This is a genomic window from Streptosporangium sp. NPDC050855, from assembly GCF_044456585.1.
In the GTDB taxonomy this organism is placed as follows: domain Bacteria; phylum Actinomycetota; class Actinomycetes; order Streptosporangiales; family Streptosporangiaceae; genus Streptosporangium; species Streptosporangium longisporum.
Map to the genome: position 1 here is coordinate 1 of NZ_JBITFY010000034.1, position 51,660 is coordinate 51,660.

The 51,660-nt window shown below is 72.1% G+C and carries 49 protein-coding genes and 1 pseudogene; 19 read left to right on the plus strand and 31 right to left on the minus strand.

From position 1 onward, the window contains the following. Positions 1–480 precede the first annotated feature (480 nt). Positions 481–1,203 carry a GntR family transcriptional regulator gene (locus ACIBCT_RS38185; protein ID WP_399196903.1) on the plus strand — a complete coding sequence of 241 codons (723 nt, stop codon included), beginning with the start codon at positions 481–483 and terminating at the stop codon, positions 1,201–1,203. A gap of 239 nt (positions 1,204–1,442) precedes the next feature. Then, entirely contained in the window at positions 1,443–2,162 is a 720-nt protein-coding gene (locus ACIBCT_RS38190; RefSeq protein WP_399196904.1) for a RadC family protein, read from the plus strand. 40 nt (positions 2,163–2,202) lie between these two features. On the opposite strand, the gene ACIBCT_RS38195 is transcribed toward ACIBCT_RS38190, so the two are convergent. Next, entirely contained in the window at positions 2,203–2,796 is a 594-nt protein-coding gene (locus tag ACIBCT_RS38195) for a pyridoxamine 5'-phosphate oxidase family protein (RefSeq protein WP_399196905.1), read from the minus strand. Between the two features lie 243 nt (positions 2,797–3,039). On the opposite strand from ACIBCT_RS38195, the pseudogene ACIBCT_RS38200 reads away from it, so the two are divergent. Then, positions 3,040–3,327 (plus strand): annotated as a pseudogene (locus ACIBCT_RS38200) (GNAT family N-acetyltransferase); the annotation flags it as partial. A gap of 828 nt (positions 3,328–4,155) precedes the next feature. Here the strand turns inward: ACIBCT_RS38200 and ACIBCT_RS38205 are convergent. After that, complete coding sequence (locus ACIBCT_RS38205) at positions 4,156–4,401, minus strand: hypothetical protein (RefSeq protein ID WP_399196906.1); 246 nt, start codon at positions 4,399–4,401, stop codon at positions 4,156–4,158. A gap of 188 nt (positions 4,402–4,589) precedes the next feature. Between ACIBCT_RS38205 and ACIBCT_RS38210 the strand changes: the two genes are divergently transcribed. Continuing rightward, positions 4,590–5,081: a GntR family transcriptional regulator gene (locus ACIBCT_RS38210; protein ID WP_399196907.1), complete on the plus strand. Its 492-nt coding sequence runs from the start codon at positions 4,590–4,592 to the stop codon at positions 5,079–5,081. Positions 5,082–5,762: 681 nt separating this feature from the next. Here the strand turns inward: ACIBCT_RS38210 and ACIBCT_RS38215 are convergent. The 3 genes from ACIBCT_RS38215 to ACIBCT_RS38225 form a co-directional block, all read right to left on the minus strand. Beyond that, positions 5,763–6,239, minus strand: coding sequence for a peroxiredoxin (locus ACIBCT_RS38215; protein ID WP_399196908.1), 477 nt, complete (start codon positions 6,237–6,239; stop codon positions 5,763–5,765). A 213-nt stretch (positions 6,240–6,452) separates the two neighbouring features. Then, the gene (locus ACIBCT_RS38220; RefSeq protein WP_399196910.1) at positions 6,453–7,625 is read right to left on the minus strand and encodes a serine hydrolase domain-containing protein; all 1,173 of its coding nucleotides are present in this window, start codon (positions 7,623–7,625) and stop codon (positions 6,453–6,455) included. A 123-nt stretch (positions 7,626–7,748) separates the two neighbouring features. Continuing rightward, positions 7,749–8,744 (minus strand): DMT family transporter, encoded by a 996-nt coding sequence (locus ACIBCT_RS38225; protein ID WP_399196911.1) that lies wholly within the window; start codon positions 8,742–8,744, stop codon positions 7,749–7,751. On the opposite strand from ACIBCT_RS38225, the gene ACIBCT_RS38230 reads away from it, so the two are divergent. Continuing rightward, positions 8,743–10,152, plus strand: a complete 1,410-nt coding sequence (locus tag ACIBCT_RS38230; protein WP_399196913.1) for a PLP-dependent aminotransferase family protein — start codon at positions 8,743–8,745, stop codon at positions 10,150–10,152. The genes ACIBCT_RS38225 and ACIBCT_RS38230 overlap by 2 nt on opposite strands. Positions 10,153–10,473: 321 nt before the next feature. Here the strand turns inward: ACIBCT_RS38230 and ACIBCT_RS38235 are convergent, their stop codons facing one another. After that, the gene (locus ACIBCT_RS38235) at positions 10,474–10,773 is read right to left on the minus strand and encodes a hypothetical protein (RefSeq protein ID WP_399196914.1); all 300 of its coding nucleotides are present in this window, start codon (positions 10,771–10,773) and stop codon (positions 10,474–10,476) included. 171 nt (positions 10,774–10,944) lie between these two features. On the opposite strand from ACIBCT_RS38235, the gene ACIBCT_RS38240 reads away from it, so the two are divergent. The 3 genes from ACIBCT_RS38240 (at position 10,945) to ACIBCT_RS38250 (ending at position 13,243) form a co-directional block, all read left to right on the plus strand. Then, entirely contained in the window at positions 10,945–11,604 is a 660-nt protein-coding gene (locus tag ACIBCT_RS38240) for a CGNR zinc finger domain-containing protein (protein WP_399196916.1), read from the plus strand. 132 nt (positions 11,605–11,736) lie between these two features. Next, a complete protein-coding gene (locus ACIBCT_RS38245) occupies positions 11,737–12,348 on the plus strand; it encodes a GNAT family N-acetyltransferase (RefSeq protein WP_399196917.1) in 612 nt (203 codons plus the stop codon). Between the two features lie 25 nt (positions 12,349–12,373). Beyond that, positions 12,374–13,243 (plus strand): 1,4-dihydroxy-2-naphthoate polyprenyltransferase, encoded by an 870-nt coding sequence (locus ACIBCT_RS38250; protein ID WP_399196918.1) that lies wholly within the window; start codon positions 12,374–12,376, stop codon positions 13,241–13,243. Between the two features lie 57 nt (positions 13,244–13,300). Here ACIBCT_RS38250 and ACIBCT_RS38255 read toward each other — a convergent pair whose 3' ends face one another. Continuing rightward, complete coding sequence (locus tag ACIBCT_RS38255; protein WP_399196919.1) at positions 13,301–13,807, minus strand: GNAT family N-acetyltransferase; 507 nt, start codon at positions 13,805–13,807, stop codon at positions 13,301–13,303. A 413-nt stretch (positions 13,808–14,220) separates the two neighbouring features. On the opposite strand from ACIBCT_RS38255, the gene ACIBCT_RS38260 reads away from it, so the two are divergent. Further along, positions 14,221–16,563, plus strand: a complete 2,343-nt coding sequence (locus ACIBCT_RS38260) for a M20/M25/M40 family metallo-hydrolase (protein ID WP_399196920.1) — start codon at positions 14,221–14,223, stop codon at positions 16,561–16,563. 42 nt (positions 16,564–16,605) lie between these two features. On the opposite strand, the gene dapB is transcribed toward ACIBCT_RS38260, so the two are convergent. From dapB to rimP, 13 genes are all read right to left on the minus strand, one after another. Further along, on the minus strand, positions 16,606–17,343 hold the full coding sequence (gene dapB, locus ACIBCT_RS38265; RefSeq protein ID WP_344905262.1) for a 4-hydroxy-tetrahydrodipicolinate reductase: 738 nt from the start codon (positions 17,341–17,343) through the stop codon (positions 16,606–16,608). Between the two features lie 163 nt (positions 17,344–17,506). Further along, entirely contained in the window at positions 17,507–18,820 is a 1,314-nt protein-coding gene (locus ACIBCT_RS38270) for a M16 family metallopeptidase (RefSeq protein ID WP_399196948.1), read from the minus strand. After that, on the minus strand, positions 18,820–21,216 hold the full coding sequence (locus tag ACIBCT_RS38275; protein WP_399196921.1) for a polyribonucleotide nucleotidyltransferase: 2,397 nt from the start codon (positions 21,214–21,216) through the stop codon (positions 18,820–18,822). Before ACIBCT_RS38275 ends, ACIBCT_RS38270 begins: the two co-directional genes overlap by 1 nt. Positions 21,217–21,536: 320 nt before the next feature. Further along, positions 21,537–21,806: a 30S ribosomal protein S15 gene (gene rpsO / locus ACIBCT_RS38280; RefSeq protein ID WP_344905268.1), complete on the minus strand. Its 270-nt coding sequence runs from the start codon at positions 21,804–21,806 to the stop codon at positions 21,537–21,539. Positions 21,807–22,023: 217 nt separating this feature from the next. Further along, complete coding sequence (locus tag ACIBCT_RS38285) at positions 22,024–22,977, minus strand: bifunctional riboflavin kinase/FAD synthetase (protein WP_399196922.1); 954 nt, start codon at positions 22,975–22,977, stop codon at positions 22,024–22,026. Between the two features lie 122 nt (positions 22,978–23,099). After that, positions 23,100–24,011, minus strand: coding sequence for a tRNA pseudouridine(55) synthase TruB (truB, locus tag ACIBCT_RS38290; RefSeq protein ID WP_399196923.1), 912 nt, complete (start codon positions 24,009–24,011; stop codon positions 23,100–23,102). Positions 24,012–24,043: 32 nt separating this feature from the next. Further along, positions 24,044–25,039, minus strand: coding sequence for a bifunctional oligoribonuclease/PAP phosphatase NrnA (locus tag ACIBCT_RS38295; RefSeq protein WP_399196949.1), 996 nt, complete (start codon positions 25,037–25,039; stop codon positions 24,044–24,046). Beyond that, positions 25,039–25,560, minus strand: coding sequence for a 30S ribosome-binding factor RbfA (gene rbfA, locus ACIBCT_RS38300; RefSeq protein ID WP_399196924.1), 522 nt, complete (start codon positions 25,558–25,560; stop codon positions 25,039–25,041). Before rbfA ends, ACIBCT_RS38295 begins: the two co-directional genes overlap by 1 nt. Before the next feature lie 65 nt (positions 25,561–25,625). After that, positions 25,626–25,925, minus strand: coding sequence for a DUF503 domain-containing protein (locus ACIBCT_RS38305; protein ID WP_344905283.1), 300 nt, complete (start codon positions 25,923–25,925; stop codon positions 25,626–25,628). A 115-nt stretch (positions 25,926–26,040) separates the two neighbouring features. Continuing rightward, complete coding sequence (gene infB / locus ACIBCT_RS38310; protein ID WP_399196925.1) at positions 26,041–29,220, minus strand: translation initiation factor IF-2; 3,180 nt, start codon at positions 29,218–29,220, stop codon at positions 26,041–26,043. 156 nt (positions 29,221–29,376) lie between these two features. Then, on the minus strand, positions 29,377–29,667 hold the full coding sequence (locus ACIBCT_RS38315) for a YlxR family protein (protein WP_344905288.1): 291 nt from the start codon (positions 29,665–29,667) through the stop codon (positions 29,377–29,379). Next, complete coding sequence (nusA, locus tag ACIBCT_RS38320; protein ID WP_344905290.1) at positions 29,651–30,658, minus strand: transcription termination factor NusA; 1,008 nt, start codon at positions 30,656–30,658, stop codon at positions 29,651–29,653. Before nusA ends, ACIBCT_RS38315 begins: the two co-directional genes overlap by 17 nt. An 11-nt stretch (positions 30,659–30,669) precedes the next feature. After that, positions 30,670–31,170 carry a ribosome maturation factor RimP gene (rimP, locus tag ACIBCT_RS38325; RefSeq protein WP_399196926.1) on the minus strand — a complete coding sequence of 167 codons (501 nt, stop codon included), beginning with the start codon at positions 31,168–31,170 and terminating at the stop codon, positions 30,670–30,672. 202 nt (positions 31,171–31,372) lie between these two features. Here rimP and ACIBCT_RS38330 point away from each other — a divergent pair, with 202 nt between their 5' ends. The 4 genes from ACIBCT_RS38330 to ACIBCT_RS38345 all read left to right on the plus strand — a co-directional run bounded on the left by ACIBCT_RS38330 (position 31,373) and on the right by ACIBCT_RS38345 (position 33,153). Next, positions 31,373–31,882: a hypothetical protein gene (locus ACIBCT_RS38330; RefSeq protein ID WP_399196927.1), complete on the plus strand. Its 510-nt coding sequence runs from the start codon at positions 31,373–31,375 to the stop codon at positions 31,880–31,882. A 31-nt stretch (positions 31,883–31,913) separates the two neighbouring features. Then, positions 31,914–32,483 carry a ferritin-like domain-containing protein gene (locus ACIBCT_RS38335; RefSeq protein ID WP_399196928.1) on the plus strand — a complete coding sequence of 190 codons (570 nt, stop codon included), beginning with the start codon at positions 31,914–31,916 and terminating at the stop codon, positions 32,481–32,483. A gap of 198 nt (positions 32,484–32,681) precedes the next feature. Next, entirely contained in the window at positions 32,682–32,876 is a 195-nt protein-coding gene (locus tag ACIBCT_RS38340; protein WP_399196929.1) for a DUF4236 domain-containing protein, read from the plus strand. Between the two features lie 70 nt (positions 32,877–32,946). Beyond that, a complete protein-coding gene (locus ACIBCT_RS38345) occupies positions 32,947–33,153 on the plus strand; it encodes a DUF4236 domain-containing protein (protein ID WP_344905303.1) in 207 nt (68 codons plus the stop codon). Between the two features lie 225 nt (positions 33,154–33,378). Here the strand turns inward: ACIBCT_RS38345 and ACIBCT_RS38350 are convergent, their stop codons facing one another. Together ACIBCT_RS38350 and ACIBCT_RS38355 are read right to left on the minus strand one after the other, a co-directional pair. Continuing rightward, positions 33,379–35,130 (minus strand): proline--tRNA ligase, encoded by a 1,752-nt coding sequence (locus ACIBCT_RS38350; protein ID WP_399196930.1) that lies wholly within the window; start codon positions 35,128–35,130, stop codon positions 33,379–33,381. 231 nt (positions 35,131–35,361) lie between these two features. Beyond that, positions 35,362–35,997, minus strand: coding sequence for a hypothetical protein (locus ACIBCT_RS38355; protein ID WP_399196931.1), 636 nt, complete (start codon positions 35,995–35,997; stop codon positions 35,362–35,364). A 93-nt stretch (positions 35,998–36,090) separates the two neighbouring features. On the opposite strand from ACIBCT_RS38355, the gene ACIBCT_RS38360 reads away from it, so the two are divergent. From ACIBCT_RS38360 to ACIBCT_RS38370, 3 genes are read left to right on the plus strand one after another with little or no spacing between them, the layout of a single operon-like run. After that, positions 36,091–36,342 (plus strand): hypothetical protein, encoded by a 252-nt coding sequence (locus ACIBCT_RS38360; protein WP_399196932.1) that lies wholly within the window; start codon positions 36,091–36,093, stop codon positions 36,340–36,342. A 53-nt stretch (positions 36,343–36,395) separates the two neighbouring features. Then, positions 36,396–37,694, plus strand: coding sequence for an FAD-dependent oxidoreductase (locus ACIBCT_RS38365; protein ID WP_399196933.1), 1,299 nt, complete (start codon positions 36,396–36,398; stop codon positions 37,692–37,694). Positions 37,695–37,723: 29 nt separating this feature from the next. Continuing rightward, positions 37,724–38,995 (plus strand): DUF6986 family protein, encoded by a 1,272-nt coding sequence (locus ACIBCT_RS38370; protein ID WP_399196934.1) that lies wholly within the window; start codon positions 37,724–37,726, stop codon positions 38,993–38,995. Here ACIBCT_RS38370 and ACIBCT_RS38375 read toward each other — a convergent pair. From ACIBCT_RS38375 to ACIBCT_RS38385, 3 genes are all read right to left on the minus strand, one after another. Next, a complete protein-coding gene (locus tag ACIBCT_RS38375; RefSeq protein ID WP_399196935.1) occupies positions 38,992–39,666 on the minus strand; it encodes a copper homeostasis protein CutC in 675 nt (224 codons plus the stop codon). The genes ACIBCT_RS38370 and ACIBCT_RS38375 overlap by 4 nt on opposite strands. Positions 39,667–39,708: 42 nt before the next feature. Further along, positions 39,709–40,314: a GNAT family N-acetyltransferase gene (locus ACIBCT_RS38380; protein WP_399196936.1), complete on the minus strand. Its 606-nt coding sequence runs from the start codon at positions 40,312–40,314 to the stop codon at positions 39,709–39,711. 446 nt (positions 40,315–40,760) lie between these two features. After that, positions 40,761–41,525 (minus strand): GntR family transcriptional regulator, encoded by a 765-nt coding sequence (locus tag ACIBCT_RS38385; protein ID WP_399196938.1) that lies wholly within the window; start codon positions 41,523–41,525, stop codon positions 40,761–40,763. A gap of 136 nt (positions 41,526–41,661) precedes the next feature. Between ACIBCT_RS38385 and ACIBCT_RS38390 the strand changes: the two genes are divergently transcribed. Further along, positions 41,662–42,015 carry a hypothetical protein gene (locus ACIBCT_RS38390; RefSeq protein WP_399196939.1) on the plus strand — a complete coding sequence of 118 codons (354 nt, stop codon included), beginning with the start codon at positions 41,662–41,664 and terminating at the stop codon, positions 42,013–42,015. Positions 42,016–42,237: 222 nt separating this feature from the next. On the opposite strand, the gene ACIBCT_RS38395 is transcribed toward ACIBCT_RS38390, so the two are convergent. Next, on the minus strand, positions 42,238–43,032 hold the full coding sequence (locus ACIBCT_RS38395; RefSeq protein ID WP_399196940.1) for a glucose 1-dehydrogenase: 795 nt from the start codon (positions 43,030–43,032) through the stop codon (positions 42,238–42,240). Positions 43,033–43,206: 174 nt separating this feature from the next. On the opposite strand from ACIBCT_RS38395, the gene ACIBCT_RS38400 reads away from it, so the two are divergent. Then, positions 43,207–44,505: a DUF2252 domain-containing protein gene (locus ACIBCT_RS38400; RefSeq protein ID WP_399196941.1), complete on the plus strand. Its 1,299-nt coding sequence runs from the start codon at positions 43,207–43,209 to the stop codon at positions 44,503–44,505. On the opposite strand, the gene ACIBCT_RS38405 is transcribed toward ACIBCT_RS38400, so the two are convergent. From ACIBCT_RS38405 to ACIBCT_RS38425, 5 genes are read right to left on the minus strand one after another with little or no spacing between them, the layout of a single operon-like run. Then, positions 44,477–45,463, minus strand: coding sequence for an ABC transporter ATP-binding protein (locus tag ACIBCT_RS38405; protein ID WP_399196942.1), 987 nt, complete (start codon positions 45,461–45,463; stop codon positions 44,477–44,479). The two genes, ACIBCT_RS38400 and ACIBCT_RS38405, sit on opposite strands and share 29 nt — an antisense overlap. Then, positions 45,460–46,443, minus strand: a complete 984-nt coding sequence (locus ACIBCT_RS38410; RefSeq protein WP_399196943.1) for an ABC transporter ATP-binding protein — start codon at positions 46,441–46,443, stop codon at positions 45,460–45,462. The genes ACIBCT_RS38405 and ACIBCT_RS38410 overlap by 4 nt, the downstream gene beginning before the upstream one ends. Further along, entirely contained in the window at positions 46,440–47,363 is a 924-nt protein-coding gene (locus tag ACIBCT_RS38415) for an ABC transporter permease (protein WP_399196944.1), read from the minus strand. Before ACIBCT_RS38415 ends, ACIBCT_RS38410 begins: the two co-directional genes overlap by 4 nt. Continuing rightward, the gene (locus tag ACIBCT_RS38420; protein WP_399196945.1) at positions 47,360–48,499 is read right to left on the minus strand and encodes an ABC transporter permease; all 1,140 of its coding nucleotides are present in this window, start codon (positions 48,497–48,499) and stop codon (positions 47,360–47,362) included. The genes ACIBCT_RS38415 and ACIBCT_RS38420 overlap by 4 nt, the downstream gene beginning before the upstream one ends. A 5-nt stretch (positions 48,500–48,504) precedes the next feature. Continuing rightward, on the minus strand, positions 48,505–50,376 hold the full coding sequence (locus ACIBCT_RS38425; protein ID WP_399196946.1) for an ABC transporter substrate-binding protein: 1,872 nt from the start codon (positions 50,374–50,376) through the stop codon (positions 48,505–48,507). 270 nt (positions 50,377–50,646) lie between these two features. Here ACIBCT_RS38425 and ACIBCT_RS38430 point away from each other — a divergent pair, with 270 nt between their 5' ends. Further along, the gene (locus tag ACIBCT_RS38430; protein WP_399196947.1) at positions 50,647–51,408 is read left to right on the plus strand and encodes an SDR family oxidoreductase; all 762 of its coding nucleotides are present in this window, start codon (positions 50,647–50,649) and stop codon (positions 51,406–51,408) included. Positions 51,409–51,660: the final 252 nt, after the last annotated feature.

Consider the following 51,660-nt stretch of genomic DNA (forward strand, 5'->3'; position numbering starts at 1 on the left):
GTTTCTTCTGCTGCGCTGGGGGGCCGCCGCGCCCGCCCCCCCGCGGGGGGGCGCGGGCCCCCCCCGCCCCCCCCCCCCCCCCCCCCCCCCCCCCCCCCCCCCCCCGCCACCGGGGGACGGGGCCGGACGAGGCCGATCGCCCTCACCGCGCACGCGGGCGTGGCGCCCGGAGTTTCATGCCTCATATGATAGCGGAGAGGTGTTTTGACCGTTTTCGCGGGCCCAACGATCCCGGGAACGGCCCCAGAATGCCCCCGGGACACGAGAAGAGGCCGCCGATATGTGCTCGGGGGTACACACATCGACGACCTCTACCGTTGAATCGGCGCTTCTTACGCGGGCGTTACACGGTCTCTGAGATATTTTTGGCCACTTCTGGGAGCCGGCCCGCAAAGTTGGGGTTCCAAATCGTTACCATTACCCTGCGTTGCGCCTTGAATACGACAGGATGGGACAACCCCAGAACCCAGGGATGGACACGTGGCAAGCTCCGATCCTGTCTACCTGCGCGTCGTCGCCGACATCCGGCGCCAGATCGTCGACGGCTCCCTTCCTCCCGGTGCCTCCGTCCCCTCCCGCGCCCAGCTGACCCGCAGATACGGCGTGGGAGAGACCGCCGCCCGGCACGCGCTGCGGGTGCTCGCCGCCGAGGGCCTGATCGTCGGCCGCGTCGGTTCGGGACACTACGTCCGGGAACGGCCGGTGCTGCTCCCGCTGCACCGCTGGCGTTTCCACGACCACCACACCCCCTTCGGCGCCGACATCCAGTCCCAGGGCACCCGGGCCACCTGGGACTGGCGGACCGAGCCGGCCGAGGCCACCCCCGACATCGCGCACCGCCTGCGGCTGGACGAGTCCGCGCCGATCGTCCGGACCCGCTACGTCTTCCGCGGTGACGGCAGGCCGATCCAGCTCGCCACCTCCTACGAGCCCGCCGAGTTCGCCGAGCCCGCCGAGGAGGTCCCGCGCGGCCTGGTCGCCCGCCTGTCCGCCCAGGGCGTCAAGATCACCGACATCGTCGAGCAGGTCTACACCCGCGTCCCGCAGCCCGCCGAGAGCGACGCCCTGGCCCTGCCGGCCGGGGTCCACGTCCTGCACGTCGAGCGCACCCACTGGGCCGGGGACCGCCCTGTGGAGACCAGCGACATCGTCATCCCGGGCGACCGCTTCCGCCTGGTCTACAGCCACCCCCTGCACCCCTGAGTCCCGGCCTCCAGGTGTCGTCCCCGCGGCCCTCGCACGATCCGGTCCTTCCCCCACCCTGAGCCCTGTCCCTCAGGGGTCGCTCCCGAGGCCCTCGCACGATCCGGGAGCCCTCCGCTCCTTCTGAGACCTCGCGTTCCGAGAGCCCCTCGTTCCCCCGGCAGACCCCGTGGCGGGCCCGGCCGGAATGTCGGCGCGCCCTGGTAGAACCGACCTGGTTTTCCGAGCCGGAGGTGCCGATGCGCGTCAAGGACATGCCCGCAGGTGACCAGCCCCGGGAGCGCCTCCTCGCCGGTGGCGCCACCGCGCTGGCCGACCGTGAGCTGCTCGCCCTGCTGATCGGCTCCGGCAGCCGTGGCACCAACGCCGTGGAGCTGGCCTCCCACCTGATCGCCCACTGCGGCGACCTGCACGGCCTGGCCCGCTCCGACGCCCACCGGCTGATGCGGGTCCCGGGCATCGGCCCCGCGAAGGCCGCCAGGGTCATCGCCGCCTTCCACCTGGTGCGGCAGGCACAGTCGGAGCCGGAACGCCGCCGCGTCACCTGCTCCGGAGACCTGGCCGCCGTGGTCGCCCCCCTGCTGCGCGGGCTCGGCCACGAGCGCGTGGTGGCCGTGGTCTGCGACCCGAGCGGCGCGGTGACCCGTACGGCGATCGTCAGCGAGGGGGGCAGCGACCACGCCCCCGCCCCGGTCCGGGAGATCATGAGCGTCGTCCTCACCTCCGGAGGCTCCTCCTTCGGCCTGGCGCACAACCACCCCAGCGGCTCCCTCGACCCCAGCCCGGCCGACCTGGCCGTCACCGACCGTCTCCGCGACGCCGCCGAGACCGTCGGCCTGCGCTTCCTCGACCACCTGATCGTCACCGACACCACCTGGCGCCGCGTCCCCTGCGACCCGTCCCCCGCGTCCTGTCCGGAGGACCCGGCCTCCGGATCACGTCGTACGCGCGGCGGGTGAGGCGGAGGCCGCGTCCGCCCTCCGCCTCACCCGCCCGGGGTCACGCGGTGCGCGGAAGCGGCGGCAGCGGCAGGGGCAGCCCCGGAAGACCGTCGATGCTGGTCGCGACGTGATCCTTCTTCTGGAAGTACTCGTCGAGCGACTCGTCGGTCTCACGCGCGAAGCGCGACGCGTGCAGCGGGCGGTCCTCGTCGTACGTCATGAACGGGACGGCGTACCCGCAGGTGTCGCGGATCTTCTCCGCGGTCACGACGATGATCGCGCGCAGGCCGTGCAGGGTCGGGTCGATGTCCGGGAAGTGGCTCATCAGCTCGGCCCAGCGCGCGTCGTCGCGGAAGACCGGCTCTCCCCGGCCGTGCACGCGCACGATGTTGGGAGGGCCGTCGAAGGCGCACCACATCAGGGTGATGCGGCCGTTCTCGCGCAGGTGGGCGATCGTCTCGGCGTTGCTGCCGGCGAAGTCGAGGTAGGCCACGGTGAGCTCGTCGAGCACGGCGAACGAGCCGTTCAGGCCCTTGGGCGAAAGGTTGACGGTGCCGTCGCCGTCCAGTGGCGCCGTCGCGGTGAAGAAGATGTGCTGCGCCTCGATGAAGGCACGCAGCCTGCCGTCTATCCGCTCATAACTCTTTCCCATGGGCCGATTATGACAGGGCGATGATCTCTCCCCCAGGGCGTGAGACAGGGATCACCCGACGGCGGGACGGGCCATCGTCCCAGATCACGATCGACTTCCCGGTGCGGACGCCGCCTCGTGCGCGCTCCGCGAGCCCTGACGGCCGCTCGCTTGTCGGTGCCCGTCCCTACCGTGTGCCGGACGTTGGTCTCCGCCTCGGGCCCTCCCGGTTAGAGGCCGGCCGCACGGTGAGAAGGGCACGGCGTGAGCGATCTCGTACTGCGCGACACGATCCAGGACGACCTCCAGGCGTTCTACCGGCACCAGCTGGATCCGGAGGCCAACCGGATGGCGGCGTTCACCGCGAAGGACCCCTCGGACCTGGACGCCTTCACCGCCCGCTGGAGGCGGATCCTCGACAACGACAGCGTCAACGAGACGATCCTGCTCGACGGTGAGGTCGTGGGTCACGTCCTGACGTACGGCCCGCCCGACGAGCTCGAGATCACCTACTGGATCGCCCCGGAGCACTGGGGACGCGGCATCGCGTCCAGGGGGTCACGGAGTTCCTCACCCGCCATCCGGCACGGCCGCTGTTCGCCCGGGTCGCGAAGGACAACCTGGGATCCCTGCGGGTCCTGCAGAAGTGCGGTTTCAGCGTCCACGGCGAGGACAGCGGGTTCTCCCCCTCCCGCGGGGAGACCGTCGAGGAGTTCCACCTCAAGCTCACCTCGTGACGGCCGCCCGTCATCCCGATCACGACGTACGCCCGAGCATCGGGAGCGGACGGGCTCCACCCGCGGGGGTTCTTCGCATGAGTGGGCTGCGAGGCGTTCCGCATGGACGGCCGAGCCGAACCAGGGCCGAAGTGGGTCGTACAGGGCGCACGAAGCCCGTACGGCTCGATTCATGGGCTGCGAGCAAGGGTTTTCCATGATCGGTTGGGATCGTTCCCATCCAATGAGAACGATCCCAACAGATCATGAGACTCCCTGCCCCCGAAACGAGAATTCGGACGAGGCGTTCGGGATTGATTACGAAAAATCAGGGCGAAAAGGATCTCTTCCCCGTTCCGAGGCCTGTTCGTTCGGTGATCGAAGGGTTTCGAAGCCCGGCACAAGGCCCCATCCGCACCCTCGACCCTTCCCCTCTGTTCCTGATGTGACCTCTTCGGGAGATACGGCGCGTTCTCCAGGAGAAAGAGCCCGGCAGGCGTGTGGGAAGGGAAGCCTGCCGGGCGTCGTTCGGCGGTTCCGCACCGATCCCCTCCGAACTGTGCGGAACCGCCGCCCGACCTTCCCGGATCGTCATGGCCCCTCAGGAAGGTCGGGAGCTCGGGTGTGCCGGTTGGAGGGCTCCCCTCCTACCGGCACACCGACGTCAGTGGGCGGCGCCCTCCAGGAGCCGAAGCCACAGATCCTGTGTTCGCCGGGCGATCGTCCAGGGCGACTCGTGCACGACCACTTCCCTTCTCGTCCGTTCCGTTCGCCGTACGAACATCAGCCCACCCGCCTGACAGAGCTCGTAGAAGACGGGCCGGCAGTCACAGGTGTGCTCCTTGATCCGCAACCGGCCGGCCCTGGGCCGCTCGGGCCGCCAGTCGACGAGCTGGTGCCTGTGCCGCAACGGCGCAACGTGGTGCCCGTGATGCCGTTCGACCAGCACTCCGATCACCGCTGACGCCCCCGTCTCCTACGTGCTCACCGGAGTGAGCATAAGTGAACTCGTCTCCTCCGGTCTACCAGCCCGTACATGTTCGTGCTGGTGAGCGTCTAGTTTGTAGGTGAACGTACCTATTGGTCTAGCATTTAGCCGTGCTCGATCGCGATGGCCCAATACCGGTCTACAAACAGATCGCCGATGTCATTCGAGAGCGAATCAACAACGGTGAAATCGTCCCCGGTGAGGCGATGCCCAGCGAGACCGAGCTCGGGGACGAGTATGGAATCGCCCGGACCACCGCCCGCCGGGTGGCCCGCGAGCTACGCGAACAAGGGCTGGTCTACACGGTTCAGGGCGAGGGCACCTTTGTCGGTGAACCGGACGTTCCGCGCGCTCCTCGCAAAACACCGCTTTATCAAGAGATCGCCCTTGAAGTCGCCAAACAAATCCGTGATGGAGAATTCCAGCCGAACAGGGCCATTCCCAGCGAGAAGATGCTCATGCAGCAGTACGGCGTGGCCAAGGTGACCATCCGCAATTCCGTCGCCTTCCTGCGGGAGCAAGGGTGGGTCTTCACCGTCCGCCATCGCGGTACGTACGTGTCACAACCCGAGAGATGGCCCGAGTCGCCGAAGAACGAATGAAGAGGGCCCACAGGCGGCAGATCCCGGAATCACCCTGCCTCGAGGCCTGAGATCTCCGCACATCGGTGCTCTCGGCCCGGCCACCCGTCACCGGCTCCCTGACGCCGTCCCACCCCTGCCGCTTCACCTTTTACGGCGGATGACCGTGACGAGCGGGGGGACGACGGAGGACGTCTCCCGTGCCGCTCCGGTCGATGGAGATCATGGCTATCGGCTTGCGCGTCCGCGCGAGGGCGAGCAGGTGAGGGTTTATCCACAGAACGACATTCGGCTCAAGGGCTCTTCCGCAGGAAACGCCATTCTTTGAGCATGCGAACCCCGTCCTGCCGAGATCTCCCTCCGTCGCTGAAGGCCCTACCTACGAGCGATATCGGACGGTCGTCCATCTCGACGGCCGGGTCGGGCACCTCCACCGTGACGCCTTTCGCGACATGCGCAGGGACGACGCCGCCGCGGAAAGAGACTGCGCCTCGCTGAGATACGGCTACGCCGACGTCACTCATCGTCCGTGCACGGTCGCCGTCCAGGTGTGCCGTGTCCTGATGGCACGAGGCTGGAGCGGACCCCCCGCTCCTTGCCGACCGGACTGCCCGGTTCTCGATCTGTTGCCCCAGCCATCGGCTCTCTGACAGAGATCCGACCGACCGAGGGAAGGGCGAACACGTGCGACTCGTCGTCCGATCACCGTTGAGGGCGGGAGCGGAGGACCTCCAGGGCCCGGTCGGCGTGGGACTGCATGGAGGTCTCGCTGTGGACGACCTCCAGGATGCGGTGGTCCACGTCGATGACGAAGGTCATCCGGCGGGTGAGGAAGGGGCCGACCGCGATGGTGCGGCGGGCTCCGAGCTGCCGGGCGACCGTGCCGTCCGGGTCGGAGAGCAGGGGAAAGCCCAGATCGTTGGTCCGGGCGAACCTCGCCTGCCGCTCGACCGTGTCGCGGCTGATGCCGATCCTGGTGGCGCCCACCTCCGCGAAGTCGGCCGCCATGTCACGGAAGTGGCAGCTCTCGGCCGTGCATCCGGAGGTCATCGCCGCCGGATAGAAGAAGAGCACCACCGGTCCCTTGGCGAGGAACTCGCTGAGCCGTCTCGGCGTGCCCGTCTCGTCGAGAAGCTCGAAGTCCTCGACCTTGTCTCCCACCGCGAGGCTCACGCCCACGACCCGTCTCCCTACGTCATCGGAGGGCTCCCGCCCCGCCACCGGGTCGTACCGGCCGGCGGGAGCGAGAGTCAGTGTTCCAACCTATTGTCCGGTGGCGGGGAGTCGAGCAACAGGGGCCCCCGGCCGACTCGCCGTGGAATGTCCGTTCCTCTGCTCCGAGAACGAGGAGAGGACCGTCCAAAGGCCCGGGGAGCGCGCGTCGTACCCCGCTCAGCCGCCCTGGCAGTGCACGCCGGAGGCGATGGAGAAGATCTCCTCCGTCGAGACCGGGCGGACGTGCGGGTTGACGGAGAGCGTCATCGCGCGCCCGTCGTCGGCGCGGAAGGAGAAGGTCAGGTAACCGATCAGCTCGCCGCTGTGCCCCCAGACCGTCCTGCCGCACGGCAGCGTGTACCGCTGCAGGCCCAGGCCGTACGCGAAACCGGCACCGGTGTCGACGGCGGTGCGCATCTGTTCCAGCATCGCCGCGCTGGTCAGCCTGCCGCCGAGGAGCGCGGTGAGGAACGTGTTGAGGTCGCCCGTCGTCGAGATCATCTCTCCGGCCGCCCAGTCCAGGGACGGGTTCATCCGGGTGGCGTCCACCACCTTGCCCGAGGGCAGCGCCTCGTAGCCGCGCGCGTGCGGCACCGGCAGGCCGGGCGCGTCACCGGGGACGGAGGTGCGGGTCAGCTTCAGCGGACGCAGGATGCGCCGCTCCACCTCCTTCCCGTACGGCCGGCCGGTCACCTTCTCGATCAGCATCCCGGCGACGACGTAATTGGTGTTGGAGTAGCGCCAGGAGCTCCCGGGCGTCGTGAAGTACGGCGGCTTGGCGAGGGCGACCGCGAGCAGCCGCCGGGGACCGTACGACCGGAACCGGTCCGCTCCCCGCCACCGGTTGGTGGAGAGGCCCTCCTCGCTCATGTAGTCGTACAGGCCGCTGGTGTGGTTGAGCAGGTGCCGGATCGTGATCGCGTCGCCGTTCGGCACGAGGCCCGGCAGGTGACGCTGTACCGGGTCGTCGAGCCTCAGTCGGCCCTCGTCGGCCAGTTGCAGGATCACGGTCGCGACGAAGGTCTTGGTGACGCTGCCGATGCGGAAGTGGCCGTTGGCGGTGGCGGGGCGCCTCGTCCTCAGGTCGCGGACCCCGGCGGCGCTCGTCCGGGTACGGGTGCCGTCGTCCACCCGCAGCAGCGCGGCCGTCGCCGCCTTCGTGGCGACCATGCGCCGCAGCGGGTCCTCCTCGGTGACGGCCGTGCGCCGCGGGTCCTCTTCGGACGTGACCGTGTGCCGTGGCAGGCCCTCACCGTCGGCGAAGGCCGGGGACACCGGGAGTACGGACAGCAGGGAGAGCAGGGTGAGCAGGACGGCCGCCGTGAGCGGCGCACGTCGATGAAGGATCATGGGAAGACGCTATGGACGGGACGCCTCCCGTCCCATGGGGCGGGCCGCCCGTCCGGCCGCGGGGCTCCGCAGCAGGTACCTGAGGAAAACCCCAGGGGCGTCCTTTCGACGACGGCCCGGCGCTCAGGTGCGCGTCCGCTGGGTCAGCGCGACGCACGCCAGTACGGCCAGGGCCGCCACGACCGTGGCGAGGCCGAACCGCTCGTCGAGCAGGAGCCAGGCCCACAGCAGGGTCAGCAGCGGCTGGGCGAGCTGGGTCTGCCCGGCGCGGGCGATCCCGCCCATGGCCAGCCCGGCGTACCAGGGGATGAAACCGAGGAACATCGAGATCAGGCCCGCGTACGCCAGCCCGGTCAGCGAGGCGGCGTCGGGCCGCATCTCGGTGGTCAGCGCCAGCACCGCGGTGATCGGCACGGTCAGCGGGGCGGCGACGACGAGGGCGCGGGAGACCACCTGCCAGCCGGGGGTCTCCCGGGCCAGGCGCCCGCCCTCGGTGTAGCCGGCCGCGGCCGAGAGCAGCGCGCCGACGAGCAGGACGTCGGCCCAGCTGACGTGCCCCCCGCCCATGCTGAGGGTGAAGACCGTGATCGCGGCGGCGCCCAGGCCGCAGGAGACCCAGAACAGCGCCCTGGGCCGCTCTCCGGCGCGCAGCACGGCGCACGCGGCGGTGGCGGCGGGCAGCAGGCCTATCACCACGGCGGCGTGCGAGGTGGAGGCCCCGGCGTCGAGCGCCACCCCGCTGAAGATCGGGAAGCCGAACACCACGCCGCCCGCGATGACCACGTAGGACCGGAGCTGCGACCTGGGCGGCAGCAGCGGCACCCGGGCCACGAGCAGGAACGCGACCGCCGCGACCAGGGCGATGACGGCTCGGCCGATGGCCACCAGGTAGGGGTCGAAGCCCTCCATCGCGAAGACCGTGGCCGGGAACGACCCCGAGAACGAGAGCACCCCGAGCCCGGCCAGCACGGTCCCGCGCCGGGCCGTCCCCGGCCGCACCCCGCCCCGGCCCGGCGTGCCGGGTGACGTCGCACCACCGCCGGCGGCACCGGCACCGACACCGGGGTCCTTGTCGACCGCTACTGGATCCGGAACGATAGCGCTACTCTTATCCCTCATGAATGACGATAGCAGTATCGTCCGACTGGCCGCCATGCTCCGCGAGGAGGTCGGGCGCCTGCGTCCCGGCGACCGGCTGCCGTCGAGCCGCGAGCTGGTCCGGCTGCACGGGGTGAGCCCGGTGACCGTGTCACGGGCGATCGGCAGGCTCGCCGCGGAGGGACGGGTGGTCACCCGGCCCGGCAGCGGGGCCTATGTCGCGCCGGCCGTCACACCTGCCGTCGCGCGCGGTGACGACGGTGCCGACATGTCGTGGCAGACGGTGGCCCTCGGCGACCGGGTGGTGGACGACAGCGCGGTCGCGTCCCTGCTCACCCCGCCCCCCGAAGGGGTCGTCCCGCTCACCGGCGGCTATCTCAACCCGGCCCTGCGTCCGTCCAGAGCCCTGTCGGCCGCCGCCTCGCGGGCGCTCCGGCGCCCCGACGTCTGGGCGATGCCCCCGCAGGCCGGGCTGCCCGAGCTGCGCAGGTGGTTCGCCCAGGAGGTGGGCGGCGACGTCACCCCGTCCGACGTCCTCGTCGTCAGCGGCGGGCAGGCCGCGCTCACCCACGCCTTCCGCGCCCTGGCCGCCCCGAACACCCCGATCCTGGTGGAGACGCCCACCTACCCGGGCGCGCGGGCCGCGGCACGGGCCGCCGGGCTGCGGGCGACGGCCGTCCCCATGGACCGCGACGGGGTCCGGCCCGACCTGCTCGCCGAGGCGTTCGCGGTGACCGGCGCGCGGGTCTTCTTCTGCCAGCCGACCCTGCACAACCCCACCGGCGCGACGCTGTCCCTGGAGCGGCGTGAGCAGGTGCTGGCGATCGCCCGCGCGGCCGGCGCGTTCGTGATCGAGGACGACTACGCCCGCTACTTCGCCTCACCGTCCGCGCCGCCGCCGATGGTCGCGCTGGACGCCCACGGCACGGTGGTGCACGTCAACTCGCTGACCAAGCCGCTCTCGCCCAGCATGCGGGTCGCCGGGGTCGTGGCCCGCGGGCCCGCGGCCCACCGGTTGAGGGCGAACCAGCTGGTGGAGTCGTTCTTCGTGGCCAGGCTCCTCCAGGAGACGGCCCTGGAGTTCGTCAGCTCGCCCGCCTGGCGGCGTCACCTGTCCACCCTGGAGACCGAGCTGACGCTGCGCAGGAACACGGTCGTCGCGGCCCTGGCCGCCAGGATGCCCGAGGCCGAACTCCACCTGGTCCCCCGTGGCGGCCTGCACCTGTGGTTGCGGCTCCCCGCCGACCGGGACGAGGACGCTCTGGTGGAGACGGCCAGGAGGGCGGGCGTCCTGGTGGGCCCCGGACGCGTCCACTACCCGGCCGAGCCCCCCGGGCCGCGCATCAGGATCACCCATTCCGCTCCGGTGCACACGGCCGAGCTGGTCGAGGGCGTCCGCAGGCTGGCGACCGCCCTGAACGGATCCTGACCGCTCACGACGGACCTCGAACGAGCCGCGGACGGGCCGCAGAAGGACCGAACAGGCCGCGGACGGGCCGCGAACGCGACACCGACGCACCAGGGACGAACCGCGAACGCGACACCCACGGGCCGCGGATGACACCCGGACGGCCCGGGGATCCCGATGCCCGCCCCCGAAGGCATCGGGATCCCCGGGGACGCGCCTTCCGAAACGCCCCCAAGGAACGACCCGAAGGAACCCACGAAGGAACCCCCGATGGAACGGCCTGCGAGGAATCCCCATGAGGAACGCCCCGGCAATGGGACCGAAGGCTCACAGGGAAACGGCTCAGGATGCGGCGAAGACCTCGTGGTGGGTGACGACGAGCTCGCGCTCCACCAGGAAGCGGTCGTCCTCGTCGTAGAAGACGGCACGCGACGGGTCCTCACCGGCGAAGGCGCGGATCGCCTCCCAGGACTCCCAGAGCGAGGTCAGCAGGAACTCGCTCCTGTCCCCCACGTCGCGGCGGGTGAAGCACACCCCGCGGTTGCCCGCGGTCGAGGTGTACCCCACGTAACCGGTGGCCAGCAGGTACTTCTCATAGGCGGCGGCGTCCTCGGCGCGCGTCCAGCCCCTCCACGCCCTCATGATCATTTTTTCTCCTCCGGTACGACTCCTGCCTGCGGCTCTCCCTGAAGGCGACATAGGCCAGGTACCACACGCGGAACTCCCATCACGAAACCATCCATCACGTTATGACGGTGTCGCCGCGAGCACAACCCCCTAATGGCGTACAGTGGTTGTGAAGAGGTGAGCGACATGGACAATCCCTCCGGCCTGGTGATCGACTTCGTGAACACGTACGACGTCGAGACGGGCACCGAGTCGATCCCCTCCCCGGACGCCCTCACCGCCTGGCTCGGCCGGCGCGGCCTGATCGGGCCCGGGGACGCGGCCGGCGGAACGGATCTGGCGCGGGCCGTCGAGCTCCGCGAGAGCCTGCGCGAGGCGCTCCGCCGCAACCACGACCGCCCCTCGGCCCGGGACCGTCCCCCCGCCACCGCCACCGGCACCGACGCGGGCACCGCCACCGGCACCGCCACCGGCACCGGCGCGGGAGAGACCCGTGCCGGAACCGGTCACGACGAGGAGAACGGCCCGCCCCCCGGGCTCTCCCGGGCGTTCGCCGGGCTCCCGCTCCAGGTCGTGCTCGGCCCGGCCGGGCCGGTGCTCGAACCGGTCGACACCGGCGTGCCCGGGGGACTCGCCCGGATCGTCGCCGCCGTGATGGACACCCACGCCGCCGGCATGTGGCCGCGCCTGAAGGTCTGCACCGAGAGCACCTGCCAGTGGGCGTTCGTCGACTCCTCCAAGAACCGTTCCCGGTCATGGTGTTCCATGAAGGTCTGCGGCAACCGCACGAAGACACGGGCATATCGGGCTCGTCAGCAGACGGAGCCGGGTTCACGTCATCTCTGAGTCGGATTCCCCGATACGGTGTAAGAGCCTGCCTCACGGATCCACCCGCCTGATGCCCGCTCGCGTGGCACGAGATCTGCGAGACAGCGCGTTCCGAGGCGACGGCAGACGGCAGATAAGGAGCGGGCCGAGATGGCAGACGTAGGCGTGCGGGCGGCTCGGCACGAGGATGTCGCCGCGGTGACGGGCACCCAGATCCGCGCCTGGAAGTACGGCTACCGGGAGTTCCTTCCCGAAGGACCGCTGGAGCAGATGACGAGCCCGGCGGCCGAGAACATGTGGCGGCAGCAGTGGGAGGACGCGATCACCTCCCCGCCCAGCTCCCGGCACCGCGTGCTGGTGGCCGTGGAGCAGGTCGTCCTGGACACCGACGCCTTTCCCGCCCTCGGCCCCGGCGGCATCGAGGCCATGGCGGCGATGCGGGGCGCCGAGAAGGTCGCGGGCCTGGCCTCGCACGCCCCCGCCGAGGATCCCGACCTCGACCCGACCGTCGCCGGTGAGATGCTCACCTTCCTGATCGACCCCGACCACGTCCGGCGCGGGCACGGCAGCCGGTTGCTCAACGCCACGGTCGACTACCTGCGTGACGACGGCTACCACACCATCGTGACCTGGGTCTTCGCCGACAACCACGCGGTCCTGGGGTTCCTGGAGTCCGCCGGGTGGGGCGCCGACGGTGCGGAGCGGGTCATCGACATGGGCCGTACGGTGCGGATGATCCGCCTGGCGACCGACATCAGCTAGAACCGGAGAGGAACGCCGTACCCCCATGGCCACCCCGAGCCAGTGGATCGCCGGAGCACGCCCGCGCACCCTTCCCGCCGCCGTCGTCCCGGTCGCCGTCGGCACCGGGGTCGCCGTCGGGTACGACGGCGGGGTGTGGTGGCGGGCACTGGTGGCCCTGTTCGTGGCGCTGGCCCTGCAGGTGGGCGTCAACTACGCCAACGACCACAGCGACGGGGTACGCGGCACCGACGCCGAACGGGTCGGCCCGATGCGGCTGGTCGGCTCGGGCGCGGCGTCTCCCCGGCAGGTCCTGGTCGCGGCGCTGCTCTGCTTCCTGGCCGCCGCGGTGGCCGGGCTGGCGCTGGTCGTGGCGACCGGCGCGTGGTGGCTGCTGCTGGTCGGCGCCGCCTCGATCGCCGCCGCCTGGTTCTACACCGGCGGCTCGCGCCCGTACGGGTACCGCGCGCTCGGCGAGATCTCGGTGTTCGTGTTCTTCGGGCTGGTGGCCGTGGCGGGCACCACCTACGTGCAGCTCGAACGCCTGCCCTGGCTCGCGGTGGCCGCGGCCGTCCCGGCGGGCCTGCTGGCCTGCGCGATGCTGGTGGTCAACAACCTGCGCGACCTGGTGACCGACGGCCCGGTGGGCAAGCGCACCATGGCCGTGGTCCTCGGCGACCGGCGCACCCGCGTCCTGTACACCCTCTGCCTGGTGCTGCCCCTGGTGATCGCGGTCGCCCTGGTGCCGTGGCGGCCGTTCGCCGCGCTGGCCCTGCTCGCCGCGCCGCTCGCCCTCGCCCCGGTGCGGGCCGTCCGCGCGGGCGCGGTCGGACCGGCGCTCATCACGACGCTCCAGCAGACCGGCCGCTTCCAGCTCGTGTACGGCCTGCTGCTGACCGTCGGACTGGCCCTCTGAGAGGCCGGGGAGCTCCCCGGCCGCGCGCCTGACGGCCCGGCGCGGGAGGCGGCCGTCTCACACCGTGCGGCGCATCACCACGCGGGGGGCGACCTCGATTCCCAGCTCCCGCTCGTGGCGTACCAGCTCCGACAGCTCCGGCCCCCAGCGCCCGGCGTCCAGCACCGAGAAGCCGCGCCGGGCGTACCAGGGGGCGTTCCAGGGCACGTCGCGGTAGGTCGTCAGCGTCACCGCGGTGTGGCCGGTCGCCGCGGCGTGGGCGCACAGGGCCTCCACCAGGCGTCCCCCGGCTCCCCTGCGCCCGTGGTCGGGGTGGACGGCCAGCTGGTCCAGGTGGACCTGGCCGTCGACCGTCCCGAACAGGGCGAACCCGATCGGGGGCTCACCCGCGACGAGCACCCGGGAGGGGTCGCCGGCCCCCTCGATCATCGTGCTCCCGGGCGGGAAGGTGATCCCGACCCGGGCGAAGAGGCCGTCGGCCGCGAGCTCCACCGCGACCAGCCCGGCCAGCTCCTCCCGCCGCGCCCAGCGGACCTCGGACGTCGAGGGTCGAGTGCCTGTCATGAGCCGAAGGATAACCCCGCGTACCGGCCGGATCCCACGGGTTTCCGGGCACGCGGCGCGGCGCGGGGCTCATCGGGATCCGCACGGGTCGTCCGGGGACGCACGGCGCGGCGCAGGTCTCGCCGGGCCCCTCCGGGACGGGCATGATGAAGGGACCCGGAAGCACCGCGTACCCCCGAACGCCACGCCGCCCCCTCCGCGGCCCCGGTCCGACGACCTGGCCGAGGCCTTTCCCTCCTTCCGTCCGGTTCCTCCGGTGAAGGTCCCTTTCCCGCGGACGAAGATCACCTCAGATCGTGATTCACAGGCATATGAAGATCTTTTGCGGCAATTCATGTGAGGCCCCTCCTTGTAGTCCTCTCCGGCGCCGCCGGCAATGAGGTGCGGGATGTGAGAGCACGGGAGCAACGGCGATGACGACGATCGGAAAGAGAACCCCGCCCGCGGAAGAGGACGTCCCCGCCTTAGCGGGCCGTCGGTCCCTGGTCACCGGGCTCGTGGCCCTGGGAGTGCTGCTCCTGGTCTCCGCCTGGACGGTCGTGGACCTCAACCCCTCGTCGGTGAGCCCGCCCGACGCCCCGGCGCGGACCTTCAGCGCCCAGCGGGCCTTCTCCCACATCGAGCGCTTCGCGACCAGGCCGCACCCGGTCGGCACCCCCGAGCACGCGCGGGTGCGCGACTACCTCGTCGGCGAGCTACGGCGGATGGGCCTGCAACCCCAGGTGCACGAGGCCACGGGCCTGGCACCGCGGACGCTGGAGACGCCGTCCGTCATCGCCGGCCGCGTCTTCAACATCGTGGCGGTCGTCCCCGGCACCGCCCCCACCGGGCGGGTCTTCGTGACGGCGCACTACGACTCGGTCCCGCAGGGACCGGGCGCCAACGACGACGGATCCGGTACGGCGAGCGCGCTGGAGGCGGCCCGCGCGCTGATCGCCGGCGGGACCCGGCCGCGCAACGACGTCGTGCTCCTCATCACCGACGCCGAGGAGGTCGGGCTCCTGGGCGCGGAGGCGTTCGTCGCCGGGCACCCGCTCGCCAAGGGCCGGAGCGTGGTGATCAACAACGAGGCGCGCGGGGCGAAGGGCCCCGTCCTGATGTTCCGGACCACCAGGCCCAACTCCGGCCTCATCTCGATCTTCGGATCGGTGGCCCCCCACCCGGTGGCCGACTCGGCCTTCGCCGAGCTCATGGAGATCCTGCCGAACGACACCGACTTCACCGCCTTCAAACCGGCCGGGATGTCGGTGTTCGACTCCGCCTACGCCAACGAGGGCACCTACTACCACAGCGTCCTCGACGACCCGGCCCACGTCGACCTGCCGACGCTGCAGCAGATGGGGGACAACACGCTGGCGCTCGTGCGGGCGTTCGGCCAGGCCGACCTGACGCGGCTGGAGACCGGGCAGGAGCTGGTCTACTTCAACGTCCCCCCCGACGTCCTGGTCCGCTACCCGGCCTGGGCGGCGTCCGTGGTGGGCGGCCTCGCCCTCGTGGCGACGACGGCGCTGGTCCTGCTGGCCCGCCGCCGGGGCGTGACCACGCTGCGCAGGACGCTCCTGGCGTCCGTGTCGGCCCTGGTGCCGCTCGCGCTCGGCGTGGGCGCGGGCATCGGGTTCTGGGACGCGCTCGTGACGGTCCGGCCGGAGCTCGGCGGGACCACCACCACGACGCCGTACCGTCCCGAGGCGTTCTGGGTCGCCGTGTTCGCGATCGCGGCCACGGTCCTGCTGGCCTGGTACGTGCCGCTCCGCCGCCGGCTCGGCCCCTCCGCGCTCGCGCTGGGCATGCTGGTCTGGCCCGCCCTGCTGGGCGCCGCCCTGGGCGTGCTGTCGCCGGGATCGTCGCACGTGATGACCTGGCCCGTCCTGGGGGCCGCGCTGGGCGCGCTGACCGCCCTGTACCTTCCCCCGCGGTGGCGCGTCGTGGCCCTGACCGCCGGTCTGCTCCCGGCCGCGCTCATCCTGGCGCCGGGCGCGTGGGCCGCCCTGCCGATGGGACTGTCGTACGCGGGCTACGCCGTCATGCCGCAGGCGATCCTGTTCGGCGGTCTCGTCCTGCCGCTGGTCGAGATGATCTGGCCGCGCCGGCGTGCCCCGCTGGTCCCTCTGGCGGCGCTGGTCGTCTCGGTCGCCCTGGTGGGCGTGGGCCTGCAGCTCGAGAAGGTCGACAAGGACCACCCGAGGAAGACCGCCCTGGGGTACGGGCTGGACGCCGACACCGGCAAGGCCGTCTGGGTGACCTCCACCTCACCCGACCGGTGGGCCCGCCGGTACGGTGGCGTGGCCTCGGGCGCGCGGCCGTTCCCCGAGGTGTGGGAGACACCCGAACTCATCGCCCCCGCGAAGGCCGCCCCGCTGCCGGCCCCTTCGCTGAAGGTGATCGAGGACACGACCGGGGCGGGGGTGCGGACCGTGCGCGTGCTGATCCGCTCCGAGCGCGGGGCCGGCCTGATCGGGTTGCGCGTGGCCGGTGACACGGCGACGCCGCGCTCGCTGACCGTGGCGGGCCGTACCGTGCCGGAGGGCACCTCGAAGGACCTGGGGGCGGGCTTCGTCTTCCACGCGCCCGGACCGCAGGGCGTCGAGGCGTCCCTGACCTTCGCCACCGAGGAGGGGCCGATCCGGCTGCGGGTCACGGACGTCAGCTCGCTCCCCGGGGACATGGCCGGGCTTCCCGGGTACGTCCCGCCGCCACAGGAGCTGTTCCTCGGCGACTCCAGGATCGCCGTCGCCAAGACCCACACCGTCCCCTGAGCGTGCGGGTCCCACCCCGGGGCGGGGACCCCGCGCGGGTCCCTACAGGTCGAGGAGGTGCTCCAGGCCGACGGTGAGGCCGGGGAGCTCGCGGACCCGGCGCACGCCCAGGAGCACGCCCGGGGTGAACGACGAGCGGTTCATGGTGTCGTGGCGGATGGTGAGGATCTCGCCGTCGCCTCCCAGGATCACCTCCTGGTGGGCGATGAGCCCGGCCAGCCGCACCGCGTGCACGCGGACCCCGTCCACGTCGGCGCCGCGGGCCCCGTCCAACTCGGTGCTGGTCGCGTCGGGCATCGGCGCCGAACCGGCCTTGCGCCGGGCCTCGGCGACCAGTTCGGCCGTGCGGCGGGCGGTGCCGGAGGGCGCGTCGGCCTTGTTCGGGTGGTGCAGCTCGACGATCTCCGCGGACTCGAAGTAGCGGGCGGCCTGCTGGGCGAAGTGCATCATGAGCACGGCCGCGATACCGAAGTTCGGGGCGATCAGCGCGTTGACCCCGGGGTGGGCGTCCAGCCAGCCCCGCACGGTCGCCAGCCGGCCGGCGTCGAAGCCGGTGGTGCCGACCACCGGGTGGACGCCGTGCGAGATGCACCATTCGAGGTTGTCCATGACGACGTCGGGGTGGGTGAAGTCGACCACCACCTCGGCGCCCTCCAGGCGCTCGATCGGGTCGCCCTGGTCGACGGCCGCGACCAGCTCCAGATCGCCCGCCGCCTCGACGGCCTTGCACACTTCGACACCGACGCGCCCGCGGGCGCCGAGAACTCCGACCCTGATCACCGGGCCAATATACCGAAGGGCCCCGGACGGGGACGGCCCGCGGCGCGGACGAGCGCGACGGCACCCGGCAGGCCCCGGACGACGGACGGCCCCGGACGACGGACGGCCCCGGACGACGGACGGCCCCGGCGCGGGAGCGCCGGGGCCGCCTCGCGAGGGAACCTCAGCCGGTCAGGACCGCGCCGAAGTCCTTGTCCTCGTCGTACGGGCCGATGACCGCGAGGGTCATCGGGCGGGTGAGCACGTCCTGGGCGACCTCGGTGAGCTGCTCCGGGGTCACCGCGTCGATCCTGGCGAGCAGGTCGTCGACCGACAGGAGCTCGTCGAAGACCAGCTCCCCCTTGCCGATCCTGGACATCCGGGAACCGGTGTCCTCCAGGCCGAGCACCAGGCCGCCGCGCATCTGGCCCTTGCCGCGGACGATCTCCTCCTCGGTGATGCCGTCGGCGACCACCCGCTGCACCTCCTCGCGGCAGATCTTCAGCACGTCGTCGATCTTGGACGGCAGGCAGCCGACGTAGATGCCGAACTGGCCGGTGTCGGCCAGGGAGGAGGTGTAGGAGTAGGTCGAGTAGGCCAGGCCCCTCTTCTCCCTGATCTCCTGGAACAGGCGCGAGGACATGCCGCCGCCCAGGGCCGCGTTGAGCACGCCGAGCGCGAACCGGCGCTCGTCGGTGCGGGTCAGCGCGGTCGTACCGAGGACCAGGTTGGCCTGCTCGGTCGGCCGGTGCACCACCCGCGTGCCCGACCGGCTCTCCACCCCGGGCCCGGTCAGCCTCGGCGGCACCGGCGAGGCCTCCCCGCCCAGGGCCCCTGCCCGCTCGTAGGCCGCCGCGACCAGGGCGACGACCCGCTCGTGGTCGACGTTCCCGGCCACCGACACCACCGTGTGGGTGGGCAGGTAGTAGCGCCGGTAGTACTCGGCGATCCGGTCCCGGGTGACCGCGGTGATGGACTCCACGGTGCCCAGGATGGGCCGGCCGACGGGCGTGTCGCCGTACAGCTCGGCGGAGAACTGCTCGTGCACCACGTCGGAGGGATCGTCGTCGTGCATGGCGATCTCCTCCAGGATCACGCCACGCTCGGCCTCGACGTCCTCGGGGGTGATGATCGAGGAGGTCACCACGTCGGCGAGCACGTCGATCGCCACCCGCAGGTCCTCGTCGAGGACCCGCGCGTAGTAGCAGGTGTACTCCTTGGCGGTGAAGGCGTTGATCTCACCGCCGATCCCCTCGATGGCCGCGGAGATCTCCAGCGCGTCCCTGGTGGGCGTGCCCTTGAACAGCAGGTGCTCGAGGAAGTGGGAGGACCCCATGTGCTGGGGGGACTCGTCTCTCGATCCGATGCCGACCCACATGCCGACCGCGACGGAACGCACGGTCGGCATGGACTCGGTCACCACCCGGAGCCCACCGGGGAGGACGGTGCGCTTCACGACCCCGGCGCCGTCCCTGCCGGGGTGCAGAGTGGTGGTGATCACGAGTTGCGGTCTTCCCCTCCGCCGCCACCGCCGCGGTTGCCGCCGCCACCGCCACCGCTGCTGCGGGTACGGGTGCGGCGCGGCCGCTCCTCGCGGGGACGGTCGTCACGCGACCGCTCCTCGCGGGGCGGGCGGCTCTCGCCGGACGCCTCGGCCGCGGGGGCCGCCGCCGGGGAGTCGTCGTCGCCGGAGTCGTCGTCGGTGTCGGCACCGGTCGCCGACTCCTTCTCGATGACCTCGACGGGCACCAGGGAGAGCTTGCCGCGCGCGTCGATCTCGGCGATCTCCACCTGGACCTTCTCGCCGACGTTCATGACGTCCTCGACGTTCTCGATGCGCTTGCCGCCGTGCAGCTTGCGGATCTGGGAGACGTGCAGGAGGCCGTCCTTGCCCGGCATGAGGGAGATGAAGGCACCGAAGGCGGCGATCTTGACGACCGTGCCCAGGTAGCGCTCGCCGACCTCCGGCATGTGCGGGTTGGCGATGGCGTTGATCGCCGACCTGGCCGCCTCGGCGGACGGGCCGTCGGTGGCACCGATGTAGATGGTGCCGTCGTCCTCCAGGGTGATCTCGGCGCCGGTGTCGTCCTGGATCTGGTTGATCATCTTGCCCTTCGGGCCGATGACCTCTCCGATCTTGTCCACCGGGATCTTGATCGTGATGATGCGCGGGGCCGTCGCGTTCATCTCCGCCGGGGAGTCGATGGCCTCCTGCATCACGTCGATGATCGCCAGCCGGGCGCCCTTGGCCTGCCGCAGCGCGGCCGAGAGCACCGAGGCGGGGATGCCGTCCAGCTTGGTGTCGAGCTGGAGCGCGGTGATGACGTCCTTGGTGCCGGCGACCTTGAAGTCCATGTCGCCCATGGCGTCCTCGGCACCGAGGATGTCGGTCAGCGTGACGTACTGGTCGCCCTCGTTGATCAGGCCCATCGCGATGCCCGCGACGATGCCCTTGAGCGGGACGCCCGCGTCCAGCAGCGACATCGTCGAGGCGCAGACCGAGCCCATGGAGGTCGAGCCGTTGGAGCTCAGCGCCTCGGAGACCTGGCGGATCGCGTACGGGAACTCCTCGCGCTGCGGCAGCACCGGCAGCAGCGCCCGCTCGGCGAGCGCGCCGTGGCCGATCTCGCGCCGCTTGGGCGAGCCCACCCGGCCGGTCTCGCCGGTGGAGTACGGCGGGAAGTTGTAGTTGTGCATGTAGCGCTTGGTGCGCTCGGGGTTGAGCGTGTCGATCATCTGCTCCATCCGGAGCATGTTGAGCGTGGTGATGCCCAGGATCTGGGTCTCGCCGCGCTCGAACAGGGCCGAGCCGTGCACCCGGGGAACGACGTGGACCTCGGCGCTGAGCTGCCGGATGTCCTTGACGCCGCGGCCGTCGATGCGGACGCCCTCGGAGATGACCCGCTCGCGCATGAGCTTCTTGGTCAGCGACCGGAACGCCGCGGCGAGCTCCTTCTCGCGGCCCTCGAAGTCGGGGCCGACCTTCTCCAGCAGCAGCGTCCTGACCCGGTCGATCTCGGTCTCGCGCTCCTGCTTGCCGGCGATGGTCAGCGCGGCGGCGAGCTCGCTCCTGACCGCGCCGTTCACGGCCTCCAGGGCGTCGTCCTGGTAGTCGAGGAAGAGCGGGTAATCGGCGGTCTCCTTGGCGGCGACCTTGGCGACCTTGGCCTGCGCCTCGCAGAGCACCTTGATGAACGGCTTGGCGGCCTCCAGGCCCTGGGCCACGGTCTCCTCGGTGGGGGCGACCGCGCCCTCGGCGACGAGCTTGAGCGTGTCGCGGGTGGACTCGGCCTCGACCATCATGATCGCGACGTCGCCGTCGTCCAGGACGCGGCCCGCCACCACCATGTCGAAGGTGGCGCTGCCCAGCTCGGTGTTGGTCGGGAAGGCGACCCACTGGCCCTCGATCAGGGCGACGCGCACGCCGCCGATCGGGCCGGAGAACGGCAGGCCCGCGAGCTGGGTGGACAGCGACGCGGCGTTGATCGCCACGACGTCGTACAGGTGCTCGGGGTGGAGCGCCATGACGGTGGCGACCACCTGGATCTCGTTGCGCAGGCCCTTGACGAACGAGGGGCGCAGCGGGCGGTCGATCAGGCGGCAGGTGAGGATGGCGTCCTCGGAGGGACGGCCCTCACGCCGGAAGAACGAGCCCGGGATGCGGCCCGCGGCGTACATCCGCTCCTCGACGTCCACCGTGAGCGGGAAGAAGTCGAGGTTCTCGCGGGGATTCTTGGACGCGGTGGTCGCGGACAGGACCATCGTGTCGTCGTCGAGATAGACGACGGCGGAACCCGCCGCCTGGCGCGCGAGCCGCCCGGTCTCGAACCGGATGGTACGCGTGCCGAATGAGCCGTTGTCGATGACGGCTTCACTGCTGTGGACACCCTCCACGGGGGACCTCCTTGGGATCGGTCGCCCGCGTCCGGCCAGACGCACGTGTCGCGCCTGGTTCGTCGTGTTGCCGGCTCCCCGTAGGTGCAGCGCCGGTCTTCGATCGAAGCGCCCGGTTCCGTATGGCTTCGCGCCATGATGACCGGGGGCCACTACCGAGGACCGGCCCTCCGACGCCGTGGGGCGCGCTTGCTTGCGGACGCGGGGCACTTTCTCGGCTGTTCAGTTTGCTCACCGGGCCGGTGTCTTTCCTGCGCGACGCGCCGACGAACGGACCCGATGAGAGGGGGGAGCGGCGTGGACGCCGCCCCCCCGTCAGGCTATCGGCGCAGGCCGAGACGCTCGATGAGCGAACGGTAGCGCTGGATGTCCTTGCTCTGCAGGTACTTCAGCAGCCGGCGGCGGCGGCCGACGAGCAGCAGCAGGCCACGGCGGCTGTGGTGGTCGTGCTTGTGCACCTTCAGGTGCTCGGTGAGCTCGCTGATGCGCTTGCTCAGCAGCGCGATCTGCACCTCGGGGGAACCGGTGTCGGTCTCACCCTTGGCGTAGTCACCGATGATCTGCTTCTTTGCGGCGGTGTCGAGCGACACTTTTCTCCTTGAACCTCTGCGGGCACGCGCGATTTCCGGCTCCCCGAACGACCGTGCGTGCCTACAGTCGCCGTGGCGAGATCAGCGCCGGGGTGGCCGTACCACCGGTCACAGAGCTGACATGCCAGGTTACCACCGGCTCCGACGCCCTCGCACATCCCGGGCGGGCCGGGCGGGGAGGGGGAGACGGCGGGGGGACGAAAGAGAGGGGCCGGGCTCAGCTCGTCAGGTCCCGGACCCTCTCCACGTCTGCGTGGATCTGCTCGACGAGGGCCTCGATCGAGTCGAACCTGGTGTTGCCGCGCAGCCTGGGGCCGAAGTCCACGGCCATGTGCGCGCCGTAGAGATCCAGGTCGTCGCGGTCGAGCGCGTACGCCTCCACGGTGCGCGGCACGCCCTCGAAGGTCGGGTTGGTGCCGACCGAGATCGCCGCGGGCCAGCGCTCGCCGCCGTAGGCGGCCGGCAGGTTGCCGGTCGAGACGCCCTGCAGCCAGCCCGCGTAGACGCCGTCGGCCGGGATCGCGGTGAACTCCGGCGACTCCAGGTTGGCCGTGGGGAAGCCCAGCTGCCGGCCGCGCTGGTAGCCGCGGACGACCACCCCCTCGACCCGGTGGGGGCGGCCGAGCGTCAGGGTGACCGCCTCCATGTCACCGGAGGCGATCTGCTCGCGGATCAGCGTGGAGGAGATCGTCTCCCCGTCGCTGACCAGCGGGACCCCCTCGGCCACGAAGTCGTACTTCTCGCCGAGGGTGCGCAGCGTCTCCACGTCGCCGGAGGCGTTGTGGCCGAAGCGGAAGTTCTCCCCCACCACGACCCCGGCCGCGTGCAGCCGGTCCACCAGCACGGTCTGGACGAATTCGTCCGGGGTCATCTGGGAGAACTCCAGCGTGAACGGCAGGACGCAGACCGCGTCCACGCCCAGCGCGGCGAGGAGCTCGGTGCGGTGCCTGGCCGTGGTGAGCCGCGGGGGGTGCGTGCCCGGCCGCACCACCTCCTCGGGGTGCGGGTCGAAGGTCACCACCACCGAGGGCAGCCCGAGGCCGGCGGCCATCGCGACGGCACGCGCCACCATCTGCTGATGCCCGCGGTGCACGCCGTCGAAGACGCCGATCGTGATGACGGACCTGCCCCAGTCCTCGGGCACGTCGTCCAATCCGTGCCAGCCTCGCACCGCAGCCTCTTCCCCTTGTAGCGGATCGACCCCTAAAGCCTGCCATGCTCACGGACCTCCTCCCCAATCGGGGAGGTCCTTGGCACCCGCGAACCCCGTCCCCACCGGGCCGGAACGGGACGTCACGGCACGAAGACCGCCAGCGACCTGGAGATCCCGCCGCGCTCCTCCGCCAGCGCCACCAGCGTGCCGTCGGGGGCGAAGACCCCGATCGGGCCCTGGCCCAGGCCCAGCGCGGGCAGCCTGCCGCCGTGCGCGATCGAGGCCGCCTCCTCGGCGGTCACGTCCCGGCGTGGGAAGGCGGCCGCGACCGCGTCGGCCATCGGCAGGATCACGCACTCGGCGGCCAGCCGCTCCAGGGTGTGGGCCTCCGGCAGGGCGTAGGGCCCCACCCGAGTACGGCGCAGCGCGGTCAGGTGACCGCCGACCCCCAGCGCGGCCCCCAGGTCGCGGGCGAGCGCGCGGATGTAGGTGCCGCTGGAGCAGGAGACCGAGGCGTCGACGTCGACGAGGTCCCCGTGCCTGCGGATCGCGGTGATCTCGAACTCCGAGACGGTCACCGGCCGGGCGACGAGGGCGACCTCCTCCCCCGCCCGGGCCCGCTTGTAGGCCCGCTCGCCGTTCACCTTGATCGCGCTGACCTGGGGCGGGATCTGCATGATCGGGCCGGTCAGGGCGGCGACGCCCCTGCGGAGGCCGGCCTCGTCGACCCCCGCGGCCGAGGCCGTCGCGACGGTCTCGCCCTCGGCGTCGTCGGTGTTGGTGGACTCGCCCAGCCGGATGGTGGCGTCGTAGCCCTTCTCGGTGAGGGCGAGGTGGCCGAGCAGCCGGGTCGCCTTCTCCACGCCGACCACCAGCACCCCGGTGGCCATCGGGTCCAGGGTGCCGGCGTGGCCGACCTTGCGGGTGCCGGCGATGCCGCGGAGCTTGGCCACGACGTCGTGGGAGGTCCAGCCCGCGGGCTTGTCGACGATGATCAGGCCGCTCGGCGGCGGGGTGCGCTTGACGCGAGCCGTGCTCGTGGACGTGCTCATGGGAGTTCCTTAACAGGCGTGCCGGAAGACGTCTACAGCTGGGCCCGCAGGCCCGCGATCGTCTCCTCGACGGGCAGGTGGGAGGTGAAACCCGCGGCCTTGGCGTGCCCGCCGCCGCCGAGCGCGGCGCAGACGCGCGAGACGTCCACCCCGCCCTTGGAGCGGGTGGAGACCTGCCAGGCGCCGTCGTCGTCCTCCTTGAGGATCGCGCTGACGTCGGCCGCGTCGGTGCGCCGGACCACGTCGATGATCCCCTCCAGCTCGTCGTACGACAGCCCGTGGGCCTCCCGGTCGGCCCGGGTGACGAACGTCCAGACCAGGCCGCCGCCCACCTCGGGCTCCAGCCGGGCGCGCTCCAGGGCCAGGCCGAGCACCCCCAGGTAGCCGAACGGGGAACGGTCCCACACCTCGCGGGCGATCCGCTCGGGGTCGACGCCGGTGGCCAGCAGCCGGGCGGCCATGGCGTGCGCCTCGGGGGTGGTGGAGGAGTGCCGGAACGAGCCGGTGTCGGTGACGAGCCCGACGTACAGGCAGGTCGCGATGTCCTGCGACAGCGGCAGGCCGAGGCGGTGGATCAGTTCCTCGGCGAGCATCGCGGTGGCCGCGGCGCCGGGGTCGACCAGGTTGAGCGTGCCGAAACCGGTGTTGGAGGGGTGGTGGTCGAGCACGATCAGCCGGCCCGCCCTGGCGATGCCCGCCGCCAGCGTGCCGAGGCGCTCGACGCTGGGGACGTCGAAGGTGATCATCACCTCGGGGGCGGCCGGGTAGCACGCGGGATCGACCAGCAGGTCCTGGCCGGGCAGGAAGCGCAGCAGCCTGGGCACGCTGAAGCGCCGGTCGCCGAAGGAGGCGACGACCCGCTTGCCGGCGGCGCGCAGCGCGAGCCCCACGGCCAGCGTGGAGCCGAGCGCGTCGCCGTCGGGCGAGACGTGACAGGCGAGCGCGATCTCGTCGGCGGACGAGACGATCTCGACGGCCCGGTCCCAGTCGCGGCCGGGCACCGGGCCGTCGTCGTGCAGGTGGTGCATCACGTCGCGGAGTGTCCCGCGCGCTCGGAGGGCTCGGCGACGTCGGCGTCGGCGGCGTCGGATACGTCGTCGGCACCGTCGAGGTCGTCGTCCTCGCCGTCCCTGTCCTCGGGCTTGCGGTAGGGATCGGCGTCCCCGGCGTGCCGGGCGCCCTCGGCCCGCTTGGCGATCTCCACGTCCCTGGCCTTGGCCTCGGCGAGCAGGTCCTCCAGGTGGCGGGCGCTGTCGGGGAGCGGGTCGTGGGTGAACGTCAGCGTCGGCGTGTGGCGCAGCCCGGTCTGGCGGCCCACCTCCGAGCGGATGAGCCCCTTGGCGCTCTCCAGCGCCGCGGCGGAGTCCGCCCGCTCGGCCTCGGAGCCGAAAACGGTGTAGAACACCGTGGCGTCGCTCAGGTCGTTGGTGATCCGCGTGTCGGTCACGGTCACGAACCCCAGCCTGGGGTCCTTGATCCGCCGCTCCAGCATCTCCGCGACGACCTGCTGGATCCGATCGGCGATCTTACGCGCGCGTGCGGCGTCCATAGCTCCCCCCTTCTCACGGGGAGACCGGGGCGAGGGGGGTGCCCTCTCGCCGGCCGTCCCCGTATCTAGTCCTCGTCCTCGTTGTAGAGCCGGTGCCGGGCGGACAGCAGCTCGATCTCCGGATGAAAGGCGATCAGCCGCTCACAGTCGTCCAGCACGGCGCCGGCGTTGGCGGCGGTGGAGGAGACGACCGCGATCCCGATCTCGGTGCGGCGGTGCAGGTCGAGATGACCGGTCTCGGCGACGGCCACACCCGGGAACCGCCGCTGTACCTCGGCGACGATGGGACGTACCACCGAGCGCTTCTGCTTCAGCGAGTGGACGTCGCCGAGCAGGATGTCCAATGTCAGGGCACCTACGTACATGGTTGCTCACCGCCACGGTCACCGTCGTGCCGCCGGGGGCGGGGGCCGCCCGCCGGTCGCGGACCCTTCTCGGGTCCGCGGCCGGCCGGGCGGTCTTCCCGCCGTACCGATGGCATCAGGCGCGCGGCTTCTCCCGCATCTCGAAGGTCTCGATGACGTCATCGATCTTGATGTCGCTGTAGCCGACACCGATACCGCACTCGAACCCTTCGCGGACCTCGGTCGCGTCGTCCTTGAAACGGCGCAGCGAGGAGACGGTGAGGTTGTCGGAGATGACGACCCCTCCACGGATGATCCGGGCCTTGCTGTTGCGGACGATGGTGCCCGAACGGACCAGCGCACCGGCGATGTTGCCGATCTTCGGCACCTTGAAGACCTCGCGGACCTCGGCGGTGCCCATCTGGACCTCTTCGAACTCCGGCTTGAGCATGCCCTTCAGGGCCGCCTCGATCTCCTCGATCGCCTGGTAGATGACCGAGTAGTACCGGATGTCGACGCCCTCGCGCTCGGCCAGGTCGCGCGCCCTGACCTCGGGGCGCACGTTGAAGCCGATGATGACGGCGTTGTCGTCGGCGACCGCCAGGTTGACGTCGTACTCGGTGATCGCACCGACGGCGCGGTGGAGCACCCGCAGGCGCACCTCGTCGCCGACGTCGATCTTGAGCAGCGCGTCCTCCAGGGCCTCGACGGAACCGGAGACGTCACCCTTGATGATGAGCTTGAGCTCGTCGATCTGGCCCTTCTCCATCTCGCTGAAGAGCTCTTCGAGGGTGCGGCGGCGGCCGGAGCGGGCCATGTCCGCGATGCGCTTGCGCGCGGCGCGCTGCTGGGCGATCTGGCGCGCCATCCGGTCGTCGGTGACGACGATGAAGTTGTCACCGGCTCCCGGCACCGCGGTCAGACCCAGGACCATCACCGGACGGGACGGGTCGGCCTCCAGGATCGCCTCGCCCTTGTCGTCGAGCATCGCCCGGACGCGGCCGAAGGCCTCGCCACAGACGATCGAGTCGCCGACGCGGAGCGTGCCGCGCTGGACCAGGACGGTCGCGACCGGGCCGCGGCCCTTGTCCAGGTGCGCCTCGATCGCGACGCCCTGGGCGTCCATCGTGGCGTTGGCCCGCAGGTCGAGCTCGGCGTCCGCGGTGAGCAGGATGGCCTCGAGCAGGTTCTCGATGCCGGTCCCGTTCTTGGCGGAGATGTCGACGAACATCGTGGTGCCGCCGTACTCCTCGGCGACGAGGCCGTACTCGGTGAGCTGGGCACGGACCTTGCCCGGGTCGGCGCCCTCCTTGTCCACCTTGTTGACCGCGACGACGATCGGCACGTCGGCCGCCTGGGCGTGGTTGAGCGCCTCGACGGTCTGCGGCTTCACGCCGTCGTCGGCCGCGACGACCAGGACGGCGATGTCGGTCACCTTGGCACCGCGGGCACGCATGGCGGTGAACGCCTCGTGACCCGGGGTGTCGATGAAGGTGATCTTGCGGTCCTCACCCTCGTGCTCGGTGCCGATCTGGTAGGCACCGATGTGCTGGGTGATGCCACCGGCCTCCCGCGCCACCTCGTTGGTGTTGCGGATGGCGTCGAGCAGCTTGGTCTTACCGTGGTCGACGTGACCCATGACGGTCACCACCGGCGGGCGCGCGACCAGGTCGGACTCGTCGCCCTCGTCCTCGCCGAACTCGATGTCGAAGGTCTCCAGCAGCTCGCGGTCCTCCTCCTCGGGGCTGACCACGAGGAGGTTGTAGTCGAGCTCGGCGGCGAGGAGCTGCAGCGTCTCCTCGTTGACCGACTGGGTCGCGGTCACCATCTCGCCCAGGTGCAGCATGATCTGCACCAGGGAGGCCGGGATCGCGCCGATCTTGTCGGCGAAGTCCGACAGCGAGGCGCCGCGCGACAGGCGGATCGTCTGCCCGTTGCCGCGGGGAGCCTGCACGCCACCGATCGCCGGGGCCTGCATGTTGTCGAACTCCTGGCGCCTCTGACGCTTGGACTTGCGACCGCGGGTCGGGCGTCCTCCCGGACGGCCGAACGCTCCCGCGGTGCCTCCACCGCGGCCACGGCCACCGCCACCGGGACGACCGGCGAAACCGCCGCCACCGCCACCGGGACCACCGGTTCCGGTGCCGGGACGGCCTGCGCCGCCACCGCCGCCCGGACGGCCGGCGAAACCGCCGCCACCGCCACCGGGACGACCGCCACCGCCGCCGGGACGGCCTGCGCCGCCACCGGGACGACCGGCACCCGCACCGCCGCCGGGACGGCCTGCGCCGCCACCGCCGCCGGGACCGGCGGGCCGGCCCTGGGGCATCATCATCGGGCTGGGACGCGGCCCACCCGGACGCGGGCCACCGGGACCACCGGAGCCGCCGCCGGGACGCGGGCCGCCTGCGCCGGGACCCGGACGCGGGCCACCGGTTCCGGGCGGGCCGGAACGGGCGCCGGGCGGACGGGGACCGGCGTTGTCGCGGTCCTGGCGAGGACCGCGGTCCTCACGGGGACCGGGACGCGGGCCCCTGTCGCCGGGGCCGCCGTCACGGCCGGGACCCCCGGGACCACCGGGGCCGCCCGGACGCGGCGGACGGGCCTGGCCCATGCCGCTGGCGTTGGACGAGAACGGGTTGTTGCCGGGACGCGGGCCGCGCGGGCCCGGACGCGGACCCGGCTTGGGGCCGGGACCCGCACCGGGAGCACCGGCACCGGGCCTGGGACCCGACGGCGCTCCACCGGGACCACCGGTGGGACGACCCTCCGGACGCGCCTCGGGGCGCGGGGCCGGACCGGGGCGCGGAGCGGGCCGCGGGCCCGGCTTGGGACCGGGGCCGGAGGCCGCCGGACGGCCGGGCTCGGCACGGGGCGCCTCGAAACGCGGCGCCTGCACCTGCGGAGGCTGCTGCCTCGGCGGCGCGGGCGGAGCCGGAGGCTGCTGGGCCTCGGGCACGACCGGCGGCGCCTGCTGCGGCGCGGGCGCCGCGGGACGGGCCGGCGCCGGGCCAGGACGGGGACCCGGCCTGGGTGCCGGTCCCGGCTTGGGGATGGATGTCGACGCCGAAGGGGCGCCGTTGGGCTGGCCGTCACCCGGCCGAGGAGCCGCCTGAGGCGGCCTGGGGCCTCTGCCCCTGTCGGACGATCCCTTGCTGGGACCGCCCAGAGCTTCCGTGAGCCTGCGGACCACCGGCGCTTCGATGGTCGAGGACGCCGAACGCACGAACTCGCCCATCTCCTGGAGCTTGGCCATCACGACCTTGCTCTCCACACCGAACTCCTTGGCGAGCTCGTATACCCGGACCTTCGCCACTGCACTCCCTTGTCTCGGCCCGGGAGGCGGTGCCGCCGGACCGTCGTTACGTTGACGTACTCATCGCCGCATGCTCATCAGGCGCTCATAGCTATCTGACCAGCCCATCAAATCGGCGTTCTACATGACAGTCGGTAACCATTTCACCCGATCCTTTCAGCCTGCTTGCCCTTCCAGGTGGCCGCGCAGCCGCGACAGGTCGAGCGGGACCGCGACGCGAAACGCGCGCGGAAACGCTCGGCGACGCTCTGCGAGTTCGAGACAGCTCAGGGTTGGATGCAGTGAAGCACCACGCCCCTGGAGCCGTCGTCGCAGGTCAGGGACGATAACGCCCTCGACCACCACCAGGCGGAGCAGCTCGGAGGAAACCGTGCGAACCCGGCACCCCACACATGTTCTCAGTGGGGCAGCCTGGCCACCATATTCCAGCTTACCGTGTGGACGCATCTGCGGAACCGGCCGCGTCCCCCGGCTGGGTGTCGGGACGGATGTCGATGCGCCAGCCGGTGAGGCGGGCGGCCAGCCGGGCGTTCTGCCCTTCCTTGCCGATGGCCAGGGAGAGCTGGTAGTCCGGCACGGTCACGCGCGCGGCGCGGCCGTCGAAATCGATCACCTCTACGTGGGTAACGCGCGCCGGAGAAAGCGCATTCCCCACGAACTCCGCGGGATCCTCCGACCAGTCGATGATGTCGATCTTCTCGCCGTGCAACTCCGTCATCACGTTCCGTACCCGCGAGCCCATCGGGCCGATGCAGGCGCCCTTGGCGTTCACCCCGGGCCGCCGGGACCGGACCGCGAGCTTGGTGCGGTGGCCGGCCTCGCGTGCCACGGCCGCGATCTCGACGGTGCCGTCGGCGATCTCGGGCACCTCCAGCGCGAACAGCTTCTTCACCAGGCCCGGATGGGTGCGCGACAGGGTGACCGAGGGGCCCTTGTGGCCCTTCTTGACCTGCACCACGTAGCAGCGCAGCCGGTCGCCGTGCACGTACTCCTCGCCCGGGACCTGCTCGCTGTGCGGCAGCACGGCCTCGATCTTGCCCAGGTCGACCAGGACCACCCTGGGGTCCTTGCCCTGCTGGATGACCCCGGCCACCAGCTCGCCCTCGCGGCTGGCGAACTCGCCGAAGTTGATCTCGTCCTCGGCGTCGCGGAGCTGCTGCAGGATGACCTGCTTGGCGGTGGTCGCGGCGATGCGGCTGAAGTTGCCCGGGGTGTCGTCGAACTCCCTGAGCACCTCCCCGCTCTCACCGTCGAGCTCGGCGGCGAAGATGGTCACGTGCCCGGACTTGCGGTCGAGCTCGGCCCGCGCCTTGGCGGCCGCGCCCTCGCTCCGGAAATACGCGATCAGCAGCGCGTCCTCGATCGCCTTGACGACCAGGTCGAAGGAGATGTCCTTCTCCCGCTCCAGGCTGCGCAGGACGCTCATGTCGATGTCCACGAGGCTCCCCCTTAGCCCTCGTCGCCGTCTTCGCCGTCGTCTTCGGCGTCGTCGAGCCGGCGGAATTCCACCTGAACCCGTCCTCGGGTCAGGTCCTCATAGTCGATGCGGCGCGGTGCGCCGCCGACGTCCAGCTCCACGCCGGTCTCGTCGGTGGCGACGATCCGGCCCTCCACCACGGTGCCGTCCTTCAGGTCGGCCTTGACCAGCCGCTTCACCGCGCGGCGCCAGTGGCGCGGCTCGGTGAGCGGGCGGTCGACCCCCGGAGAGGAGACCTCCAGCACGTACGGGGTGGCTCCCATCGCGTCGTCGGCGTCCAGCGCCGCGGAGACCGCGAGGCTGACCTCCGCGACGTCGTCGAGGCTGACGCCTCCGTCACGGTCGACGACGACGCGCAGCAGCCGCCGCTTGCCCGCCGGGGTGACCGTGACGTCCTCCAGGTCGAGCCCTTCGGCCTCGGCGACAGGTTCCAGAAGCTTCATCAGGCGGTCGCGGGATGTGGCGCTGCCCATGCCGACCTCCCATTGTCACGATCTCAGCCGGGCGGACCTCGCCCATGCGATTAACCAGCCTATCCACACCAGGGCGTAGAAACAGCGCCACTCGGTGTGGCGGAGCCGCCCGAGAAGCGAAGTGAGTGCCATTATTCCAATCTCCCGGCTGCCCGTACGATGCTGGGTGCGTCAGCTGCCGACAGAGAACCGGAGGTCGTCCGTGCGTTCCGTCTCCCGACGCGTCCTGCTGCGGGGCGGCGCCCTCGGGGTGACCGTCGCGGTGACGGCCGGATGCGCGGCCGAGGAGGCCGCGGGGCCCGCGACCGGGAGGCCGGTGCCGCCCGATCCCGAGACGGTGCTGCTGCGGGAGCTGATCGCGGGCAAGGAACGGGCCGTGGCGCTGTACGCCTCGGCCGCCTCGGAGCGGCTGACGCCCTTCCGGCAGCGGCACGAGGCCCACCTGGCCGAGCTCCGCCGCCGCCTGCCGCCGGCCGACCGGACGCCCTCGGCCGCCCCCTCCGCCGCGTCGCCGGGCGCGACGCCCACGCCGTCCGACGGTCCCGCCCGGGGCGGCAGGGCCTCGCTGCGGTCCCTGCGCGACCTGGAGCGCAAGGCCGCGGCCTCACGGGTCCGGCAGATCGCCGGGGCCTCGCCCCCGCTGGCCCAGCTGATCGCCTCCATGGGCGCCTGCGAGGCCGCGCACGCCGTGGCCCTGCCGAGGTCGCTGTGAGGGCGCCGTGCGGAGCGAAGCGGAGGACGTCGTGAGGGCCGGCGCGTCCGGGGCCGGCACGGCGCGGCGGGCCGGGCGGGGGCTGGAGGTCGCCCTGGCGGCCGAGTACGCCGCCGTGTACGCCTACGGGGTCATCGCGGCCAGGACCACCGATGGCCTGCGCGCCACGACGACCGCGGCCTACAACGCCCACCGCGCCCGGCGGGACCGGCTCCGCTCCATGATCGTCGCCGCGGGGGGCACGCCCGCCGAGCCGAACGCGGCCTACGAGCTCCCGGTCACCCCCTCCACCGCGGCCCAGGCGGTGGAGCTGGCCGTGCTGGTCGAGCGGGGCGTGACCGGTGCCTACCTGGAGCTGGCGGCCTCCGCGGACACGGCCCTGCGCACGATGGCGGCACTGGCCATGCAGGAGTGCGCCACCCGGTCCTACGGCCTGCGCCCGGAGATCGACGCGTTCCCCGGCATGCCGTCCGGGCCCGGGGGCACGTCCCCGGCGCCCTCCGCACCCTCGACGTCCCCGGCACCCTCGTCCCCGGCACCCCCGTCGTCCCCGGCACCCTCGTCGTCCCCGTCGTCCGGCACCCCCGGCGCCCCCTCCTGACCCCGTAGCGGCCCTCCCCCCTCCGGTCAGCCGCCTTTCCGGAAAAAGGGTGATTTTCCGTGGCGGAGAGAAAGGCGCTGGTCAGCGCGGAGAGAAAGGGAAACCCGGCCCGCGGCGGTCGCCGCGACGGCTTCCGGTCACGTTTGACCGGGGAATACCGGGTAGCTCAATCGTCGCGAACACGTCGAGGAGGAAACAATGGGCTGGGGATACCGCAAATCCATGAAGTTCGGTCCGTTCCGTCTTAACCTTTCGCGGAGTGGAGTGGGACACAGCGTCGGAGGCCGTGGTTTCCGGGTCACCAAGACGGCCGACGGACGGCGCACGCTCACCGTCAACCTGCCCGGCGGCTTCCACTGGCGCAAGACGCTGAGCGGCAGCTCAAAGCGCTGATCCGTCCTTGCGGGAACCCATGGCGGACGCGGGTCGTTCTTCTTGCAGATCACGAGATCGAGGGGGAACAATGGGCTGGGGCTACAGGAAGTCGATCAAAGTCGGTCCCTTCCGGATCGACCTGTCCCCGCGAGGGGTGGGGCAGAGTTTCGGCAACCGCAGATTCCACGTCACGAGAACCCCGGACGGCCGCAAGTACGTGACCGTCAACCTGCCGGGCGGGTTCCACGTGGGTAAGACGATCGGCGGCCGTTCCCGCCATCACCACCATTACTGACGTTCTGCGGACACCGCGGCCGGGCACGGGAACGACCACCCGGCACGCGAACGGGTCCGCGCACGAACGGTTCGGTGCATGAACGCCGAAGGGGCGGTTCCCCGCGCGGGGAGCCGCCCCTTCGGCGTTCGTGTGCCGGGCACCCGCCGCGGTCACCCCGGGCCCTGGGCACGCGGCCGGGACAGGAGGGCATGCCCGCGCCCTCCCCGCCCCCGGCCCGCGGGGTCACTCCTGGCAGGCCGCCACGACGCGGTCGACGGCCTCGGCGAGCGGGATCTCCTCCTTGACGCCGGTGGCGCGGTCGCGCAGCTCCACCACGCCCTGGGTCAGGCCACGGCCGACGATCAGGATCGTCGGCATGCCGAGCAGCTCCGCGTCCTTGAACTTCACGCCCGGCGAGACACCGGCCCGGTCGTCCACCAGGACGCGCAGGCCGCGTCCCTGGAGCTCCTCGGCGATCTTGACGGCCGCCTCGACCTGGCCGTCCTTGCCGGTGCCGACGACGTGGACGTCGGCGGGGGCGATCTCGCGCGGCCACAGCAGGCCGAGCTCGTCGTGGCGCTGCTCGACCAGCACGGCCACGGCCCGGGAGACGCCGATGCCGTAGGAGCCCATGGTGATCCTGATCGGCTTGCCGTCGGGGCCGAGCGCGTCCAGCCGGGCGGCGTCGGCGTACTTGCGGCCGAGCTGGAAGATGTGGCCGATCTCGATGCCGCGGTCGATGGACAGGCCCGAGCCGCAGACCGGGCAGGCGTCGCCCTCGCGGACCTCGGCGGCCTCGATGGTGCCGTCGGCCGTGAAGTCACGGCCCGCGACGACGTCCGCGGCGTGCCTGCCGGGCTCGTTGGCGCCGGTCACCCAGGCGGTGCCGTCGACCACGCGGGGGTCGACGAGGTAGCGGATGCCGAGATCCTTCAGGACCTGCGGGCCGATGTAGCCGCGGACCAGGCCGGGGTGCCTGGCGAAGTCCTCGGCCTCGAAGATGGTGGGCTCGCCGGGGGCCAGGGAGGCCTCCAGCCGCTTGAAGTCGATCTCCCGGTCTCCGGGCACGCCGACGATCAGGGTCTCGGTCTTGCCCGAGCCGGGGACGGTCACCTTGACCACGATGTTCTTGAGCGTCTGGGCGGCGGTGATGCCCAGGCCGTGGTGGGTGTTGACGTACTCGACCAGCGACTCGATGGTCGGGGTGTCGGGGGTGTCGAGCACCCGCATGGCGGGCCGGTCGGCCGCCCCGGCGCCCTCGGCGGCCGGCGCGGGGGTGACGACGGCCTCGGCGTTGGCCGCGTACCCGCACGCGTGGCAGGCCACGAAGGTGTCCTCGCCGGTCTCGGCGGGGGCGAGGAACTCCTCGGAGGCCGACCCGCCCATCGCGCCGGAGGTGGCGAAGCAGATCTTGTACGTGATGCCGAGCCGGTCGAAGGTCGCGATGTAGGCCTCGCGGTGGCGCTCGTAGGAGCGCTTGAGGCCCTCGTCGTCGAGGTCGAAGGAGTAGGAGTCCTTCATGACGAACTCGCGGCCGCGCAGGATGCCGGCGCGGGGACGGGCCTCGTCGCGGTACTTCGTCTGGATCTGGTAGAGGGTCACCGGATAGTCCTTGTAGGAGGAGTACTCCCCCTTGACCATGTCGGTGAACATCTCCTCGTGGGTGGGGCCGAGCAGGTAGTCGGCGCCCTTGCGGTCCTTGAGACGGAAGAGCGTGTCGCCGTACTCGGTCCAGCGGCCGGTGGCCTCGTAGTACTCGCGGGGCAGCAGCGCGGGGAAGAGCACCTCCTGCCCGCCCATCCGGTTCATCTCCTCGCGCACGACGCGGGTGACGTTCTCCAGCACCGTCTTGCCGAGCGGCAGCCAGGAGTAGACGCCGGGCGCGACGCGGCGGACGTATCCGGCGCGGACGAGCAGCTTGTGGCTCGGGACTTCCGCGTCTGCCGGGTCGTCCCTCAGCGTTCGAAGAAACAGCGACGACATGCGCAGCAGCACGGCTACTCCTAGCTAGCGGGAATCGGTGTTCTACAGGCTATCGAGTACCGCAAGCCCATTGTCGGCGGTCGGCGGCATCCGAGCCCCTTCCCGGACCGCCGGGGGATCGTTCCGGGGCCACGGTGGGACCCGGGCCGGGGGGACATGGCCGTGAAGGGATCGAAGGACCTGAGGGACCGTTTCCGGGACGGGCTCCGGGGCCCCGACTGACGGGACCGCGCCGGAGCCGCCTCAGAGACCGGCCAGGAAGACGAAGTACGAGGCCCCGAGGACCAGCGCGACCGCACCGGAGCAGAGCCGGTCGCAGCCGCGGCCCAGGGAGAGGATCATCCCTCCCACCAGGACGATCATGATCAGGGCGTCCCACACCAGGAAGCCGGGGACATGGTCCGCCGCGCCGGGCAGCGCCCTGTCGATGCCGCTGAGCAGGGCCAGCCCGGCCGCCCCGCCCGCCGCCAGGTCCCCCCAGCGGTCACGGCGTTTGGCGAGGTAGGACAGGACGCCGATCGCCACGAGCTTGGCGATCGTGAGGTTCACCGCGGTGCCGTCACCGCCGAGGCTCATCGACCAGGTCCCCGAGCGGAAACCGGTGGCGAGCAGCAGCGACAGGATGGTCCCGAAGGTGGCCAGCATGCCGGACAGGACCGCCCACCCGAATCCGACCGCGGTCCGCCCGATGACGACGACGAGCAGGATGTAGGCGTAGGGGTTGTAAAGGGTGTGCACAACTTCGGGCCCGGAGAGCAGCAGGGCCCCGACGCCACCGAGCAGCATCCCCGCGAAGAGCGAGAGGACGATGTGCCGGAGAATGAGGCGATCCCGGCGGTCCCTGGCCGCGAAGTCAACGGCACAATCGTGTTCAACCAAAGCCACTGATCCCCCGATCATGTTTTCTCGTGGCCATGGGAAGTATATCTGACCTGCGATAACATCTAAAACGGGCCAAGTTTCCAAAAGCAAGTGGTCGCTTGGTCACGCTGCCTCGGCGCCCTCTCCTCCACGAGTCTCTCCCGCGAGCGGTCAGAGCCTCGCGACGCCGTCCGCGCCCTTCTGCCCCCGTCCGGACGCCCCCTGGAGCGGTTCGCCGGTGAGCCGGGCGTGGCCGGTCCGGCCGCCGGGCAGGTGGTCGTGGTCGGTTCGCCACCCGCCGACGCCGATGGGAAGATCGGCAAGAACGCACTGCGCGAGGCTGGCAGCCCGGCCCCGCGGTGATACAGAATCGGACGGGGAATCGCGTTCATGACATCCAACGCCGAGGAGGCGATGTGTCACTGCGAGTCGCGATCGTCGGATCAGGGCCCGCCGGGATCTACACGGCCGAGGCGCTGATCAAACAGGCCGCCGTGCCCCTCGAGGTGGACGTGCTGGAACGGCTCCCCACGCCGTACGGGCTGGTGCGGTACGGCGTGGCCCCCGACCACACCTCGATCAAGTCGATCGCGGGCTACCTGCGCGGGGTGCTGGAGATGCCGCAGGTGCGCTTCCTCGGCGGCGTGGAGCTCGGCAAGGACGTCGACGTGGCCGACCTGCTCGACTGCTACGACGCCGTGGTCTACTGCACCGGCGCGATGCTGGACCGGAGGATGGGCATCCCCGGCGAGGACCTGCCCGGCAGCGTGGCCGCCACCGACTTCGTCAACTGGTACTGCGGCCACCCCGACATGCCCGCCGACCGGTTCGTCCTGGACAGCCCCGAGGTCGCGGTGATCGGCGTGGGCAACGTGGCGGTCGACGTGGTGCGCGTCCTGGCCAAGACCGCCGACGAGCTGCGCGCCACCGACGTCCCCGAGGACGTGCTGTCCCGGCTGGCGGCCAGCGAGGTGAAGGTCGTCCACATGATCGGCCGCCGCGGGCCCGAGCACGCCAAGTTCACCCTCAAGGAGCTGCGGGAGCTGGGCGAGCTGGCCAACGCCGACGTGCGGGTGCGGCGCGACGAGTGCGCCGCGGACGTCTCGGCGGCGTCCCGGCAGATCCGGGGGAACGTCGAGGTGCTGCAGAGCTGGGCCGGACGTACCCCGGCCGGCCGTCCCCGCCGGGTGGAGGTGCGGTTCTGGATGCGCCCGGTGGAGATCCTCGGCGACGGGCGGGTGGAGGCGCTCAGGCTGGAGCGGACCCGGCTGGTGGACGGCCGGGTGAGCGGCACCGGCGAGTTCGAGACCCTCCCGGTGGGCATGGTGCTGCGCTCGGTCGGGTACCGCAGCGTCCCGCTGCCCGGCGTCCCCTTCTCCGAGACCACCATGACCGTGCCGAACGAGGCCGGGCGGGTCCGCGACCGCGAGTACGTCGCGGGCTGGCTCAAGCGCGGCCCGACCGGCGTGATCGGCACCAACAAGTCCGACGCCGCCGAGACGGTCCGCACCCTGCTGGCCGATCTGGCCGGCCGCGAGCCGGTACGCCGCGCGGACCTGGACGACCTGCTGGCCGAGCGGGACGTCTCACCGGTCACCTACGAGCACTGGCTGGCCATCGAGGCCGCCGAGACCGCGCTGGCCAGGTCCCTCGACCGGGGTGAGCGGGTCAAGCTCCTCGGGCTCGCCGCCATGCGCACCGCCTACGGCCGATGACCGGCGGGTACGACCAGGGGAGCACCGGCATGCGCGTCACGCTCGCCGACCCGTCCGCCCTGATCCCGGACTTCGAGCGGGTCCACCGCGAGCAGCGCGCGCTGTACCCGTACCGGCCCGCCGGGTGGCAGCCGGTGCACACCGTCTACGTCCCGGCCGACCGGTTCGGCGCCGGGACGGTGCGCGCGTGGGGAGAGGCCGCGCTGGAGCTGTTCCGGCGGCACCTGCCGGAGAGCGAGCTGGCGGCGATCCTCGGCCCGGTCGTCGATTCGGTCATCGACCCGGTCATCGGCGCGGTGCCGGGCGGCGCCGGCGGGGCGTTGGCCGGGGACCTCGCCGGGGAGGTGCACGCGAGGGTGGCCGCCAAGCTGGGCCGCGAGCCCGTCGAGGACCTGCGCGTCGACTTCGAGGACGGCTACGGGGTGCGTCCCGGCGAGGAGGACGGCCACGTCTCGGCCGCCGCCGCGGCGATCGCGGCCATGGACGCGGACGGGACGCTCCCCCGCCGCTGGGGGCTGCGGGTGAAGTCGTTCGCCGACGGCGACCCGGTCCGCTCCCTGCGGACCCTGGACGGTCTCCTCACCGGCGTCATGGAGCGGGCCGGGCACCTGCCGGAGGGGTTCACGGTCACCTTCCCCAAGGTCCTGATGAGGGCGTACCTGCACCAGTTCGCCGACTGCCTGGGGGCGCTGGAGGACGGGCTCGGCCTGGACCGCGGGCGGTTGCGGTTCGAGATCCAGGTGGAGGCGCCGCAGACGGTACGGTTCCTCGACGCGGGGCTGGTCACCGCCCTGGAGGGCAGGCTGGCCGCGGCGCACTTCGGCGTCTTCGACTACACCGCGAGCTGCGGGCTCCCCCCGCACGAGCAGCGGCTGGACCACCCCGCGTGCGACCACGCCCGGCACGTCATGCAGACCGTCTTCGCCGGGACCGGGGTGGAGCTGTCCGACGGCTCGCTGGCCGCGACCCCGGCCTCGGACGACGGCCCTGCGGTACGCGGCCTGTGGCGGCGCCACGCGCGGCTGGTCGGGCACTCCCTGACGCACGGCTTCCCCCAGGGCTGGGACATGCACCCCTCCCACCTGGTCAGCCGGTACGCCGCGGTCTACGCCTTCCACCTGTCCCGCCGCGGGGAGTACGCCCGCCGGGTACGGGCCTGGCAGGAGCGGCGCGACGCCGGTGGGGGCGTGATGGACGAGCCCGCCACGATCGCGACGATGACCGCGGCCCTGCGCCGCGCCGACCTGGTGCTGGGCGACGTCCCGCCCTCCGGTCCTGGCGCGGGAGGGGCGGAGGGTTAGTCGATCATGGCGCGCCACTCGCGGACCCGCCGGACCTCGACCGGGTCGGACCAGGAGGCCCGCACGGCGCTGCCGACGTGGAAGGCGCGCACGCCGTACTCCAGGAGCGTCCTGACGTAGCGCGGGCGGAGCCCGCCGCCCGCCATGATCAGCGGGCCGTCACCGGCCTCGCACCGGGTCTTGATCGTCGACAGCCCGTACCCGATGCCGCCGGGGGCGCCCGCGGTGAGGACGGTGGCGAGGTTGGGCAGCAGGCGGACGGCCCGCCAGCTCGCCTGGACGTCGGCCGCGTGGTCCACCGCCCGGTGGAAGGTCCACGGCAGCGGCGCCACCGCGTGGATGAGCGCCTCGGTGGCGGCCAGGTCGACCGCCCCCGACCCGTCCAGGAAACCGAACACGAACCCGGCCGCGCCCGCGTCCGCCAGGGCCCTGGCCTCACGGCTCAGGGCCTTCAGCGACTCGGGCGTGGCCAGGAACGAGGCCTCGCCGCGCAACATCACCATCTGCGGCAGCGCGGACTCCTTGGCGATCGCCGCGACCGTCTCCGCCGCCGGGGTGAGACCGTCGGAGGCCATGTCCGCCACGACCTCCAGACGGTCGGCGCCGCCGGCTTCGGCCGCGACGGCGTCACGCACGTTGAGCGTGATCACCTCAAGCAAGGATCCGGTCATGAATGGAGGCTATCCGATGCCTTTGTCCTGTACCGCCCCGGTTCAGACGTGCTCGGGGACGGGCGCCCCGCGACGGTCCGAGAAGGGCAGCCCCAGACCGGACGCGCGACCACGCAGACCTCCCGGCCGCTGGAACAGGGCGCCGGACGCGCGGTGCGGCAGGTCGACCGTGCGGAGGTGCGTGAAACGCTGCCCCCGATAGTAGCCCTGCAGCCCCGGGTTGTCCTTGGAGCAGTCAAGCCGGAGCCATCTCTTTCCCAAGGACAGGACCCGCAGGCCCGCCCAGTCCAGGAGCGCCTCCCCGAGTCCCCTGCCGGAGTGGTCGCGCGCCACCGCCAGCTTGTGGACGTAGAGCGCCGCGCCCGGGTCGTCGGCGGGGGTCCAGAACTCGGGGTCGGCGTGACCGTCCAGCGCGAGGGTGGCGGCGGGCCCGTCCTGGCCCTCCAGCAGGTAGAGGGTCCCCTCGTCGATCAGGGGGGCGATGCGGCCGGCGGGGAAGCCCCCGGCGGGCCACTGCCGTACGCCGCGGCGGTTCAGCCAGGCGGCGGTCTCGGCGAGGAGCGCGAGCACCCCGTCGAGGTCGCCGCCGGTGGCCCGGCGCAGCGTGAGCGGACGCGCGGTGGTGAGACCGGCGGTGTTCGAGTGCATGGTTCTTCCCTTCGTTGCGTTCGGTACACGAGATGACACGGAGAGTGCCCGTACGACGACGTACGGCGTCCGTGCCGGACTAGGCGGGTGCCTAGGGACTCGGGGCGATCGGGGAGATCGCGGGGGGCGCGGAGGGCGCGGAGAGGACGGAGCCCGGAAAGACCGCGGGAGGTCCGGAGTCCGGGGCCGGGGAGCCCGGGGAGCCGGGGAAGGCCGTGGGGGGTCCGGGGTCCGGGGGGCCGGGGAAGGCCGCGGGAGGCCGGGGGACCGTGGGGCGCGAGCGGGCCGCGGAGGGCGGGGGCACCGCGCGGGCCGCGGGGACCGCGGGCAGGGGGAGGGGCCCGGGGAGGGACGGGTGGTGTCCGGGCGCCCGTCGGACACGGCCCTGTGGTCGCCCGCGTCGCGGGCGGAGCCAGGGCCGGCCCGTGCGGGCGGTCACGGAGACGTCAACGGCTTTCCAGCTCGTACCTGATCAGGTGCTTGTCCGCCGGCAGGACGGACATCGCCACCCGTACGGGGGTGTCCTCCTCGTCGTAGCCGACCCGGACGTAGACGACGACCGGCGTGCCGAGCTGGAGCTGGAGCCGCTCGGTCTCGGCGCTGTTGGGCATCCGCGCCCAGATGTCGTCCACCACCCGCACCTGCCGGTGGCCGAGCTCCTCGAGGACCTTGTTCGCCCCCCGCACGATGTCCCCTGGCCGGGCGATCTCCGAGTCGGCGACCAGCGTGAGCGGGAAGTAGGAGTCGTTGGTGTTGTACGGCTGGCCGTCCACGAAGCGCAGCCTGCGGCGGACCACGGCGAGCTCCTCGTCGGCGAGCTCCAGCCTGCTGGCGATCTCCTCGGGCGGTTCCACGATGGAGACCTCGATCTCCTGGCTGGGCACGCGCCCCTCCTGGGAGACGGCCCAGGCGAAGGCCTCCCTGTACTCCCCGTCCGCCCGGACCCGCTCGGGCCGGGGCTGCAGCTCGCGCTGGGGGTGCATGAGCAGCGGGCGGCGTTCGCGCACCACGGTGCCCCGGCGCGGGGTGCGGGTGACCAGGCCCTCGTTCACCAGCTCGCCGAGGGCCAGCCGCACGGTGTTGCGGCTCACCTGGTGGGTGGTCATGAGTTCCGCCTCGGTCGGCAGCTGATCTCCCGGCCCGAGCGCACCGGAGTAGATGGTTCTCCGGAGGTCGGAGGCCACCAGTTGATACAGCGTTGACCGCGCCATTAAGTCCCCTTTGTGCCAACAAAACTAGACGATCTGGTTCTAGCGGGGAACAGCCCCTTGACCCAACCTCCCAAGACCCGCATCATCCAATCGTTGGTACAAATCCATCGAAAGGTCAGCGAGGGGGTGGAGGCCGGTGCTGTCGGCCCGCACGGGTACGCCACATCTGCCCTGGCGCGATCCCCGCGAGGCGACGCGTCTCCTGCGCTACGCGTTGCACCGTCAGGGATTCACGCACACCTACCAGAGCAATGCCAGCGGCATGTCGGTGCTGTCGGTACTGACTGAGCTGACCGTTTGGTGTAAGAACGGGATGTTTGTCTGGAATGAGGACGGCCACGAGTCGACCCATCCGGCGGACGACCCGGTGGGTGCGGCCCGGCTCATCTCACGGCACTACCGGTCCCCCGCGCCCGGCGACGACCTCACGGAGGAGGAGGCGGACCAGGCGGTCCGCGCCTTCACCGCCACAGACTCCGCGCGCGACTAGCGGCCGAGGACCCCATCCCTCGCCGGGGTCCTCCGCCGCCGCGCCGGAGCGGAACGCGTCCTGGCGGGTCCCCCACGCCCGCCAGGGCGCGCTTCCCCTCACGGAGGCGCACCCGGCGGGCCCGGACCCGCCGGGACGCCTCTGCACCGCCTTCCCGGCGGCGCCCTCCCCGGACGCGAGTACGCGAAGGGCTGCCGGTGATCCGCGGCGCCGTTCCCGCCGTCAGATGAGGCCGCCGTCGGCGCGGACGTTCTGGCCGGTCAGCCAGCGCCCGTCCGGCCCCGCCAGGAAGGCCACGACGTCGGCGATGTCCGAGGGGGTGCCCAGCCGGCCGAGCGGGGTCATCGCGGCCATCTGGCCCAGCACCTTCTCGGGGTTGCTGGAGCGCAGCAGGTCGGTGTCGGTGGCGCCGGGGGAGACCGTGTTGACGGTGATGCCCCGCCCGCCCAGCTCGCGGGCCGCGACCGCGGTGAGCTGTTCCAGGGCGCCCTTGCTCGCCACGTAGGAGGCGCTGCCGGGAGCGGCCCTGACCGTGTTGACGGTGGAGATGTTGACGATGCGCCCGCCGTCGCGCATGTGCCGGGCGGCGTGGCGGATGGTCAGGAAGGGCGCCTTGGCGTTGACCGTCATGGCGCGGTCGTAGTGCTCCTCTGTGGTCTCGGCGAGGGGGGTCGGCGGGAGGTACGGCGCGGCGTTGTTGACCAGGATGTCCAGGCCGCCGAGGATCTCCCCCGCGGTCTCCATCAGCCGTTCGGCGGCGCCCGGCTCGGCGAGGTCGGCCTGGACGGCGCGGGCGCTGCCGCCCGCCTCCTTGACCGTGCGCTCCACGTCGGCCGCGGCCGCGGCGTCGCTCGCGTAGCCGAAGACGACGTCCGCCCCGTCGCGGGCGAGACGCTCCACGATCGCCCTGCCGATGCCCCGGGACCCCCCGGTGACCACGGCCGCCTTGCCCTCCAGCACCGACATGCCCGCCTCCACGGTCTCCGCGGCCTCGCCGGCCCCGGCGACCGGCCGCACGGTCCTTCCGCCTTCGACCCTATGATCGCGGGGCGCGGTTGTCGACGCCCCGGCGGCCGCGCCCGGATCCGCGGCACGGCCGCCCCGCACCCGGGGCCCGTGCCCTGGCACGTTCCACATTCGTGACGCGCCGGGACTGGCACGCACCCGGTTCCACCGCCTACGGTGCGCACCATGAACACCGATGGGCGCTCGGCGCACATTCTCGACGTCCTGGTCACCGAGTTCGGCGACTCCATGAGGCGCGACCCGGCCGCCTTCCGGCGCAAGTTCCGCAAGATGGCCGCCTCCCCCTTCGCCTTCTACCGGGGCAGCGCCAGCCTGTTCTACGCGGACATGACCGGCGCGTTCGCCGACGACGCCTTCCTGGACGGGCCGACCCGCCGGGTCTGGATCCACGGCGACCTGCACGCGGAGAACTTCGGCACGTACATGAACGCCTCGGGCGTGCTGGTCTTCAACGTCAACGACTTCGACGAGGCCTACGTCGGCCCCTACATCTGGGACCTGCGGCGCCTCGTGGCCAGCGTCGCGCTCATCGGGTACGCCAAGGCGCTGTCGGACGAGGTCATCACCGGCCTGGTGACCGGCTTCGCCGCCTCCTACCTCGCCGAGCTGACCGCCGTCTCGCACGGCGGGGACGACGCGATCGGCTCGCTGACGCTGGACACCACGACCGGCGTGCTCCACCGGGTGCTGCAGCACGCCCGGCTGCACACCCGGGTGGCGCTGCTGGAGCTGGAGACCACCGTCGAGAACTTCGACCGCAGGTTCGCCGTGACGGACGGCCGCCACCCGGTGGACGCCGACACCCGCCGGGCCGTGGAGGCGGCCTTCCGGGACTACCTGACGACGCTGCCGGCCACCTCGGAGATCGAGCACAGGATCAAGGACTTCGCGCTCCGCACCGGTGTGGGGATCGGCTCGGCCGGGCTGCCGTCGTACAACATGCTGCTGGAGGGCCACACCCAGGCGCTGGAGAACGACGTCATCCTCTACATGAAGCAGGCGCAGGTCCCGGCCGTGGCGCGGCACATCGCCGACGAGAAGGTGCACGGCCACTTCGAGCACCAGGGCCACCGCACCGCCGAGTCGCAGCGGGCCCTGCAGGCGTACGCCGACCCCTGGCTCGGTTACACCACGCTGAACGGCGTCGGCCAGCTCGTCGCCGAGGTCTCCCCGTACTCGGCCGACCTGGACTGGGGGGACGTCAACGAGCCCGACGAGCTCGCCTCGGTGATCGGCGACCTGGGCCGGGCGGTGGCCCGGATGCACTCGGTGGCCGACGACGAGTCCAGCCACGACCTGGTCGACTTCTCCACCGAGGACGCGATCGTGGCCGTGATCGGCGACGACGCCGAGGGCTTCACCCGCACGCTCGTCGACTTCGCGCACGCCTACGGGGCGCGGGCCAGGGCCGACCACGGGCTCTTCGTCGACCTGTTCAGGAACGGTCGTCTGCCCGGCCTGTGAGCATGGTGGCCTCGGCGTGGTGGCAGGCCACGTGGGCGCCGGGCGAGGACGGCAGGACCGGCAGCGGCCGGGACGCGCAGAGCCCGTCGACCCCCGCCGCGGCCGCCGCGCCCGACGCCAGCACCTGGCAGCGCGGGTGGAAGCGGCAGCCCGCCGGGACGCGGGTCGCGTCCGGCGGCTCCCCGCCGAGCACCACCGGTGCCGGCGAGTCCGGCAGGACCGACAGCAGCGCCCGGGTGTAGGGGTGCGACGGCGCGGTGAGGACGTGCTCCACGGGCCCCGACTCGACGATCCTGCCCAGGTACATCACGGCCACGCGGTCGGCGATGTTCCAGGCCAGCCCGAGGTCGTGGGTGACGACCAGGGCGGACAGCCCCAGCTCGGCGCGCAGGCGCAGCAGCAGGGCGAGGATCTCGCCGCGCACCGAGGCGTCCAGCGAGGCCACCGGCTCGTCGGCGACCAGCACCCTGGGCTCCAGCGCCAGCGCCCCGGCGATGACGACGCGCTGGCGCTGCCCGCCCGACAGCTCGTGCGGGTGGCGGCCGAAGAACCGTTCCGGGGGACGCAGCCCGGCCCGCGACAGCGCCGACGCGACCCGCTCGCCCTCGTCGGGCAGGCGGTGGATGCGCGGCCCCTCGGCCACCGCCTCGTAGACGGTGTGCCGGGGGTTGAGCGCCCCGGTGGGATCCTGGAGCACGAGCTGCACCTCGCGCCGGTAGGCCTTCAGGGCCCGCGAGGAGTAGGCCAGCGGGGTGCCGCCGTAGCGGACCGAGCCGGAGACCGGCCGCTCCAGGCCGAGCAGGGTGCGGGCCAGCGTCGTCTTGCCGCAGCCGGACTCGCCGACCAGCGCGACGATCTCCCCCTCGGCCAGGGAGAGGTTGACCCCGTCCACCGCGCGGGCCCGGCGCCCGCGCGAGACGAACTCCACGCGCAGGTCCCGCGCCTCCAGCAGGGTCATCGGGCCTCCTCGCCGACGTGCACGCACGCCGCGACGTGCGCCGGGCCGGGGATCTGCGCGGTCACCGGCCGGAGCTCGACCGGTTCCGAGGCGCACGAGACCAGCGAGACCGGGCAGCGGGGATGGAAGGAGCACCCGGCGGGCAGGTGCGCCGGGTCGGGCGGGTCTCCGCCCAGCCCGCGGGGCGCCCTGCGGGAGGCGGCGTCGCCGACGACGGGGAACGCCCCGGCCAGTGCCCGGCCGTAGGGGTGCGCGGCGTCGCGGAAGACCCGCCGCGCCGGGCCGGACTCGACCACGCGCCCCGCGTACATGATCGCCAGCCGGTCGCACGTCGCCGCCAGCACCGACAGGTCGTGAGAGATCATCATCAGGCCGATGCCGTGCTCGGCGATGAGCGAGCGGATCAGCGTGAGCACCTGCGCCTGGATCATCACGTCCAGGGCGGTGGTCGGCTCGTCGGCGACGATCAGGCGCGGCGAGCAGGCGAGCGCCATGGCGATCATCACGCGCTGGCGCTGCCCCCCGGACAGCTCGTGCGGGTAGCCGCGCGCCCGCCAGGCGGGCAGGCCGACCTGTTCCAGCAGCTCCGCCGTCCTGCGCCGGGCCCCGTCCCGGGTCGCCGCGCCGTGCACGAGCAGCGGCTCGGCGATCTGGTCCCCGATCCGCCGCACCGGGTTCAGCGCGTGCTGGGCGCCCTGGAAGACCACCGAGGCCGACGCCCACCGGACGGCGCGCAGCCGTCCCCAGCTCATGCCGAGCACGTCCTCGCCCTCCAGCAGGATCCGCCCGGACACCCGCGCGTCCCGGGGCAGCAGCCGCAGCAGGGACATGGCCAGCGTCGACTTGCCCGACCCCGACTCCCCGGCCACGCCGAGCGCCTCACCGGCCGCCAGGCCGAGCGAGACGCCCCGTACGGCGGGCACGTCCCCGGCCGCGCCCCGGTAGGTCACCGACACGTCGTGCACTTCGAGCAGGCTCACCGGGCCACCCCCCGCAGCCGCGGGTTGAGCACGGCCTCCAGGGCGCGCCCGCACAGGGTGAACGCCAGCACCACCGCGACGATGCACAGGCCCGGCGGCAGCACGTACCACCAGGCGCCGGAGGTGGCCGCCCCCCAGTCGTAGGAGCCGCGCAGCATGCCGCCCCAGGACACCTGGCCCGAGCCCGCGCCCAGGAAGGCCAGGGTGGACTCGGCGACGATGGCGCTGGCCACCATCAGGGTGGTGTTGGCCAGCACCAGCGGGGCGACGTTCGGCAGCACGTGCCGGGTCATGACGTGCCAGTGCCCGGCCCCCAGCGCCCTGGACCTCTCGATGTACGGCCTGGCCTCGACCGCCAGCGTCTGGGCCCGGATCAGCCGCGCCGTGGAGGCCCAGGAGGTCACCCCGATCGCCAGGATGATCGTGGACGCGCCGCCGCCGAGGACGGCCGTGAGCACCATGGCCAGGACCAGCGAGGGGAGCACCAGGAACCAGTCGGTGACGCGCATCAGCACGGCCCCCAGCGGGCCGCGGAAGTGCCCTGCGGCGATCCCGAAGACCGTGCCGATCACCATGCTGAGCAGGGCGGACATGAAACCGATGAGCAGCGAGACCCGCGAGCCCCACAGCAGCATGAGCAGGACCGAGCGGCCCGACTCGTCGGTGCCCAGCGGGAACTCCGCGCTCGGCGGTGCCATCGCGGTGCCCGTGGCCCCGGTGACGTCCATCCCCGCCGGGTCGGTGACCAGCGGCGTCACCAGGGCCGCCGTGACGGCCGCCAGCAGGATCGCCGCCCCGTACAGCCCGGACCGGTTCGCGGCGTACGCGCGGCAGAAGCGGGCCAGGGCGGCGCGGCGGCGGGCACGGGCGACGCCGCGCCGGGTCACCGTGCCGGACGGGCCTGTCGCGTCCGGGCTCATGCCGACCTCACCCTCGGGTCCAGGACGTGGTAGACCACGTCGGCCAGCGTGTTCATGACGATGACCGCGACGCAGACGAGCATGAAGGTCCCCTGCATGACCGCGTAGTCGGGTCCCTTGATGGCCTCGACGAACAGCAGGCCCAGGCCGGGCCAGGAGTAGACGAACTCCACCGAGACCGCGCCGCCCACCACGAACCCGATCTGCATGAAGACCAGCGTCACCGTGGGCAGGAGCGCGTTCGGCACGGCGTGGCGGCGCCGGACGTCGTCGTCGCGCAGTCCCTTGGCGCGGGCCGTGGTCACGTAGTCCTGGCCGATCTCCTCCAGCAGCGACGACCGCATGACCAGCAGGTACTGCGCGTAGACCACGGCCACCAGGGTGAGGCAGGGCAGCACCAGGTGGTGGGCGACGTGCAGCAGGTACATCGGCCCCCCGGGCGCGTCGACGTCCTGCATGCCCCGGGTCGGGAACAGGCCGGGCAGCGGGCCCGCCCCCGCGGCGAAGACCATCAGCAGCAGCAGTCCCAGCCAGAAGGTCGGCACCGACCACAGGGTCAGCGCGGTCCCGGTGGAGACGCGGTCGAACCTGCCGCCGTGCCGCCAGGCGGCCCTGGTGCCCTGCCACATGCCCAGGCTCACCGCGACGGCCAGCCCGGTGCCCACCAGCAGCAGCGTGGGACCCACCCGCTCGCCGATCAGCTCGGTGACCGGCCGCCGGTACTCGTACGAGGTGCCCAGGTCCAGCCGCAGGGTGCGCAGCACGAAGTCGAGGAACTGCTCGCCCAGCGGCCGGTCCAGCCCCATCCGGCGGCGGAGCAGGTCGAGCTGCTCCGGGGTGACCGGCACGTCGCGGGTGTAGGCGATGGTGGGGTCGCCGGGGATCAGGCGGAACAGGAAGAAGGTGGCGACGACCACCAGCGCGATGCTGAGCAACGCCCCGCCGAGCTTGACCAGCGCGTAGCGCGCCAGCCTCCGGCGGCCGTCCTTCCCGTCATGTCTTTCCTGTTCGCCCTGTCGGTCCTGTTCGTCGGGGCCGCTGCCCCACTGTCGCGCGAGGGTGCGCGGACAGGCCCACGCCGGGGTTCGCGACGCGGTCCGCGACGGTGTCCGCGGCGAGGGGGTCGGGATTCGCACGGGCGTCACTCGCGGTCGTCGGCGCGGGCGCGGCGGCGCCTGGCGAGCAGGACTCCCCCGGCGCCGAGGGCCAGCGCGGCGATCGCCGCCACCGCCACGGCGGCACCGGTGCCCGTGCCGCTCCCGGCGGGGGCCGCGGGACGCTCCACCGCCCGCAGGGAGTAGACCGGCCAGTAGCCGCTGGCGCCGTACAGCAGGCCCCTGTCCTCGGGGAGGGGGGTGATGGAGGCGATCCTGTCCCTGCGGTAGCCCTCCAGGTTGTTGGGGTAGTAGAGCGCGATGACCGGGGCCTCGGTGTAGAGGCGCCGCTGCATCCGTTTGATCAGTCTCACGCGTTCGGCCCGGTCGAGCTCGGCCAGCTGCGCCCTGTACAGCCGCTCGAACTCGTCGTCGCAGAAGAACGACTCGGTGCCGCCGCCCTGGCCGCTCGCGGTGGGCCTGCGGCCGCACAGGTGGGTGGCCAGCACCTCCTCCGGATCCGGGTTGACCGACCAGCCGCTGATCGCGATGTCGTACAGTGCCGTGCTCCCGGTCTCCTCGGTGTACCTGTTGGCGTCGATCCTGCGGACGGTGAGCGAGATGCCGATGTCGCGGAGCCAGCCGGTCAGGTACTGGGCGATCTTCTCCTCGACGGGCTCCTCGGTGCGGACGCTGAAGCGCATCTCCAGCCTGCGCCCGCCGCCGGGCATGGTCCGGATCCCGTCGGCCCCCCTGGCGTACCCGGCCTCGTCGAGGATGCGCCCGGCCTCGGCCGGGTCGAAGGTGACGGCGTCGTCGCCCTCGGCCCGCCAGAAGAACTCCCGGTACATCGGCGGGACGATCGAGCCGTCGGCCGGTACGGCCAGCCCGTTCTGCACCTGCCGGACGAGGGCATTCTTGTCGATCGCGTGGTGAACGGCCCGGCGCACCCGGGCGTCCTTGAGGGCGGGGTGGCCGTCGCCGATCGGCTCGCCGCCGGAGGTCTCGGCCCCCGGGTTGAGCTGCAGGTAGGCGGCCCGGCGGCCGGGGGTGTTCCACTGCACGATGTCGGGGTGGCCGGCGAGGGCCTGGAACTGCGGGGGCGCCAGCCTGCCGATCCAGTCGACGTCGCCCTTCTTCAGACCGGCGATCGCCGCCTCGGGGTTCTCGTAGAAGACGACGTGCAGCTCGTCGATCGCGGGGGCGCCGCGCCAGTACGACGGGTTGGCCCTCAGCTTCACGTACGCGTTCTTCCGGTGCTCGACGGGGATGTAGGGGCCGTTGCCGACGGCCGGGTAGGTCTCGTTCTCGAACGTGCCGACGTCGCCGACGCCCTCCCAGACGTGCCTGGGCATGATCGGGATCGGCAGCTCCAGCATGGAGGCCTGCGGTTTCTCGGTCCTGATGACCAGGGTCCGGTCGTCGGACGCGGTGACGGTGTCGAAGTTCTCCACGGCGGGGCCGTTCGCCGTCTTGGCCGCGTCGTCGGTCATGATCTTGTTGAAGGTCCACGCGGCGTCGTGGGCGGTGACGGGCCGCCCGTCCGACCAGGTGGCGCCGGCGCGCATGGTGAAGGTCCAGGTCAGCCGGTCCGCCGAGGTCTTCCACGACTCGGCCAGGTCGGGGGCGGGCGCGAGGGTCCTGGGATCGGGCATGGTGAGCTGGCCGTAGGTCCAGCGGTGGATCGCCGTGGAGATCAGCCTGACCGCCAGGAACGGGTTCATCGAGTCCACGCTCTGGGTGGCGCCCATCCGGACGACCTTCCTGGCCGGCGCGGGTGCCGCGGCCCTCCGGCCGGCCGTCCCGTCCGGCTCGGCGGCCGGCGCCGATCGGGGGTGCGCGGCCGAGGCGTGGGCGGGGACCGGCGCCTGGATCGGCGGGAGGATCGACACCGAGAGCGCCAGACCCAGTGCCGCCATCCGCGCACCCGTTGCGGCCATGGTGTGCCTCGCCTTCACGTCGATGATCCCTGACAACGAAGGCACACCATCCGAACAGCTCCTGTCAATGAGCGTTGGAAGATTGTTTCATTCTATTTTTATTCTCCGGCTTTATTTTTCAGGACGTTTCTCCCGTACGGGCACGAAGCCCGGGAAAAACCGATCCCATCGGCTCGGCCGTGCCGTCCCGGTCAGGAACCGACCGGTCGGTATGGACGGGGTCGCGGGGCGTGCGGCATGCTACCGAACATGACTCTGTTCTCCGTGGAAGGCAAGACCGTCGTCGTCACCGGCGGCTCCCGTGGAATCGGCCGGATGATCGCGGCCGGGTTCGTCGACGCGGGGGCCACGGTGTACATCTCCTCGCGGAAGGCGGCCGAGGTCGAGAAGACCGCCGCCGAACTGGGATGCGTCGCCGTACCGGCCGACCTGTCCACCGAGGACGGGGCGTCCGCGCTGTTCGAGGCGGTCTCCGGGCGCGAGTCCCGCCTGGACGTGCTGGTCAACAACGCCGGGGCGACCTGGGGGGCACCACTGGAGGAGTACCCCGGGCAGGCGTTCGACAAGCTCTGGGGGATCAACGTCAAGGGCGTGTTCCACCTGACCCAGCGGTTCCTGCCGATGCTGCGCGCCGCGGCGACCCCGCAGGACCCGGCCAGAGTGATCAACATCGGCTCGGTGGACGGCATCCGGGTGCCCTCGATGGAGAACTACGCCTACTCGGCCGCCAAGGCCGCCGTGCACATGCTCACCCGCCACCTGTCCCAGCGGCTCGCCAAGGAGTCGATCACGGTCAACGCGATCGCGCCGGGGCCGTTCGAGTCGAAGATGATGGCGTTCGCCCTCGACGACCCGGAGATGCGCGCGGCCGTGGCGTCCCATGTCCCGCTGGGCCGCATCGGCACTCCCGAGGACATGGCGGGCACCGCGATCTTCCTGTCCTCACGGGCCGGCGCCTACCTGACCGGGGCCGTGATCCCGGTGGACGGCGGCATCTCCGGCCACGCGTAGGCGCGGTCGGGTCGGCCCTCGCCCGTGCCACCCGTGACACGAGCGTGGAGTCCTTACCTTGCCGTGACCCTTTCCAGGTGTCAGCTTTACCTCATGCTGAAGCGTTTCACGGCGGTGGGGGGGGGGGGGGGGGGGGGGGGGGGGCCGCCGGCCCCCGCGCCCCCCCCCCCCCCCCCCCCCCCCCCCCCCCCCCCCCCCCCCGCCCGGGGTCCAGGTCCTCCTCCAGGCTGCGCAGGATCGCCACGGTGGTGG

Bases quoted from the DNA above. Each gene is read 5' to 3' on its own strand.
- ACIBCT_RS38190 (WP_399196904.1), top strand. From the start codon at position 1,443: ATGCGCGTCAAGGACATGCCCGCAGGTGACCAGCCCCGGGAGCGCCTC.
- ACIBCT_RS38195 (WP_399196905.1), bottom strand. From the start codon at position 2,796: ATGGGAAAGAGTTATGAGCGGATAGACGGCAGGCTGCGTGCCTTCATC.
- ACIBCT_RS38220 (WP_399196910.1), bottom strand. From the start codon at position 7,625: ATGATCCTTCATCGACGTGCGCCGCTCACGGCGGCCGTCCTGCTCACC.
- ACIBCT_RS38230 (WP_399196913.1), top strand. From the start codon at position 8,743: ATGAATGACGATAGCAGTATCGTCCGACTGGCCGCCATGCTCCGCGAG.
- ACIBCT_RS38225 (WP_399196911.1), bottom strand. From the start codon at position 8,744: ATGAGGGATAAGAGTAGCGCTATCGTTCCGGATCCAGTAGCGGTCGAC.
- ACIBCT_RS38235 (WP_399196914.1), bottom strand. From the start codon at position 10,773: ATGAGGGCGTGGAGGGGCTGGACGCGCGCCGAGGACGCCGCCGCCTAT.
- ACIBCT_RS38240 (WP_399196916.1), top strand. From the start codon at position 10,945: ATGGACAATCCCTCCGGCCTGGTGATCGACTTCGTGAACACGTACGAC.
- ACIBCT_RS38245 (WP_399196917.1), top strand. From the start codon at position 11,737: ATGGCAGACGTAGGCGTGCGGGCGGCTCGGCACGAGGATGTCGCCGCG.
- ACIBCT_RS38250 (WP_399196918.1), top strand. From the start codon at position 12,374: ATGGCCACCCCGAGCCAGTGGATCGCCGGAGCACGCCCGCGCACCCTT.
- ACIBCT_RS38255 (WP_399196919.1), bottom strand. From the start codon at position 13,807: ATGACAGGCACTCGACCCTCGACGTCCGAGGTCCGCTGGGCGCGGCGG.
- ACIBCT_RS38260 (WP_399196920.1), top strand. From the start codon at position 14,221: ATGACGACGATCGGAAAGAGAACCCCGCCCGCGGAAGAGGACGTCCCC.
- truB (WP_399196923.1), bottom strand. From the start codon at position 24,011: ATGAGCACGTCCACGAGCACGGCTCGCGTCAAGCGCACCCCGCCGCCG.
- ACIBCT_RS38295 (WP_399196949.1), bottom strand. From the start codon at position 25,039: ATGCACCACCTGCACGACGACGGCCCGGTGCCCGGCCGCGACTGGGAC.
- rbfA (WP_399196924.1), bottom strand. From the start codon at position 25,560: ATGGACGCCGCACGCGCGCGTAAGATCGCCGATCGGATCCAGCAGGTC.
- ACIBCT_RS38305 (WP_344905283.1), bottom strand. From the start codon at position 25,925: ATGTACGTAGGTGCCCTGACATTGGACATCCTGCTCGGCGACGTCCAC.
- ACIBCT_RS38315 (WP_344905288.1), bottom strand. From the start codon at position 29,667: ATGCGTCCACACGGTAAGCTGGAATATGGTGGCCAGGCTGCCCCACTG.
- rimP (WP_399196926.1), bottom strand. From the start codon at position 31,170: ATGGGCAGCGCCACATCCCGCGACCGCCTGATGAAGCTTCTGGAACCT.
- ACIBCT_RS38340 (WP_399196929.1), top strand. From the start codon at position 32,682: ATGGGCTGGGGATACCGCAAATCCATGAAGTTCGGTCCGTTCCGTCTT.
- ACIBCT_RS38345 (WP_344905303.1), top strand. From the start codon at position 32,947: ATGGGCTGGGGCTACAGGAAGTCGATCAAAGTCGGTCCCTTCCGGATC.
- ACIBCT_RS38370 (WP_399196934.1), top strand. From the start codon at position 37,724: ATGCGCGTCACGCTCGCCGACCCGTCCGCCCTGATCCCGGACTTCGAG.
- ACIBCT_RS38375 (WP_399196935.1), bottom strand. From the start codon at position 39,666: ATGACCGGATCCTTGCTTGAGGTGATCACGCTCAACGTGCGTGACGCC.
- ACIBCT_RS38380 (WP_399196936.1), bottom strand. From the start codon at position 40,314: ATGCACTCGAACACCGCCGGTCTCACCACCGCGCGTCCGCTCACGCTG.
- ACIBCT_RS38385 (WP_399196938.1), bottom strand. From the start codon at position 41,525: ATGGCGCGGTCAACGCTGTATCAACTGGTGGCCTCCGACCTCCGGAGA.
- ACIBCT_RS38400 (WP_399196941.1), top strand. From the start codon at position 43,207: ATGAACACCGATGGGCGCTCGGCGCACATTCTCGACGTCCTGGTCACC.
- ACIBCT_RS38405 (WP_399196942.1), bottom strand. From the start codon at position 45,463: ATGACCCTGCTGGAGGCGCGGGACCTGCGCGTGGAGTTCGTCTCGCGC.
- ACIBCT_RS38415 (WP_399196944.1), bottom strand. From the start codon at position 47,363: ATGAGCCCGGACGCGACAGGCCCGTCCGGCACGGTGACCCGGCGCGGC.
- ACIBCT_RS38425 (WP_399196946.1), bottom strand. From the start codon at position 50,376: ATGGCGGCACTGGGTCTGGCGCTCTCGGTGTCGATCCTCCCGCCGATC.
- ACIBCT_RS38430 (WP_399196947.1), top strand. From the start codon at position 50,647: ATGACTCTGTTCTCCGTGGAAGGCAAGACCGTCGTCGTCACCGGCGGC.